The sequence below is a fragment of the Gordonia sp. NPDC062954 genome, assembly GCF_044543825.1.
Taxonomy (GTDB): Bacteria; Actinomycetota; Actinomycetes; order Mycobacteriales; family Mycobacteriaceae; genus Gordonia; species Gordonia tangerina.
Map to the genome: position 1 here is coordinate 56,888 of NZ_JBITWL010000019.1, position 49,318 is coordinate 106,205.

50 protein-coding genes and 2 pseudogenes (1 of these 52 only partly in view) are annotated in these 49,318 nt (G+C 65.7%); 25 read left to right on the forward strand and 27 right to left on the reverse strand.

Annotation, left to right across the window (positions count from 1 at the left end):
- The 3 genes in view from ACIGKQ_RS17555 to ACIGKQ_RS17565 are tightly spaced (at most 22 nt apart) and all read left to right on the forward strand, a layout consistent with a single transcriptional unit that may run on beyond the window.
- Positions 1-187, forward strand: partial view of a cytochrome P450 gene (locus ACIGKQ_RS17555; RefSeq protein ID WP_266063240.1) — the end only. The gene continues 1,040 nt to the left of window position 1, outside the view; 187 of the gene's 1,227 nt are visible here — the last part of the coding sequence; its start codon lies beyond the left edge, outside the window; it ends in the stop codon at positions 185-187.
- A 3-nt stretch (positions 188-190) separates the two neighbouring features.
- The gene (locus ACIGKQ_RS17560; protein ID WP_372512455.1) at positions 191-1,258 is read left to right on the forward strand and encodes an NADH:ubiquinone reductase (Na(+)-transporting) subunit F; all 1,068 of its coding nucleotides are present in this window, start codon (positions 191-193) and stop codon (positions 1,256-1,258) included.
- A 22-nt stretch (positions 1,259-1,280) separates the two neighbouring features.
- Positions 1,281-1,592: an EthD family reductase gene (locus tag ACIGKQ_RS17565; RefSeq protein ID WP_266063239.1), complete on the forward strand. Its 312-nt coding sequence runs from the start codon at positions 1,281-1,283 to the stop codon at positions 1,590-1,592.
- Between the two features lie 321 nt (positions 1,593-1,913).
- Here ACIGKQ_RS17565 and ACIGKQ_RS17570 read toward each other — a convergent pair whose 3' ends face one another.
- The 6 genes from ACIGKQ_RS17570 to ACIGKQ_RS17595 all read right to left on the reverse strand — a co-directional run bounded on the left by ACIGKQ_RS17570 (position 1,914) and on the right by ACIGKQ_RS17595 (position 7,057).
- Positions 1,914-2,201 carry a GIY-YIG nuclease family protein gene (locus ACIGKQ_RS17570; RefSeq protein WP_396574581.1) on the reverse strand — a complete coding sequence of 96 codons (288 nt, stop codon included), beginning with the start codon at positions 2,199-2,201 and terminating at the stop codon, positions 1,914-1,916.
- 275 nt (positions 2,202-2,476) lie between these two features.
- Positions 2,477-2,884, reverse strand: coding sequence for a tautomerase family protein (locus ACIGKQ_RS17575; RefSeq protein WP_266063237.1), 408 nt, complete (start codon positions 2,882-2,884; stop codon positions 2,477-2,479).
- Between the two features lie 15 nt (positions 2,885-2,899).
- Complete coding sequence (locus ACIGKQ_RS17580) at positions 2,900-3,652, reverse strand: SDR family NAD(P)-dependent oxidoreductase (protein ID WP_396574618.1); 753 nt, start codon at positions 3,650-3,652, stop codon at positions 2,900-2,902.
- An 11-nt stretch (positions 3,653-3,663) separates the two neighbouring features.
- Positions 3,664-5,136: an aldehyde dehydrogenase gene (locus ACIGKQ_RS17585; RefSeq protein ID WP_396574582.1), complete on the reverse strand. Its 1,473-nt coding sequence runs from the start codon at positions 5,134-5,136 to the stop codon at positions 3,664-3,666.
- On the reverse strand, positions 5,133-6,182 hold the full coding sequence (gene dmpG, locus ACIGKQ_RS17590) for a 4-hydroxy-2-oxovalerate aldolase (protein WP_396574583.1): 1,050 nt from the start codon (positions 6,180-6,182) through the stop codon (positions 5,133-5,135). The genes ACIGKQ_RS17585 and dmpG overlap by 4 nt, the downstream gene beginning before the upstream one ends.
- Positions 6,179-7,057 carry an acetaldehyde dehydrogenase (acetylating) gene (locus ACIGKQ_RS17595; RefSeq protein ID WP_235721556.1) on the reverse strand — a complete coding sequence of 293 codons (879 nt, stop codon included), beginning with the start codon at positions 7,055-7,057 and terminating at the stop codon, positions 6,179-6,181. Before ACIGKQ_RS17595 ends, dmpG begins: the two co-directional genes overlap by 4 nt.
- A gap of 229 nt (positions 7,058-7,286) precedes the next feature.
- Between ACIGKQ_RS17595 and ACIGKQ_RS17600 the strand changes: the two genes are divergently transcribed.
- Positions 7,287-8,375 carry a VOC family protein gene (locus ACIGKQ_RS17600; RefSeq protein ID WP_266063234.1) on the forward strand — a complete coding sequence of 363 codons (1,089 nt, stop codon included), beginning with the start codon at positions 7,287-7,289 and terminating at the stop codon, positions 8,373-8,375.
- Between the two features lie 99 nt (positions 8,376-8,474).
- On the opposite strand, the gene ACIGKQ_RS17605 is transcribed toward ACIGKQ_RS17600, so the two are convergent.
- The 3 genes from ACIGKQ_RS17605 to ACIGKQ_RS17615 form a co-directional block, all read right to left on the reverse strand.
- Positions 8,475-9,758: a lipase family protein gene (locus ACIGKQ_RS17605; RefSeq protein WP_396574584.1), complete on the reverse strand. Its 1,284-nt coding sequence runs from the start codon at positions 9,756-9,758 to the stop codon at positions 8,475-8,477.
- 226 nt (positions 9,759-9,984) lie between these two features.
- Positions 9,985-10,755: a hypothetical protein gene (locus ACIGKQ_RS17610; RefSeq protein WP_396574585.1), complete on the reverse strand. Its 771-nt coding sequence runs from the start codon at positions 10,753-10,755 to the stop codon at positions 9,985-9,987.
- Positions 10,752-12,023 (reverse strand): hypothetical protein, encoded by a 1,272-nt coding sequence (locus ACIGKQ_RS17615; RefSeq protein ID WP_396574586.1) that lies wholly within the window; start codon positions 12,021-12,023, stop codon positions 10,752-10,754. Before ACIGKQ_RS17615 ends, ACIGKQ_RS17610 begins: the two co-directional genes overlap by 4 nt.
- Positions 12,024-12,628: 605 nt before the next feature.
- Here ACIGKQ_RS17615 and ACIGKQ_RS17620 point away from each other — a divergent pair.
- The 3 genes from ACIGKQ_RS17620 to ACIGKQ_RS17630 all read left to right on the forward strand — a co-directional run bounded on the left by ACIGKQ_RS17620 (position 12,629) and on the right by ACIGKQ_RS17630 (position 14,646).
- Positions 12,629-13,180: an SRPBCC family protein gene (locus tag ACIGKQ_RS17620; RefSeq protein WP_396574587.1), complete on the forward strand. Its 552-nt coding sequence runs from the start codon at positions 12,629-12,631 to the stop codon at positions 13,178-13,180.
- Positions 13,138-14,001 (forward strand): DUF1731 domain-containing protein, encoded by an 864-nt coding sequence (locus tag ACIGKQ_RS17625; protein WP_396574588.1) that lies wholly within the window; start codon positions 13,138-13,140, stop codon positions 13,999-14,001. Before ACIGKQ_RS17620 ends, ACIGKQ_RS17625 begins: the two co-directional genes overlap by 43 nt.
- A gap of 147 nt (positions 14,002-14,148) precedes the next feature.
- The gene (locus ACIGKQ_RS17630; protein WP_396574589.1) at positions 14,149-14,646 is read left to right on the forward strand and encodes a hypothetical protein; all 498 of its coding nucleotides are present in this window, start codon (positions 14,149-14,151) and stop codon (positions 14,644-14,646) included.
- A 5-nt stretch (positions 14,647-14,651) separates the two neighbouring features.
- Here ACIGKQ_RS17630 and ACIGKQ_RS17635 read toward each other — a convergent pair whose 3' ends face one another.
- The 4 genes from ACIGKQ_RS17635 to ACIGKQ_RS17650 all read right to left on the reverse strand — a co-directional run bounded on the left by ACIGKQ_RS17635 (position 14,652) and on the right by ACIGKQ_RS17650 (position 18,913).
- Positions 14,652-14,990: a helix-turn-helix domain-containing protein gene (locus ACIGKQ_RS17635; protein WP_235721564.1), complete on the reverse strand. Its 339-nt coding sequence runs from the start codon at positions 14,988-14,990 to the stop codon at positions 14,652-14,654.
- Positions 14,991-15,219: 229 nt separating this feature from the next.
- On the reverse strand, positions 15,220-16,842 hold the full coding sequence (locus tag ACIGKQ_RS17640) for a long-chain fatty acid--CoA ligase (protein WP_396574590.1): 1,623 nt from the start codon (positions 16,840-16,842) through the stop codon (positions 15,220-15,222).
- Between the two features lie 235 nt (positions 16,843-17,077).
- Positions 17,078-18,112 (reverse strand): AraC family transcriptional regulator, encoded by a 1,035-nt coding sequence (locus tag ACIGKQ_RS17645; protein ID WP_396574591.1) that lies wholly within the window; start codon positions 18,110-18,112, stop codon positions 17,078-17,080.
- Between the two features lie 312 nt (positions 18,113-18,424).
- Positions 18,425-18,913, reverse strand: coding sequence for a TY-Chap domain-containing protein (locus ACIGKQ_RS17650; RefSeq protein WP_396574592.1), 489 nt, complete (start codon positions 18,911-18,913; stop codon positions 18,425-18,427).
- A gap of 169 nt (positions 18,914-19,082) precedes the next feature.
- On the opposite strand from ACIGKQ_RS17650, the gene ACIGKQ_RS17655 reads away from it, so the two are divergent.
- Entirely contained in the window at positions 19,083-20,048 is a 966-nt protein-coding gene (locus tag ACIGKQ_RS17655; protein ID WP_396574619.1) for a DUF808 domain-containing protein, read from the forward strand.
- Positions 20,049-20,079: 31 nt separating this feature from the next.
- Here the strand turns inward: ACIGKQ_RS17655 and ACIGKQ_RS17660 are convergent, their stop codons facing one another.
- Positions 20,080-21,249: a Fic family protein gene (locus ACIGKQ_RS17660; RefSeq protein ID WP_396574593.1), complete on the reverse strand. Its 1,170-nt coding sequence runs from the start codon at positions 21,247-21,249 to the stop codon at positions 20,080-20,082.
- Positions 21,250-21,429: 180 nt separating this feature from the next.
- Here ACIGKQ_RS17660 and ACIGKQ_RS17665 point away from each other — a divergent pair, with 180 nt between their 5' ends.
- From ACIGKQ_RS17665 to ACIGKQ_RS17685, 5 genes are all read left to right on the forward strand, one after another.
- On the forward strand, positions 21,430-21,903 hold the full coding sequence (locus tag ACIGKQ_RS17665; protein ID WP_328714005.1) for a nucleotidyltransferase domain-containing protein: 474 nt from the start codon (positions 21,430-21,432) through the stop codon (positions 21,901-21,903).
- Positions 21,903-22,301 carry a DUF86 domain-containing protein gene (locus ACIGKQ_RS17670; protein WP_396574594.1) on the forward strand — a complete coding sequence of 133 codons (399 nt, stop codon included), beginning with the start codon at positions 21,903-21,905 and terminating at the stop codon, positions 22,299-22,301. The genes ACIGKQ_RS17665 and ACIGKQ_RS17670 overlap by 1 nt, the downstream gene beginning before the upstream one ends.
- A gap of 95 nt (positions 22,302-22,396) precedes the next feature.
- The gene (locus ACIGKQ_RS17675; protein WP_235721572.1) at positions 22,397-23,263 is read left to right on the forward strand and encodes a hypothetical protein; all 867 of its coding nucleotides are present in this window, start codon (positions 22,397-22,399) and stop codon (positions 23,261-23,263) included.
- A gap of 39 nt (positions 23,264-23,302) precedes the next feature.
- The gene (locus tag ACIGKQ_RS17680; RefSeq protein WP_235721573.1) at positions 23,303-23,962 is read left to right on the forward strand and encodes a hypothetical protein; all 660 of its coding nucleotides are present in this window, start codon (positions 23,303-23,305) and stop codon (positions 23,960-23,962) included.
- Between the two features lie 106 nt (positions 23,963-24,068).
- A complete protein-coding gene (locus tag ACIGKQ_RS17685) occupies positions 24,069-24,686 on the forward strand; it encodes a maleylpyruvate isomerase family mycothiol-dependent enzyme (RefSeq protein ID WP_235721574.1) in 618 nt (205 codons plus the stop codon).
- 57 nt (positions 24,687-24,743) lie between these two features.
- Here the strand turns inward: ACIGKQ_RS17685 and ACIGKQ_RS17690 are convergent, their stop codons facing one another.
- On the reverse strand, positions 24,744-25,457 hold the full coding sequence (locus ACIGKQ_RS17690) for a TetR/AcrR family transcriptional regulator (protein ID WP_235721575.1): 714 nt from the start codon (positions 25,455-25,457) through the stop codon (positions 24,744-24,746).
- Between the two features lie 232 nt (positions 25,458-25,689).
- On the opposite strand from ACIGKQ_RS17690, the gene ACIGKQ_RS17695 reads away from it, so the two are divergent.
- The 4 genes from ACIGKQ_RS17695 to ACIGKQ_RS17710 all read left to right on the forward strand — a co-directional run bounded on the left by ACIGKQ_RS17695 (position 25,690) and on the right by ACIGKQ_RS17710 (position 29,694).
- A complete protein-coding gene (locus ACIGKQ_RS17695; RefSeq protein WP_396574595.1) occupies positions 25,690-27,249 on the forward strand; it encodes a hypothetical protein in 1,560 nt (519 codons plus the stop codon).
- A 25-nt stretch (positions 27,250-27,274) separates the two neighbouring features.
- A complete protein-coding gene (locus tag ACIGKQ_RS17700; protein ID WP_396574596.1) occupies positions 27,275-28,282 on the forward strand; it encodes a hypothetical protein in 1,008 nt (335 codons plus the stop codon).
- A gap of 189 nt (positions 28,283-28,471) precedes the next feature.
- Complete coding sequence (locus tag ACIGKQ_RS17705) at positions 28,472-28,873, forward strand: TY-Chap domain-containing protein (protein WP_396574597.1); 402 nt, start codon at positions 28,472-28,474, stop codon at positions 28,871-28,873.
- Positions 28,834-29,694 (forward strand): hypothetical protein, encoded by an 861-nt coding sequence (locus ACIGKQ_RS17710; RefSeq protein WP_396574598.1) that lies wholly within the window; start codon positions 28,834-28,836, stop codon positions 29,692-29,694. The genes ACIGKQ_RS17705 and ACIGKQ_RS17710 overlap by 40 nt, the downstream gene beginning before the upstream one ends.
- Positions 29,695-29,710: 16 nt before the next feature.
- Here ACIGKQ_RS17710 and ACIGKQ_RS17715 read toward each other — a convergent pair whose 3' ends face one another.
- Complete coding sequence (locus ACIGKQ_RS17715; protein WP_396574599.1) at positions 29,711-29,986, reverse strand: hypothetical protein; 276 nt, start codon at positions 29,984-29,986, stop codon at positions 29,711-29,713.
- Between the two features lie 72 nt (positions 29,987-30,058).
- Complete coding sequence (locus ACIGKQ_RS17720; protein WP_396574600.1) at positions 30,059-31,879, reverse strand: exonuclease domain-containing protein; 1,821 nt, start codon at positions 31,877-31,879, stop codon at positions 30,059-30,061.
- Positions 31,880-32,104: 225 nt separating this feature from the next.
- Here ACIGKQ_RS17720 and ACIGKQ_RS17725 point away from each other — a divergent pair, with 225 nt between their 5' ends.
- The gene (locus ACIGKQ_RS17725) at positions 32,105-32,926 is read left to right on the forward strand and encodes a hypothetical protein (protein ID WP_396574601.1); all 822 of its coding nucleotides are present in this window, start codon (positions 32,105-32,107) and stop codon (positions 32,924-32,926) included.
- A 102-nt stretch (positions 32,927-33,028) separates the two neighbouring features.
- Here ACIGKQ_RS17725 and ACIGKQ_RS17730 read toward each other — a convergent pair whose 3' ends face one another.
- From ACIGKQ_RS17730 to ACIGKQ_RS17755, 6 genes are all read right to left on the reverse strand, one after another.
- Positions 33,029-33,994: a hypothetical protein gene (locus tag ACIGKQ_RS17730; protein WP_235721584.1), complete on the reverse strand. Its 966-nt coding sequence runs from the start codon at positions 33,992-33,994 to the stop codon at positions 33,029-33,031.
- A 16-nt stretch (positions 33,995-34,010) separates the two neighbouring features.
- A complete protein-coding gene (locus tag ACIGKQ_RS17735) occupies positions 34,011-35,000 on the reverse strand; it encodes a hypothetical protein (RefSeq protein WP_396574602.1) in 990 nt (329 codons plus the stop codon).
- An 88-nt stretch (positions 35,001-35,088) separates the two neighbouring features.
- Positions 35,089-35,484 carry a hypothetical protein gene (locus tag ACIGKQ_RS17740; RefSeq protein WP_396574603.1) on the reverse strand — a complete coding sequence of 132 codons (396 nt, stop codon included), beginning with the start codon at positions 35,482-35,484 and terminating at the stop codon, positions 35,089-35,091.
- 120 nt (positions 35,485-35,604) lie between these two features.
- The gene (locus ACIGKQ_RS17745) at positions 35,605-36,267 is read right to left on the reverse strand and encodes an Ltp family lipoprotein (RefSeq protein WP_396574604.1); all 663 of its coding nucleotides are present in this window, start codon (positions 36,265-36,267) and stop codon (positions 35,605-35,607) included.
- A 396-nt stretch (positions 36,268-36,663) separates the two neighbouring features.
- On the reverse strand, positions 36,664-37,203 hold the full coding sequence (locus ACIGKQ_RS17750; RefSeq protein ID WP_396574605.1) for a TY-Chap domain-containing protein: 540 nt from the start codon (positions 37,201-37,203) through the stop codon (positions 36,664-36,666).
- A gap of 116 nt (positions 37,204-37,319) precedes the next feature.
- A complete protein-coding gene (locus ACIGKQ_RS17755; protein WP_396574606.1) occupies positions 37,320-39,023 on the reverse strand; it encodes an ATP-binding protein in 1,704 nt (567 codons plus the stop codon).
- A gap of 269 nt (positions 39,024-39,292) precedes the next feature.
- On the opposite strand from ACIGKQ_RS17755, the gene ACIGKQ_RS17760 reads away from it, so the two are divergent.
- The gene (locus tag ACIGKQ_RS17760) at positions 39,293-39,562 is read left to right on the forward strand and encodes a HigA family addiction module antitoxin (RefSeq protein ID WP_396574607.1); all 270 of its coding nucleotides are present in this window, start codon (positions 39,293-39,295) and stop codon (positions 39,560-39,562) included.
- A 51-nt stretch (positions 39,563-39,613) separates the two neighbouring features.
- On the opposite strand, the gene ACIGKQ_RS17765 is transcribed toward ACIGKQ_RS17760, so the two are convergent.
- A complete protein-coding gene (locus tag ACIGKQ_RS17765) occupies positions 39,614-40,246 on the reverse strand; it encodes a TetR/AcrR family transcriptional regulator (protein ID WP_396574608.1) in 633 nt (210 codons plus the stop codon).
- 66 nt (positions 40,247-40,312) lie between these two features.
- Between ACIGKQ_RS17765 and ACIGKQ_RS17770 the strand changes: the two genes are divergently transcribed.
- From ACIGKQ_RS17770 to ACIGKQ_RS17795, 6 genes and pseudogenes are all read left to right on the forward strand, one after another.
- The gene (locus ACIGKQ_RS17770) at positions 40,313-41,644 is read left to right on the forward strand and encodes an FAD-dependent oxidoreductase (protein ID WP_396574609.1); all 1,332 of its coding nucleotides are present in this window, start codon (positions 40,313-40,315) and stop codon (positions 41,642-41,644) included.
- A gap of 270 nt (positions 41,645-41,914) precedes the next feature.
- Complete coding sequence (locus ACIGKQ_RS17775; RefSeq protein WP_396574610.1) at positions 41,915-42,379, forward strand: hypothetical protein; 465 nt, start codon at positions 41,915-41,917, stop codon at positions 42,377-42,379.
- A 900-nt stretch (positions 42,380-43,279) separates the two neighbouring features.
- Positions 43,280-43,594, forward strand: a pseudogene (locus ACIGKQ_RS17780) (SIR2 family protein); the annotation flags it as partial.
- 94 nt (positions 43,595-43,688) lie between these two features.
- Positions 43,689-44,084 carry a hypothetical protein gene (locus ACIGKQ_RS17785; protein ID WP_396574620.1) on the forward strand — a complete coding sequence of 132 codons (396 nt, stop codon included), beginning with the start codon at positions 43,689-43,691 and terminating at the stop codon, positions 44,082-44,084.
- Between the two features lie 39 nt (positions 44,085-44,123).
- Positions 44,124-44,246 (forward strand): annotated as a pseudogene (locus ACIGKQ_RS17790) (DUF808 domain-containing protein); the annotation flags it as partial.
- Positions 44,247-45,130: 884 nt separating this feature from the next.
- Positions 45,131-46,432: a hypothetical protein gene (locus ACIGKQ_RS17795; protein WP_396574611.1), complete on the forward strand. Its 1,302-nt coding sequence runs from the start codon at positions 45,131-45,133 to the stop codon at positions 46,430-46,432.
- 73 nt (positions 46,433-46,505) lie between these two features.
- Here ACIGKQ_RS17795 and ACIGKQ_RS17800 read toward each other — a convergent pair whose 3' ends face one another.
- From ACIGKQ_RS17800 to ltrA, 3 genes are all read right to left on the reverse strand, one after another.
- Positions 46,506-46,646, reverse strand: a complete 141-nt coding sequence (locus ACIGKQ_RS17800) for a hypothetical protein (protein ID WP_396574612.1) — start codon at positions 46,644-46,646, stop codon at positions 46,506-46,508.
- Positions 46,647-46,665: 19 nt separating this feature from the next.
- A complete protein-coding gene (locus tag ACIGKQ_RS17805; protein ID WP_396574613.1) occupies positions 46,666-47,268 on the reverse strand; it encodes a transposase in 603 nt (200 codons plus the stop codon).
- A gap of 143 nt (positions 47,269-47,411) precedes the next feature.
- Complete coding sequence (gene ltrA, locus ACIGKQ_RS17810) at positions 47,412-48,965, reverse strand: group II intron reverse transcriptase/maturase (protein WP_396574614.1); 1,554 nt, start codon at positions 48,963-48,965, stop codon at positions 47,412-47,414.
- Positions 48,966-49,318: the final 353 nt, after the last annotated feature.

Consider the following 49,318-nt stretch of genomic DNA (forward strand, 5'->3'; position numbering starts at 1 on the left):
CATGACCTTCGGCGGCGGCGTACACGCCTGCGCCGGCACTTACTTCGCCAGCGCCGTGGTGCGCATCGCGCTAGAGGAACTGTTCGAGACGATCCCGAACATCGAACTCGATCCCGACCACGAGGTCAGCTTCTGGGGCTGGGGCTTCCGCGGCCCCAAGGAACTGCACGTCACCTGGGAGGTGTGAGCGATGACCATCACCATGCCCGCCGGCCCGCCGCACCGAGAGGCGACCATGAGCACGCACCGAGTGGAGATCAAGGGATCGGCCGACGCGTTCGACGTCGCCGACGGGCAACCCATTCTCGACGCCGCCCTGCGCGCCGGCGCGTGGATTCCGCATTCGTGCACGCAGGGTACCTGCGGTACCTGCAAGCTCAAGGTGCTGTGCGGATCGGTCGATCATCGCGAGTCGCCCGAGTACACGCTGACCGGCGCCGAACGCGCCGACGACCTCGCCCTGGCCTGCATGGCGACCCCGCAGTCCGATCTTGTCGTCGAGCCGACCGGTGCCGTCGACGACGGAGTGCCGCACCATCCGCTGCGCGACTACCTCGGCGAGGTCGTCGAGCTGTCAGATGTCGCGGCGAACACCCGCCGTCTCGTCGTCGACCTCGACGAGGACATGGCGTTCAACGCCGGCCAGTACTGCGAGCTGATCGTGCCCGGGCACGGCGTCGGCAGACAGTACTCGATGGCCAATCCGCCCGGTGAGCAGCGGCGACTCGAGTTCCACGTGAAACGAACACCGGGTGGGCTGGCCACCGACGGTTGGATCTTCGACTCGCTCGCGGTGGGCGACCGCATCGACCTCCGCGGTCCGCTGGGCCAGTTCAACCTGGTCCACCAGCAAGCCGAACCGGCCATCCTCATCGGCGGTGGAACCGGCCTCGCGCCGCTCAAATCCATTGTGCGACACGCTCTTGACCGCGAACTGGTGCCGGAGATGTACCTCTACCACGGTGGTCGCGGCCGTGCGGACCTGTACGACGTCGAGTTCTTCACCGACCTCGCCGCGCAGCACGAGCACTTCCATTACCGCCCGGCGCTCAGCGACGAGTCATGGGACGGCGCGACCGGCCTGGTCACCGACGTCGTGGTCGGCGACTTCCGCAGCTGTAAAGGCATGAGCGCCTACCTGTGCGGTCCGCCCGCCATGATCGACGCCGCGGTGAAGTCGCTCAAACGTCGCCGTATGGCGCCGCGGCTGATCTTCCGCGAGGAGTTCACCCCCGCCGCATCCGTCGCGACACCCTGACACCCACCCGAGAGGCACACCGATGTATCAGCTCACTGTCATCTACAACCAGCCCACCGACCCGGTGGCCTTCGACGAGCACTACGAGACCAAGCATGTGCGCCTGGTTAAAGCCATCCCCGGTGTCGAGCGGTTCTCGATGGGCCGGTGCGAATCACTCGACGGCAACCTGCCGGCCGCCTACGCGATTGCGACACTCACCTTCACATCGAAGGACGCGTGCGCCCAGGCGCTCGGCTCCGACGCCGGGCAGGCCGCTGCCGGTGACGTCCCCAACTTCGCCTCCGGCGGTGCCACGATGTACTTCGTCGACGAAACCACCACCGGCCCCTGACCGCCGATCGATCTCGATACGCGACTCACTCCGTTCGCCGCTACTCGATCAGCAGGAGAGACGCTCCAACTGCTGGTCGAGTAGTTCGAGGCGCCCCCGACTGCTGGTCGAGTAGTTCGTGGCGCTAGCCGAGAGCGTATCGAGACCAGTGCCGCCCACAGTGGATCTCGATACGCGACTCACTCCGTTCGCCGCTACTCGATCAGCAGGGGTTGGTAGGTCCTGCAAACTGCTGGTCGAGGAGTTCCAAACTGCTGGTCGAGTAGTTCGAGGCGCTAGCCGAGAACGTATCGAGACCAGTGCTACGGCCAGCGATCGACCTCATCCCCGACGCCCCTTCTTCGACAGCATCGGAAGGTCGTCGAGCCTGCCTTCGATCAACGCGAGCCGCTTCGCCCGTGACCAGTTCTGAATGCGCTTCTCCAGCGCGAACGCAACATCGATCGATTCGCACTCGTGGTAGTACGCCAACCGCACAGGCAACCGAGCAGACGTGTACACCGATCCTCGACCCGAGTTATGTTGCGCTAGTCGTAGTTCGAGATTCCGCGTGCTCCCGACGTAGAAGCTGCCATCGGCACATTCAAGGATGTAGACGAACGCCCCCATACGTCGACTATGCAGCCTGGAGCCATCGGTGCCGGATACTCATCCACAGGTGGTACTGGTCTCGATACGTCTCCTCGCTGCGCTCGTCGACTACTCGACCAGCAGGGAGCTGCCCCGAGCAGTTCGAGGCGTTCGATGCAAGGCCGGGCCCACTGCTGGTCGAGTAGCCGTCGAGCCGCTAGGCGAGATGGCGTATCGAGACCAGCGCCCACTCACCGAGGTCTCGATACGCGACTCACTTCGTTTCGCTGCTACTCGACCACCAGTTGGTGCGACTACCTACGCGCTGCGATCTCCGCCGCCCGCAACGCGCTTGCCGGGGTCCCGCCGATCGACCAGTTCTCGGGCGCGACTTCGACGATCTGTCCGCGCACCTGCTTCCGCTCGACCCCGAGTACGTCGACCACCACATCGGTGAGCGCGCTCGCCAGCTCCTGACGTTGCTCCACCGTCCGCCCGGCCAACACGATGGCGGTGAAGTAGGGCGACACCGCAGCGCCCTCGTCGACGAGTCGCCCGCCGACCGCGACAGCTGTCGGCTCATAGTGCACGACGAAGACGCGGACACGGTCGATCGGCGAATCCAGCACACGCGCATAGGTTTCGCTGGCTGCTAGGGCAAGGCGACGCTCCTCGTCGGCGCTGAAGGTGTTGCGGGGCAAATGAAAGTGGGCGACAGGCATGTCAGGTCCTTGGGGTCAGAGGAGTGAGTGGCGTACGCCGCCGTCGGCTGCGAGGGTGGCACTGTGCAGGACGGCGGCTTCCGGTGCGAGCAGCGTTTCCACCAGCCAAGCGATCTCGTCAAGGGTGGGCAGCCGACCCAGCGAGGTCTTGGCGCGGTAGTCGGCCCACACGTCGTCGACGCTGCGCCTGGATTCGGCGGCTTGCGTCTCCACCAGTGATCGTAGCCGTGGTGTATCGATAGGTCCGGGTGCGATGGTATGGGTGACAACGCCTTTCGGACCGTATAGCTTGCTGATCTGACGCATCAAGTTGAACAGCGCGGCGTTTGCGGTACCGGGTCCGGCGTCGAGCGGCCCCGGTTCTGCCCCCAGCGACCCGGCGATTGCCACGAAACTCGACCCATCCCGCACGTGATCACGCACCGCATGCAGCAAACGCACGGTGCCGGCCACCTTGATGTTCGCGGCCAACGCCAGCGCCGACGGTTCGATCGAATCGGCCGACCCGCGGACCGGCAGGCCTGCGGCGAACAGCGCCAACCGAACCGGCCCGTCGAGACTCGAGCGGATGGTGTCGACGGCGTCGTCGGAGCCGATGTCGGCCACGCACGGCACGATCCGGTCGCTCGACGTCGCCAGCTTCTCCAGTTCGTCGGCGCTGCGCGCGACCGCCACAACTCGATAACCAGTGCGTGCGAGGCGTTCGGTGATCACCGAGCCCAACGCGCCGGTCGCGCCGACGACCACGCACGTCTCCGTTGACGGCATCTTCATGCCCATCACTTCCGCAGCCGGATGGTGACGGCACGCGGTTCGGTGAAGAACTCCCGCGAGTACTGCCCACCTTCGCGGCCCAGCCCGCTGATGCCTTCACCGCCGAACGGCAGGCGAAGGTCGCGCTCGAAGAAGGTGTTGATCCAGACGGTGCCGGCCTTCCACCGAGCCGCCAGCCGGTGGGCGCGATTGAGGTTCTCGGTGAACAGGATTCCGGCGAGTCCGTAGGGGGAGTCGTTGGTGATGCGCAGTGCCTCCTCCTCGGTGTCGAAACCGATCACCGTCTCCACCGGACCGAAGATCTCTTCGCGCGCTGTGCGGGAGGTGTTGTCGAGCCCGGTGATGATGGTCGGCGGATAGTAGAAGCCGTTCGCATACGCGTCACCGGTGAGCCGTTCGCCGCCGGTGATCACCTTGCCGCCTTCCTCCTGGGCGAGTTCGACGTAGCCGTGCACCTTCTCCAGGTGGCGTTGCTCGATGAGTGGGCCCATGAACGACGACGCCTCCTTCGGGTCGCCGACCACCAGCTTGCGGGCCTCCTCGGTGAACCGCTCCAGGAACTCCTCGCGGATCGAGTTCTGCACCAGTAGCCGGGTACCCGACAGGCACACCTGTCCGTTGCCGCCGAAGATGGCCCGCAGTGACATCGGCACCGCGACATCGAGATCGGCGTCGTCGAAGACGATGTTGGCGGACTTGCCGCCCATCTCCGCCGACACCGGGGTGTGGTTGGCGGCGGCGGCCTGCAGGATCTTCACGCCGGTCGCGCTCGACCCGGTGAAAGTGATGCGATCGACCCGCGGGTCCGACGTGAGCGGTCCGGCGACGGCCTCGCCACCGAAGCCGTGCACCACATTCAGCACCCCGGGCGGTAGTCCCGCCTCGAGGGCGATCTCGGCGAACCGATTGGCGGTCAGCGGTGTCTGCGGGGCCGGTTTGAGGACCACGGTGTTGCCGAACGCCAACGCGGGCGCGATCTTCCAGGTGGCCAGCAGCAGTGGCGCATTCCACGGACTGATCGCCGACACCACTCCGGCAGGCGGGTACAGCACATAGGACAGCAGATCACCGTCGGGGTAGGCCTCATTGGCCGCCATCGACACGTAGTCGGCGAAGAAACGCAGGTTGTGCGCCACACGAGGGATCTCGGCATGCAGCGACTGGGTGATCGTCTTGCCGCCGTCGCGGGTTTCGAGCATCGCAAGTTCCTCGCGGTGCGCGTCGACCGCATCGGCCACCTGATGCAGGATCTTGGCCCGCTCCTTGGGTGCCATCTGCGACCATCCGCCCTCGTCGAAGGTGCGGCGGGCGACGGTGATCGCCTCGGCGCCATCGTCGGCGGTGCCGCGGGCGATCGTGCCGAGTAGGGTGCCGTCGTGCGGGTCGTGGGTCTCGAAGGTCGCGCCATCCGAGGCCGGTCTCCAGTCGCCACCGATCAGGTGCTTGACGTTGATCGGGCTCGTCGGTGATGTGGTCATACCGCTGCCACCTCCGGGGTCTCGTAGGTGCGTCCGGCCAGTTCGGAGGCGACGTCGATGATCATGTCCTCCTGGCCGCCGATGACGCCGCGCCGTCCGAGTTCGAGCAGGATGTCGCGGGTGGGAAGGCCGAACTTCTTGGCCGCGCGTTTGGTGGGGTGGAAGAACGTGGAGTACACCCCGGCATAGCCGAGGACCAGCGCGGTTTCGTCGACGATCTGCGGTTCTGTCATCAACGGCGCGACGACGTGCTCGGCGGTGTCGATGAGACCGAACAGGTCGACGTTCGTGCGCCATCCAGCTCGTTCGAACGCGGCGGCCAGCACCTCGGTCTGCGCGTTGCCCGCGCTCGCGCCGAGACCGCGCAGCGACCCGTCGATGTAGGTGGCGCCGTTCTCCGCAGCGGTCAAGGCATTCGCGATCCCGACGCCGAGGTTGTTGTGGGCGTGGAAGCCGATGTGTGCGTTGATCGCGCTTCGCAAGGCGGCGACCCGTGCACCGGCCTGCTGCGGCACCATCGCGCCGGCGGAGTCGACCACGTAGACGACGTCGGCGCCATAGGAATCCAGCTTGGCGGCCTGCTCGGCCAGCGGCTCGGGCTCGAGTTTGTGACTCATCATCAGAAAGCACATGACGGTGAGGCCCTTGCTCTTCGCCCACTCGACTGGCTGCTGGGCGCAGTCGGCTTCGGTGCAGTGCACCGCAACCCGCACGGTGCGGATGCCGGCGTCGATGGCGCCCTGAAGTTCGGTGAGGGTGGCGATGCCGGGCACGTACAGGGCGGCGATGTCGGCGTGTTCGACGGCGCCGACCGCGGCGCGGATGTACTCGGGGTCGGTGGCTGCGGCCTGGCCATACTGGATGGACGACGCGCCCAGTCCGATGCCGTGCGCCACCTCGATGGTCGGCACACCGGCCCGGTCGAGTCCGGCGGCGATGGCGGCGACGTTGTCGGTGGTGAACTGGTGTGACACGCTGGACATGCCGTCACGCAGCGTGGTGTCGACCAGGGTCACCGCCTGGGTCGAATCGGCGTTGGTGGTCACTGTGCTGCTCCTGTCACGAGATTCTGTTGGGCCATCACATCGGCCACCCGGGTGGCCGCAGCGGTGATGATGTCGAGGTTGCCGGCGTAGGTGGGCAGGAAGTCGCCGGCGCCGACGACCTCGAGCATGACCGTCACCAGATCGCCCTCGACGTCGACGAGCTTGAGCGAGTAGCCGGGTACGTACCGTTGCACCTCTCCGACCATGTCGATCACCGCGCGCTCGATGGCGGCGGCATCGGGGTTGCGGACGCGGGCGTAGACGGTGTCACGCATGTTCATCGGCGGTTCGGCGGGATTGATCACCGAGATCGCCTTGGCGCGGTCGGCGCCGGCCACCTGCGCCAGTGCGCGGCCGGTCTTCTCGCTGAACTCACTCAGATTCTGCCGAGTGCCGGGGCCGGCGCTCTTGGACGCGATCGCCGCCACGATCTCCCCATAGGACGCGTCGGCGACCTCGTTGATCGCGTACAGGATCGGGATGGTCGCCTGGCCGGCGCAGCTCACCATATTCACATTCGGCGCCTGCAGGTGCTCGGAAAGATTCACCGCGGGAACCACATACGGACCCACCGAGGCCGGTGTCAGATCGATTGCGACGATCCCGGCTTCGGCATACCGCGGCGCCGCGGCGGAATGGATCTTCGCCGACGTCGCCTCGAACACGAGATCTGGCAGCTCGGACTGTGCGAGCAGCCACTCGATCCCATCGGCTGAGCTGTCCAGTCCGGCAGCCCGTGCCCGCGCAAGCCCTTCGCTGTCAGGGTCGATACCCACCATCGCCACCGGGTCCACGTGCTCGGACCGCAGCAGTTTGTACATCAGATCGGTGCCGATGTTTCCCGACCCGACGATCGCGGCCGTCAACCGACTCATCTTGGTTCTCCTTCACTCGCTGTCGCGTTGGCTCGACCGTACGAAGATGCGCTGTGCCGGAGGGGCGTCGACCGGACTGCCCGAATTCCGGCATCGGATGTGCCGACGGTGTTCGGCCATCCCGAATGGCCGTGACCCGGGTCACAGGAGCGCGGCATGCTCGGGTCATCCACCGATGGAGCGGCCCCAGGGAACCCCCGGTGCCGGACGATTCACCACAGGAGTACCGATGAGCGAGAACACAGACCGATTCGAGATCGCCCACCTCGCGCGGGTCGAACTGTTCAGCCCGAAGCCACAGGAGACCGAGGACTTCTTCACCCGGTTCCTCGGCATGTATGTCACGCAGCGCGAGGGGCAGTCGGTGTACCTGCGCGGCTACGAGGACCCCTACCAGTGGAGCCTGAAGATCACCGAATCCGATCAGGCCGGCATGGGACACGCCGCGCTACGCACCAGCTCCCCCGAGGCACTGGAACGTCGGGTGAAGTCCCTCAAGGACGGCAACGTCGACGGCAGGTGGTCGGAGGATCAGTTCGGCTTCGGGAAGACCTTCGAGTATCACTCCGCCGACGGCCACAACCTGTCACTGGTGTGGGAGGCCGAGAAGTATGTGGCGCCTGAGGAACTGCGGAGCAAGATCCTGTCGCGCCCGTCGAAGAAGCCGCTGTCGGGTATCCCGGTCAAGCGCATCGACCACCTGAATCTGATGGCGTCGAATGTGACCTCGGTCAAGAACGAGTTCGAACGCCACCTCGGTTTCCGCACCACCGAACGCGTCGTCGATGGCGACGAGGAGATCGGCGCCTGGATGAGCTCCAACATCCTGGGCCACGAGGTCGCCTGTATGCGTGACATGACCGGCGGGCGAGGCAAACTGCATCACGTCGCCTTCTACTACGGGACCGGTCAGCACAACATGGATGCTGCAGAGATGTTCCGCGACTACGACGTCCAGATCGAAGCCGGCCCCGACGTACACGGCATCACCCAGGGCCAGTTCCTTTACGTCTTCGAGCCCGGCGGCAACCGGATCGAACTGTTCGGCGAGGCCGGCTACCTGCACCTCGACCCCGACGCGCAGACCAAGACATGGCAGATGTCCGACATCGACACCGGCCTCGCCATCGGCGGCGCCAAGCTGCCGTGGGAAACCTACTTCACCTACGGCACCCCGAGCCCGCTGTCGCTGGATCAGCACATCGAACAGTTCGCGCACTTCGGGCCGGGCGCCGAGCCGGCCGCAGTCGCCGAAGCGGTCGAGGAGACCCCGATCGAGATCGACCACTCGCGGGCCGTCGCGGGGGCGCCGGCCTGACGGAACGTCTCTCGCGCGTCTAGCGTGCGCTCGCGCGCGAAGCTTCACGCGCGCAAGAACGACCGGCGCGCGAAGTCCTCCGCCGATGGTGGTGCATCCTTACGGCACCGCCATCGGCGCCAGACTGTTCCCCTGCGGGATCGTCGCGCAGTTACTGCGGGTCGGCACCCCGTTGAACCGTTCGGTCAGATACGGCAGGGCCTGCGCCTCGAACACCGGGAACGCTTGCCCGTGGGTGTGCCCGTCGTACTGGGCGTAGGTGACATCGACTCCGCGGGTGCAGTATTCGTGTGCCAGGCCCACCACGTCGCCGGTGACCATGATGGTGTCGCCGATGGCGTCGCTGTTTCCGACGGCCAGGAACAGCGGCGAGCGCGGGGTACCGGCAGTGCCCATGATGTTGTCGTTGACTGCGCGGACCACCTCGGGCACGTCGAGCAGCCCGGAGTAGGGCGGTTTCACCATGTCGGCGCTGGTGAGTCCGGGATAGTTGCCGGCGAATTCGACGATGCACTCATCGCTGACCTGCTGGGAGGTCTGCTTGCCGCGGGTGGAGAGGAAGGAGTCGACGTCGAGGTCGTAGGTGCGTTGGTAGGCGACCACGAGAGCGGGGATCACCCCGGCCCACTGATCACTGCCGTCGATGTAGGGCAGATTGTGGGACAGGTCGACGGGCAGGCCGCCGGCCGCGGTGCCGACGATGTTGAGCTCCGGTGCGTAGCGCGGCGCGACCTCGGCGCCCCACTGGGTCGGCACCGAACCACCGGAGTAACCGACCAGGCCCACCGGCGTGGAGTCGGGGACCCGCAGGAAACTCTGCGCGGCGCGGACGCCGTCGAGTGCGGCGTACCCCGACTGCCGGCCGATGGTCCATTCGAGGTCCTCGCCCTCGTAGTCGGGCGCCACCACGGTGTAGCCGGCGGCGAGATAGCCTGTGATCACGCCCTGTTCGGCGGTGTTCAGCGAGTTCGCGTAGCCGCCGCTGAGGGTGTACGACGGGTCGCATTTCGAGCCGAGCGCGTCATAGGCCATGTGGTAGGACACCAGCTTTGTGGGCCCGGGCGTCAAGGGGCGCAACACGGTTGCGACGGTGACGGCGCCGTCACCGGCCTGATCGGTGGTCCGGTAGAGCACCTGGGTTCCGGTGATCGGGGTGTCGAGTGTCGGGGTGCGGAACGTCATCGGCCGCGACCGCAGTACCGTTCCGGGTTCGAGGTTCTCCAGTGGGCCGGTGTAGCGGTAGAAGGGGTCGGCCGACGGCAACGGTGAGCCCGGGCCGGGTGCGGCGATCGCCGACGGTGCCGCGGCGAACACCACCGATCCGAGAGCCAGTCCGAGGATGACGAGGACACGAAGAAACACAAGGCGGGGAACGCGGGCCATGGTCTGAGTTAATCAGGTGCGAGTTCGCAACGCCGAGGTTCACGGCTCCCAACATCTCGACGCCGACGCGCTGTATGGCAAATGCTCGGCACCCGGCATGTTGCTGGATCGGCACGGCTATCGCTCGGTCACCTCGACGGCAGCGCGGCTGTCAAAGCCCGCGGGTCGTATGTCCAGAACCCCGTTCCGGCACAACAAGCCATCAGCTGCCCTCTTGCCTCGGCTCTTAGATCATCTCGAACCGGCTCTCCAGATATCGCGTGACTGCTCGACCGTCAGCCAACTCGTCGCGCGCGTCAGAGGTGAGCCAGTAGTACCGCAGCATCCAGAAGAGCGCAGTGCCTCCCGGCGTGTAGGAGTCGGGTGTGTCCAGCGTGAACTGCCGGTCGTCGGTCGCGATGACGGTGATCGGATGGCCTGTGTTGGACTTCCCCTCCGGGATGTAGTCGAGGATGGCCTGGATTTCGTCCCACTGAAACGTCGTCCACCGCCTTCCGTTGTAGAAGTCGACGCCTTGTCTGCCAAGCGCGATGCGAGGCCCATCACGGAATGCGGAACCGATCAAAGCGGGGACGCACAGAATGGCAACAAGCAATGCCCCGATCGAGAAGAAGAGTCGCTGGCCGTCGCTGAGATCGAGGTCAACCTTGTCTTGGGGGGCAAGAACAGCGAATAGAACTCCGCTGAGGATGAGCCCGCAGAAAGTCGTGCTCATGATTCGTCGCGAGACGTAGTCGGGCTCGACGATCGTGCCGTCGGAAGTTGATGTCGCCCGAGGGATTACCCGCCTCCGATAGAGGCGGTATCCGGCCGCTGCATAGCCGCAAAACGAAACGCCCAGGCCCACAGCGACCAGGGACGTCAGCGCATTGCCGTTGAGCAGAGCTCGCACAGCCCAGTTGAGGCAGAAGGGCACGGCCGCAACGAAAAACACCATGCCGGCGACCATCCATTTCGAAGGACCTCGCCAGCGGCTGGGAGCGGTGAGGGCGGTCATCGGCAGACCACCCCGGCAACTTCTTGGCCGACCCAACCGCCCGCCCAACTGCCGAGCGTGCCGCCTACCGCGGCGCCGCCTACGGCAGCTGGTGCCGATGCCGCGCCCATGCCTGCTGCAGCCCCGAGCGCACCCCCGGCTGTGCCGGCCACTGCGCCGCCGACCACGCCGAACGTTCCTGATATTGCGGCTTCGCATCTCTGTCCGGCGTCTGCGGTGGCGACATCGTAGATGGCCGTCGCAATACCCAGTGCCGGCCCAGCAAATTTTGCGCCAACCCCAACCTTTTTGACGTCGTCGGCGCTGAGCGTCGGAATACCTCCCCCGCGCGTCGCATACTCGTCGAGTCCACTCATCGCGCCACCCACTGTCGTCAGGCCTGGATGCGTGAAGAACGGACTGTCGGCGGGGATCTCCCCGGTCCGTCCGTCGGCGGTGCTGACGCGGGCAACCTTGTAGCCGTCCTCCCACTCTTCGGCGTGCACCGTGGTCCCGTCCGCCCATGTGGTCGTCATGAACTTCGTGCCTTCGAAGTTCTCCCACGACCTGCTCTTGGAAATCTCGTTCCCGTTCCTGTCGTAGTGCAATACCCGGACGTCGTTGAACACGGACGCTGCCACCGGCCCGCGATAGGGATTCATGAGGATGTGTTCCTGCCGACTCCCGTCCTGCATGTGCATGGTGGTGACCCGGTTCCCCACCGCGTCCTCGTGCTTGGTGGTTTCACGCACCGTCACTCCCATGTCCTCGGAGCGCACCAGCGCCTGCTGGTACAGGCCCATGGGGTTCTGAGGGTTGGGGACTTCATCGGCGGGCCTGCTGGTCCCCGGCAGCGGGATGATCGATCTCGGAATCTCGAACCCATGGGCGCTCGCCGCGGCCACAATGCTGTTGGCTGTTTCCTCGTCTGCGTCACCGACGGCGAGCAAGAAGCGATTCACTACGACCTGCTCGGCGACTGCTCGGTCCGCGAGGGTTTCCGCTTCGTCCGCTGACAGCGGGGCTGCCTTGATCAGGACGACCCAGTCATCCGTCACCCAGAGATCCCCGGCGTCAATGTCGTTGGCCTTGGCGAGGAGCGAAGCCCGTGCGTCACCGAGCGGACCGGCGCCGGCGCTGGTCGCCGTGCCCACGGCGGCTGCATTGTCGGATAGATGAGCGGCGGCAGCGTTCGCTCGGCCGAACATCGCGGCTGCGGCGTCGTGCGCGTCCCCAGACCAAGCGTTTAGCTCGGGGAGGGTGTGGCAGGCGGCGTCCAACGTGCTCACGGCATCGTGAACGTATTGACCGGCGGTCGTGACGGCTGCGCCACCTGGTCCGAGTGACGCGGGGTCCCAACTCTCGAGCCGAGGTCGTGACGGCAGCATTGTCTCTACCTCCAGAGGCGGGTGAGGTCCGCTGCGAGATCCTCATCGGTGACACGGTAGTTTTCACCCGCGCCGCGAACGGCCTGCCCCATCGTCGTGAGACCGTCTTGCATCCTCTGGCACTGCTGATCTAGATGCGTAGCTACCAGGCGGGCGGCCCATTGGCTGGTCGATCTGTCCAGCCCGTCGGCTGCACGCGCGGCCACGCCCGGCAGGTCGGCACCGTCAATACTGTCGGCAGCGTCAACGGTCTGCGTTGCCAGAGCACGTAGGACGTCTGGATCAACCAGCACTGATACCCCCGAAAAGTCAGTTCCGCCCGTTGTCGGAGGGAGCATACCAATTCGAACAAGGCGGACTTGAACGGTGATCAGGGCGTCATTTGTTCGGCCGACGCTAGCGCGGTCGGCGGAGCACTTCTCGAAACTGGCGGGCGCTTCCCCGCGTTGCTGTCAACGTGACAATCGCGACAGCGCTGCGAATCCAAGACCGGCCTACCGTGAGACATGGCCAGTACAACGACGTACGCCCAGTTCATCGCCCTCGACGCCGGTGCGCTGTGGCAGGTGCTCGGCGATCCGTCCCGGCTGCCCGAATGGCACAGCGGGTATCGATCGGTGACCGTCGACGACGCGATCGCCGTCGGCGCCGAAGGTTCCTACGTGCAGACGCATCGCGTCGCCGGACCACTGCATCGACGCTTCGCGCCACCGTTCACCATCACCGCCTATAACCCGGGCCGTCATATGCAGCTGACGCAGAAGGAGCCGGTGGGGGCGACGATCATCGACTTCCACCTCACACCGGCCGACGGCGGGTGTGTTGTCACCGATAAGGTCACCGTGACAGGCCCGGCGAGCCGAACGCTGCGGTCTGCCGTCCCACACGTGACCGACCGAGTGGACTTCGCCCGCCTGGCTCGCCTGGCCGGCCTCGCACCAGTCGACGACGCACTGTCCGTCGTCCTGGCCGGCGGCAGCGGCGCACTCGGACAACATCTGGCCGCCGACCTAGCGTGTCGCGGGGGCATCGACCGGTCATCCTCACCCGCAGCATAAACTCCGCGTCGCCCTTCGAGCAGCTGGAATGGGACGGCCGTACCGTCGGCGACTGGGCCGACATCCTCGTGTCGGGCCGTCCGGTCGCGGTGGCGAATCTGGCCGGCAAGCTGGTGGATTGTCGTCCGACGGAACGCAACATCGCGCTGCTGCGCGACAGCCGCGTCGACGCCACCCGAGCCCTGGTGGCTGCCTCGAAGCTGCGCGACAGCCCGATCGCGCACTGGCTGCAGGCCAGCACCACCGCCATCTGGAGCGACGCCGGCGAGCAGTGGTGCACCGAGACCACACCCGTCCCCGAGGGCCTGCCGCAGATGACCGGCGTCGCCCTGCCGTGGGAGGAGGCGGTTTCCGGCGCGCACACCGAGCACCTCGTAGTGCTGCGCACCTCCATCGTCCTCGACAATCAGGCCCCGGCGATGAAACGCCTCGCCGACCTCACCCGCGTCGGGCTCGGTGGTCGCGTCGGATCGGGCCGTCAGTGGTTCAGCTGGATCCACATCGACGACTGGCTGGCGATCGCCCGTGCCGCACTGGGGCTTGACCCCGCGATCACCATCCCCGACGGCGTCGTCGTCGGCGCCAGCCCGCACCCGGTGCGCAACGCCGAGCTGATGGCATCGCTGCGCCAGGCGTTGCACCGTCCGCCGGCTCCGCCGACCCCCGCCCCGCTGCTGCGGCTGGGCGCCATCGCGCTGCGCACCGACCCGGCCCTGGGCCTCACCGGACGACGCGCCCGGTCCCAGGTGCTCGACGACCTCGGCTTCGAGTTCCGCTTCCCGCACCTCGACGACGCGCTCGCCGATCTGCTCGACAACTGAGCCCCAACACAATTCGTCCCCCGGGTATCGCCTCACCCGCCGACTGCGGCCAGCGGACGAAACAACACCCGGGGGACGAACCGTCGTGGACGGTGCCGCTTGCGCTGCCGTCCGCGTTCTGTCGGTCGGTGGTGATGAGCTGGACTCGTGAGCAGTAAGTCCCGGGTCGATCCCCTCCCGTCCGACACTCCGCACGAAGTGGTGTTCTTCAAACGGCACCACAGCGACGACGCCGCGCGGGCGGCCCCCGGCCTTGATTCACTTTTGGAGTTTCCTGTGAAGGTGAGGGCGAGGCTGCTCGCCACCCTTGCAGCGGTGGCCAAGGCTCCACCGAAGCGGTTCGCCGGCGGCGGACAGTGGGAAGCGATGCACGGCGACATGACCGGATACTTCGAAGTGCGGATCACCTCGAAGACCCCGAACGGAAAGTGGCACTACCGGTTGTTCTGCTTACTGGACTACGACGCTGCAGAAAAGGCAGCGCCATTGCTCGTGGTGATAGATGGTGCCGCGAAGCGCTACCAGACGACCATGTCAGATGTCCGGTACGCAGGTGTGCGGAAATTCGGCGAGGAGTACCGACGACGCAACCCACGGTCACTGGTCACCGCGGAGGACATCCGCGAAGCGCTGGACGGAATCTAGTGGTGCTAGGCGCAGGCCCGCATCGGCTCGGTGATACGGGTGCGCTCCTCCCTTGTCATCGGCGTGAGCGTCACCTTCATGCCCAGTGCCGCAGCCACCTCGGCGATGGTGCTGAGTGTCGGATTCACCGATTCGGCTGAGAGGAGACGTCGTACGGTGCTTGCCTCGGAGCCGATCGCGCGGGCCAGGGCCGCTTTACTCAGATTTGCTTCAGCCCGCGCTTCGTCGAGTGCGTTGATGATCGAGTCGATTGCCTCAATCCGCGCGGACTCCGCAGCGTAGGCGCGCACGAACTCGGGGTCACGGCCCTCGAGTTCGAGCAGTGTGTTGAAAGCCTCGTTCATGGCGTCCCCGCTCCCTATAGTGCTGATGCACCAACACGTCAACCGTAGCATATACGCCACGGTCCCGTGCTTGACGGGCTGCCCGCGGACATCGCCGCCGCCGACGACGACGCTCCGCCCCAACACAATTCGTCCCCCGGGTATCGCCTCACCCGCCGACCGCAGTCGGCGGATGAAACAACACCCGGGGGACGAACGTTCCGGCCCGCGGCCGGCGGAGAACCGAGCGTCAGATCCGCGTGACGTCGAGGTCGCCGTCCTGGTACTGCGAGCGCAGGCGCTTCTTGTCGAACTTGCCGACGCTGGTCTTCGGCACCTCCTGGATCACAGTCCAGTTCTCCGGCAGCTGCCACTTGGCGACCTTGTCGGACAGGAACTCCCGCAGGCTGTCGGCGGTGGCGTCAGAGCCCTCCCGCAGCACCACCGCGACCAGCGGCCGCTCGTCCCACTTGGCGTCGGGGATGCCGATGACGGCGGCCTCGATGACGTCGGGATGGCCCATCACCGCGTTCTCCAGGTCGACCGAGGAGATCCATTCGCCGCCGGACTTGATGATGTCCTTGGTGCGGTCGGTCAGGGTGAGGTAGCCGTCAGGGGTGATGGTGCCGACATCGCCGGTGCGCAGCCAGCCGTCCTGGAACTTCTCCGGGGCGTCGACCCCGTAGTAGGAGCCGGTGATCCATGGGCCGCGGACCTCCAGTTCACCGACGCTCTTGCCGTCGTGCGCAACCACCTCGCCGAGGTCGTCGACCAGGCGCGCCTGCACCGACGCCGGGAACCGGCCCTGCGTGTAGCGGTAGCGCCAACGCTCCTCACCCTCGGTGTCGGCGGGCGGGCGAGCCACCGAGCCGAGCGGCGACGTCTCGGTCATGCCCCACGCGTGCAGCACCTGCACCCCGTGGTCCTCTTCGAAGGTGTGCATCAGCGACGGCGGCACCGCCGACCCGCCGATCAGCACGTCCTTCATGAACGAGATGTCCTGCGGATGTGCTTCGAGGTATTGGTGCAGACCCTGCCAGATGGTGGGCACTGCGGCGGAGAAGTTGGGCTTCTCGGCGGCGATCAACGCGGCCAGCGGCTCAGGCTGCAGGAAGCGGTCGGGCATGATCAGCGACGCGCCGATCATGAACGCCGCGTAGGGGAGTCCCCACGACATGGCGTGGAACTGTGGCACCACCGCCAGCGCCCGATCACCCTGCTTGAGTGCGGGGCCGTCGGTCATGCACACCTGCATCGAGTGCATGTAGATCGAACGATGCGAGTAGGCAACGCCTTTCGGGTCGCCGGTGGTGCCCGACGTGTAGCACATCGCGGCGGCCGAACGCTCGTCCACCTCCGGCCAGTCGAACTCGGTCGGCTGGTCGGCGATCAACTGCTCATACGAGTGCACCTGCACCCCCTCGGGAGCCTCCACGCCTGCGGTCGAGTCGCCGGTCACGATGACGTGCTGGACCGTCTTCAGCTGCGGCAGCTGCGGATTGAGCAGCGGCAGCAGGGTGGGGTCGACGATGATGACGTGGTCTTCACCGTGGTTGGCCACGAACACCAGCTGCTCGGGGAAGAGCCGGATGTTCAGCGTGTGCAGCACTGCGCCCATCGACGGGATCGCCAGGTAGGCCTCGAGATGCTCGGCGTTGTTCCACATGAACGTGCCCACCCGCTCGTCGCCGGTAACGCCCAGCCCGCGCAGGGCGTGCGCGAGTTGCGCGCAGCGCTTGCCCACGTCGGCGTAACTGCGACGACGCGGACCGTCGTCGGTCCAGGTGACCACTTCGGCGGTGCCGTGGACGGTGCTGCCGTGGCGCAGCAGCTGCGCGATCGACAGCGGGGCATCTTGCATGGTGCTCAGCATCGAGACTTCTCCTTCAGGTGTTCGGGGTCGGGTCGGCGGGTGGACGCATCACATTTGAGCGTGGCACTCCGAGGTGGCACTCACGGTGGGTTTCGCGAAGGGCGCGGTCCGGCAGCGCATCCTGTGGACCCCCTTTCACTCGACACACAGGTGTGACCCGCATCATTGTCCGAATTGCCAGCCCATGTATTGACCGCAGAAGACAGAAAATTGACAGCACAGGACACCGTGGCGGTCAGGCGGGGTGATTCACAGCCGATGACGCGGGGGTTGTGCGCCAGTGCTTGCGCAATCGGGCGGGCGACGACCCGAACCACCGCTGGCACGACCGACTGAACACACTCTGCTCGGCATACCCCAACTCGTGCGCCAGGTGCGACAACGTCACGTCGGTGTCACGCAGATAGCGCTGCGCCATCTCGCGGCGCACGTCGTCGACGACGGCGAGGAAATTGGAGCCCTCGCCGGCGAGTAGTCGCTGCAGCGCCTTGGGGTGCAGCCCGAACTGATCGGCCACGACCGGCAGCGTCGCCGACATCGTCGGCAACAGTTGCCGCACCAACTCCCGGACCGACGTGGTGACGCCCGGAGCGGTGCGGTCGATGACGGTGTCGAGGTAGCCGAGCATTGCGCGGTGGGTGTGTTCGTCGTCGACGAGAGGGTGGTCGAGGTCGGCGGTCAGGATGGTGAACCCGGCACGCGGCTCCCCGAAGCGCGGGGTGCACGAGAAGTAGTGCAGATAGTCGTCACGGGAGGTCAGCGCCTCGTGCGGCAGATGTACCGACAGCGGGGCGTAGCCGGCGCCGAGCAGGAACCGCAGCACCTGCAGGGTGGCGCCGAGGCTGAGTTCGGTGGTCTGCGGATGTGCCGGCAGGTGCGGGGTGAGTAGTCGCAGCTCGACGAAGGAGAAACGGTCGTCGGGCAGGGGCTGGATACGCGCGGTGAGCCCCGAACTGTAGGCGCCCAGATACTTCTCGAAGATCGTGAACGCCGCGGCCACCGAACCGGCGGTACGTGCCGCGACACCCACTGGCCCGAGGATCTCGATGCCGTGCCGCTGCGCCAACAACCGACCGAAGTCGGCACGGTCGGTGGCCTCGGCGGCCGACTCCAGCACCCGGATCAACGACGCATAGGTGAGGAACGCATCGAACCGGCCGGCGTCGTCGGGCGCGATCCCGGCGCGGCGCAGCAACGGGTCGGGGTCGGCTCCCAGCTGCGTCACGAGTTCGGCGAAGCCGAGCAGCGACGTCCCCCGGATCACGGCCATGGGCTCTACTGTCAATTTCCGGTCTTCTGGTGTCAAGAACGCGCGTTGAAGGGCCGCCGATGGGCGCAGTTCGCGGCAGTGTCCAACCGTCGAGTGGGTGCCGTTTTCCGTCGACTGGGCGCTCATTTCCGTCGAGTAAGCACCGTTTCTGGTCGAGTGGGTAGTGCGACGTGCTCACGCTGTGGGCGCCGGTACCCAGTCAACGAAAAATCGCGCTCACTCGACGGAAAACGACGCCCAGTCAACGGATCGAGTGCCTCACGTGATCGAGCGCCCAGTCGGCGGAGACGGGTGGGTCGCCCGCGTCGCGTCTCACCCAGTCAGCGAGAACGGGTGCACGGTGCTGATCGGGTCGGTGAGCGACAGGAACGACGGGTGGGTGACGCCCCACTGACCTCGCAGCAGCGTGATGGTCTGGACCGAAGCTCGGAAGAGTTGCTTGCGACCGAACTCCCGGATGTACTCCTCTTTGCGCGGCAGATAGCGCCAGTCCAACGCCTCGAACGTTCGTTGCGTCTGCACCCACTCGGGCTGGCGTGGCCCGACCAGCGCGCTGCGGGGCACGGTCGCGCGGACGCGGCTCGCGCGGTTGGCCCGAAACGTGATGAGCAGTTGCTCGCGGGTGCCGACGGGATGCGCTAGTTCGATGAAATCGAACGACCCGAACCGCAGATCACCCAGACGCACGGCCAGGTCGTGGGTGAACTCCCGCCACGACTCGGCGACCTGCTCGTCGTAGCCCTCGAACTCGTCATCGAACTCGTCGTCGTGATCGTGGTCGTCGTAGGCCTCGGTGGTCATGGCCCTCCTTGCTCGATGGGTGGACCGGCGGCTGCCGATGACGACGACGATACGAACGGGGTACGACAGTTTCGCGACCCTCGCGACGCCCTCACCCCTGCGTCCGCCGCACGTCAGATCAGCGGGGCATACTGATCGATGACTCGTGCGTCTGACCCGGGAGGTTCTGGTGGCCGGTGGCCTCGTTGCTCTGTTGGATGACATCGCGACCCTTACCCGGGCGGCCGCGGCGTCGCTCGACGACATCGGTGCGGCGGCCGGCAAGGCCAGCATCAAAGCGGCGGGCGTCGTCGTCGACGACACGGCCGTGACGCCGCGGTATGTGCACGGTTTCACCCCCGACCGCGAACTGCCGATCGTCCGCAAGATCGCCATCGGGTCCATCCGCAACAAACTGCTGATCATCCTGCCGGTGGCGATGATCCTCAGCCAGTTCCTGCCGCAAGCGCTGCCCTATTTGTTGATCGCCGGCGGACTGTTTCTGAGCTATGAGGGAGCCGAGAAGGTGTACGAGGCCCTCGGCGGCGGCCACGGACACCACGACGCCGACGACGAGGTGCCCGCGGCCGAGAAGGGCCCCGAGTTCGAGAAGTCGATGGTCAACGGAGCCATCCGCACCGACCTCATCCTGTCGGCGGAAATCATGGTGATCTCGCTGTCCTCGGTCGAATCCGAACCGTTCCTCACCCGATTGTTGGTGCTGATCGTGCTGGCCTTCCTCATCACCGCGCTGGTCTACGGCGTGGTCGCGGTGATCGTCAAGATGGACGACGTGGGATTGTCACTGGCACAGCGTAAGTCGACAGCGAGTCAACGCATCGGCCGCGGCCTGGTCAAGGCGATGCCGAAGATCATGTCCACCCTGACCGTGGTGGGTATCGCGGCGATGCTGTGGGTCGGTGGGCACATCCTGATCGTCAACGTCGGCGAAGCCGGGTTCCATTGGCCCGCCGACCGTCTGCACGACATCGAGCACTGGTTCCACGAGTTGTCCCACTCGTTGGGCGGTGTTCTGTCGTGGACGGCGGGGACCGTGGTGTCAGCGGTCGTGGGGTTGGTGATCGGCGCGATCATCGTGGCGATCATGCATGTCATTCCGAAGCGGGGCGGCAAGCACGCCGACGCATCCCACTGAGGTGAACGTTCCGGTTTCCGGCACGTTCACCTCAGTGCCGGCTCCGCCTCGCCGCCCTGCCTGCGAACTCATCGAGCGCGTCGGTGACCTCCATTGCCTGCCACATCCTGTTGCGAGTGAATCCGGTTAACTCGCGCAGGATTCCCGCCTCGACTAGGGGGTCGATGGCCCTGCCGGCGTTGTCGGGGGAGATGCCCAACGCGGCCGCGGTGGCCCGTCGATCCACCACCGGCTGCCGGAGTAGGAGATCCAGCAGCTTCTGGGTGCCCGAACCCCGGCGAGCACGAACTCGTTCGCCCCACAACTCGCGAATGCGACGCAGATCAGAGACCAGTCGGCTGCCGTTGTCTACCGCGGAAAGCGCTGCATACGAGAACGTTTCGACGATCGCCGACAGATCGCCAGACCGATAGGCATCCAACGCGGCAAAGTAGCTGCGCGTGTCGGCGAGCAGCCCCGCCGACACCGGCACGGTGACGTTCTGCGTCAGCCGGCTTGCGCGCAGCATTGCCTGCACGAGCGCGCGGCCGGTCCGCCCGTTGCCGTCGGGAAATGGATGGATGGTCTCGAACTGGCCGTGCGCAACCGCGACGTGGACCAGCGGCGAAACATCGGCGCGGTGCGAGAATGCAATGAGGTCGTCCATGAGACCAGGCACATGCGCGGGGGTGGGCGCGACAAAGTCGGCGCTATGGGGGCCGATGCTGGTCCCGCCGATCCGTACCTGATCCTCGCGCCACCGCCCAGCCATCTGGGGACTCGTGTCCTCCATCAAAGCGCGGTGCATAGCCAGAATCGCGTTGGTGTCCAGTCGGTCGGCCAGCTCGATGGCCGCAGTCATTGCCGCAACATTGCCGACGATCTCGGTGGCGTTGCGTTTCTCTCGGCTGCCCAACTCGGCGAGCGCGATCTGCTTGGCGCCCGACGACAGATTCTCGATCTGCGACGACGATGCAGATTCGGAGCGGAGAAGGATGGCGGAAAAGGGTGCGAGCTCGTTGCCGAGTTCGGCATCGAAACGGGTGATCACCGAACTGGCCTCGGCGACCAGGGCGGACGTCTCGGGAGAAACATGCGGGGTCAGGTCGGCGACGTGCGGGACCAGAGCTGCACGGTACGGACCGCGGTACCGCTCGCGCTGCGCCCGGGTCAGCAAGTCAGCAGGAATGGTCGGGGACCACTCGACGACCTCACTGGACACCGCGTCTGGCTGCGGTTGTCGGCAGAAAGTGAGGGCATGAGGCGACCATACCTTCAGTTAGACGATAAGTGAGGGTATGTTTGCGTCATGCCGTCACTTGTTGCCGGTCGCCTGAGGTACGCGATATCGGCATCGCTGACGTGGCCCAATGTCCGCGCCCACCGCTGATAAGGTTGCCTTATGGATCTCGCTGGCGAATACCGCAGCGCCCGGCGTGACGAGGAAGTTGCGCGACTGCGGCGCATCCTTGCGTTGCGGGCGCTGGCGGCGACCGGGAAGTCTCAGCGAGAGATCGCCGAGGCTCTCGACATCACTCAGCCGGCAGTCAGCCAGCAACTCAAGTTCGCGCCCGACCTCAACGGGGTGCACCCTGAGATGCTGCTCGAAGCCGCCGCGCCCGTCCTCAAAGTGCTTGCTGCGCAACGCGGGTACACGCGCGTGGCCGCATTCGGTTCGGTCGCTCGCCAGGAGGCAGATCCCGACTCGGATATCGACCTGATCGTGGAGGCCCCCGACTCTGCGTCGTCGTTCGACTTCGTCGGCTTCAAACGACTCCTCGAGGAGGTCCTCGGTCGCGAGATCGATCTCGTCGAGTACGGCGGCCTGAAAGCCGGCCTCGACGACGATATTCGCGATGAGGCAATTCTGCTCTGATGAATCGGAAGGCGGCCAAGGAACTACTGCATATCCGCGCTTGGTTGGAGCGCGTTCAGGAGATCAGCGAGCGCGGCAAGGGCGACTACATGGGCGACGAACTGCTGCAGGAAGCGGGTGATTCGTTGATGATGAAACTCGGCGAGGCCGCGAACCGACTCTCCAGACTTGGCGTCCTCGCACCTGACGGTGTGGAGTGGACCTTGGCAGTCGCCAATCGGAACTTTCTGATTCACCAATACGACGAGATCAATCGGGAACTCACATGGCTGACCATCTCCCGCGATCTGCCCGCCTGGCAAGAGTCGTTGAGTCCGCTCATCACGGAGGCACAAGGCGTGGTTGACGGCGATACGACGAGCACAGACGCGTCCTCTTCAGACGGTGAAGTCGAGTGAGGATTGTCCGCCTCCTTCGGTCCGGCTGACCTCATCCGCCGAGGTCAGCGCCCCGAACTCACCGGCGACCCCGCTGATCGTGCTGTACTGGAGAGGTGATCAGGCTCCTCGTGATTGTCGTCGTGGTGGCGGCGATCGCGGTTGCCCTGGTGGTGGTCGGGTCCTGGGTGGTCGACGGTGTCCGGTCGTTGGGCACAGGAATCGCTGACCGGGTCCGACGGATCGGATCGTCCACCCAGAAGTCGCTGCCCGCCGACTCCGACCCGCAGCCCGACACCCCAAACGAGCCGCTGGCGGAACTTGCCGAGGACCTCCGCGCCGCCAGCGCCCGCCGCTGGGCGCGGTGCCGCGCCATCCAGGAACAGGCAGAACCGGCCGAGTCCGAGCAGTACCGGCAACTCGCGGCACACCGGTGGGACCCCGACCTCGTCGACGTCGACCGTCTCCGCACCGAATCGATCGGACAGATCGCCGCGACCGCCGGCCTGGTCGCCGACCGCGTGAGCGACTACCCGGCCTGGAAGCTCGACTTCTTCGACCGTCACGGCGTCCGCGTCGACCTCGCCGCCGAGGTGACCGCGCTGGCGACGTCGGCCGCCAACGTCCGCGACCAGATCTCGCTCCTGGGCGATCCGCCCACCAACCTGGCCGCCGACCACGACGTCGTCACCACCTACGCCGCCAAGGCGCAACTGTTGTCGCGGCGGCTCGACGGACTCGTCGAACGGCTCGGCGCGCTGGGCGAGTACCAGCAGATCGTGGCCGCCATCCAGCAGCGCCAGGACAAGCGGGACTGGCTGGACCGGGTCAGCGCCATCGACGACTTCGAGAACGAGGTCGACGCCCAATGGGACGCCACCGAGGCCGGCCGGATGCGCAACACCGCCGACGAATCGGAGATGTTGGCGTCGATCTACCTGGATGCGCTTGCGCCGCTGGCGAAGACGCTCGGGCGGGAGTGACGGCCCGGTCCATCTCGTGTCACCGCATAGGATGGCCGAATGGATGGTGGGCCGGTTGATGTGGAACGCGAGGAGTGGATTGGTGCTGAGCCGCTGTTCCGTTTGTTCGTGTTCTCCTACGAGGCCGGCAGCTACCACGTGGAGGCGTTCGATCATTGGTGTCGTGACGTCACCCGACTGATCGCGGACGCAGGCTACTACTACACCGACAGTGACAAGCTGTGGTCACTGGCCTTGATCCACGAGGGATCACGAGGTACCGACATGACGTGGCTCTCCGGCTACGACTACCGGATCGCGCCACAAACGTTCGGCGAGCGGCAAGCTCGTCGCGATATGCAGTTGCGGTTTCTGGCGGCCAGGTCGCGAAGCTCGAAACCGGTCGTCTTGCCAGACGGGTTGCGGGTCATCCGCATGTTTCCCGAATGGGGAGGAGCGGGTCCACTGTGGGAGTCGTTCACCGACAACTATCCAGCCGATCCTCGTCGGCTCGGCCTGAGTCGCGGCCTGGCTGCCAAACTGGAGGCGTGGAACGAGCATTGGGGTTCCCGACACCACGACGAACCGCTCGCCGATGCCGACAGATGGCTCGCCGAGGGCGTGGAACTGCACGCCGAGGTTCAACGTGCGATGGCGGAAATTGCCGAGGTGGCGCCAGAGTTCCTACCGCACGAACGGCAATCCCCCGAGACGCTATGACACGTACGCCGCGGCGCAAAGGCGGAGTTGTCGTGACCACGCGTCAGGATTCACCACCGTGTGACCATTGAGTCACCGACATCGACACGAAAGCGACGGTGCCCCCGTGAACGACGACGAGATCTTCACCGCGATCGCCGATGAGCGACGTCGCCTGGCCGACCTGGCCAGCACCTTCACCGACGACCAGTGGGCCACGCCGTCGTTGTGTGGCGGCTGGACCTGCCGCGACGTGGTGGCCCATCTGGTGGTGCCGCTGGTGGTGTCGATCCCCGCGTTCGGGCTGGCGATGCTGCGCGCCCGTGGCAACTTCGATCGCGCCAACATCGCCATGACCGCCAAGGTTGCGGCCAGCTACTCCGATCTGCCGAAGACGCTGCGCGACAAGGCCGACAAACGCTTCACACCGCCCGGGCAGGGACCGCGCGCACCATTGACCGACACCCTCGTGCACGGACTCGACATTCGCCGACCGCTCGGCATCGCCGCTGACTTCGATGCCGACCGTGTCCGGGAGGTGCTCGACTTCCTGGTCGACAGCGCGGGCAAGAACATCTTCGGCACCACGCCGACCACGGTGCGCTGGGTGGCCACCGACCTCGACTGGACCGGCGGCGACGGCCCCATCGTCAAAGGGCCGGCCGAGTCGTTGATGCTGGTGCTCAGCGGTCGGTCGGCGGGGATCGCAGATCTGAGCGGGGATGGAGTGGCCCACCTTGGGTGACCGCCAACCGACAAGAACCCGTGCGGGGATGTCGACGCGGCCCCAGCCCAGCAAACGTCAGGCCGCTGCCGGATCGAGCAGCCGGAGCAGCCATCGGGAGAGTTCGGGGATGGAGGCGAGCAGATCGACCGGGTCGGAGGTCTCGAGCGCATCCGACGTGATCTGGCGAACCGCGTAGACGACACCGAGGTACGCCGATGGGGGAAGCACGTCGCCCTCGTGCCGCGTGTCGACGATGTGGCGGTGATGGTCGGCCACGGTGTCGGCGAACAGCTGCAACGAGTGCCGCCGACGCTGCCGGGCGGGCGCACCCATCGCGTCGATCTCGACTTGAAAAGCGCGGCCCACCACCGGATCGCGCTGCATCGGTTCCAGATAGCCGCGCAGACATGCGTCCACGAAGTCGGCCAGACTCTGCTCGGGATTCAGCCGTGCCGCGATGCCGGTGAGCAACACCTCGATGAATCTGTCGTAGGCGGCCAGCGCGCACGCCTGTTTGTCGGCGAACACCCGGTAGAACGCGGCCCGCGACACCTGCGCTCGCTCGACGATGTCGGCGACGCTGACCGCGGCATAGCCCCGGGCCGCGACGAGTTCGGTGAGCGCGATGAGGAGTCGCTCCTGCTGGGCGGCGTCGATCTGGACGCGAGGGATGCTGTGCCGACCTCGGGGCAGCGGTGCCGGGGGAGTGAAGAACACCCCCGGCACGATGGCGACGATGCCGCGGGGATCGGCAGGCGCACCTCCCGGCTCGCCGCCACTGGTCGCCATGATCGGGGTCTTCCTCTAGCGGTACGGGACGTCGATGACCACGTGAAGCTATCACGACGATGGTCTAGCCGCCTGACCTGCGCAGACAATCACTCAGGCGGCGGAGGGACAGAGCCGTCCGCCGCCACCGATAAAAGTACGCACTTGTTTTTCTTTCCTGAACGGGACTACATTCATGCCACCGCCGTGAGCCACATCACGTTCACGGGCCGTCGTCGTCAGGGGAGATGGAATGGTTGGGGAACCCGATTCGTCTGGGCTGAGAGGTCGTGCGCTGAGTCGTCGCCGGTTGTTGCAGGCGGCTGGAGTCGGCGTCGCCGGCGCGATGCTCGCCGCACGGCCGGGCGCCGCAGAAGCCGCACCGGGTGGCTTGCCCCGCGGGCTGAGCACCGACGAGATATGGGATCGCAATCTGGAACTCGCCGATCACGGACCTCGGCTGACCGGCAATCCCGCCCATCGCCGATTCATCGACTCGCTGGAAGCAGACCTCGACCGCATCGGCCTCGACGTCCACCGCGACCGGCTGACCTTTGACCGATGGGACCCGCTGCGCTGGGAACTCGCGATCGACGGCACGCCGGTGCCGGTCGCCTTCTACTTCCCGTACTCGGGGGTCACCGGGCCGGACGGAATCACTGCGCCGCTGCAGTACCTGGGTGTGCTCGGCCAGATCGGCGCGTGGGAACCGGCCCGAGGCAAGATCGCCGTGGTCGAGGTGCCGGTGCTGCCGCTGCCGATCACCGTGGGCTACCGGCCTTCCGGGCAGTACCCGGTCGACGCGGCGCCGCCGGATCCGATCGCGTACCTGCCGAGCGTGTCGGACGCGGTCGGCGCCCCGACGCTGGAGAATGCTGTGCGAGCGGGTGTGCGCGGCGTGATCTGCATCCGCACCGGCATCAGCGAGGCGTTGGCCGACGACCAGTATGCGCCGTTCACCACCGGCTACCAGGGATGCCCCGCGGTGTGGGTGGGTCCCCAAGAAGCCGAACGGGTCAGAGCGTCGGCACGCCGCGGCGCATCGGCGCGGCTGGTGATGCACGCCCGTCGCGCGCTCGGCGCGGCCACGGACACCCTGTTCGCCGTCCTGCCCGGCACCGACCCGACCGAGACCGTCATCGTCAACACGCACACCGATGGACCGAACGTCGCCGAGGAGAACGGCGGCATCGGGCTGATCTCCCTGGCCCGACAGTTCGCTCAGGTGCCGGCCCACCGACGACGCCGAACCTTGGTGTTCGTCTTCGTCACCGGGCACTTCCAGTTGCCGCAATTCGAAACCGAGGTCGGCAGCGGAGTCGGCACGATGCAGGCGTCGAGCCGATGGATGCGCATGCACCCCGAATGGTGGGACGGCAAGGGCGCGCATCGGAAAGCTGTTGCGGCACTGACCCTGGAACATCTGGGGTGTCGCGAATGGCTCGACGACCCGCAGCACCGTCACTACGGTCCGACCGGGCGGCCCGAGGTCGGCTGGTGCTACACCACCACACCCGCGATGCGGTCGATCTACCTGGCCAGCGCCCGCGGGACCGCGAACGAGCGGACCGTCACGTGTGATCCGCTGCCCGCCTTGTACTTCGGTGAAGGCGCACCCTTCTACAAGAGCGGCATCGCCACGGTGTCGCTGATCCCGTCGCAGACATATCTGACCGCCGCGCCCGCCAACGGGGCGATCGACAAGCTCGACAAGCATCTGATGGCCGGGCAGATCGAGACGTTCTCGAAAGCCATTCGCACAGTGGAACGAAGGTCGAGCGCCCAGATCGGCGCACCTGCCCTGCCTCTGTGATCCTCATGCGAAGGAAATCATTCTCATGTCTGCTCTCGCCATCCGGCTCTGCGTTGCCGTGGTCTCACTCGCGGTCGCTGTCACGGCTTTCGCCCAACCCGTCGTCGCGTCTGCCGCACCCCCGACGACGGACACCGCGACGCAGCGCTCGCTGACCGGCCCGTACCGCACCGCGCAGACTCTCGATGCAGGTGCCTGCACGTCGTTGTACGGTGCGATCTCGAACGGCCTGGTGCACGCGTTCGGAAACAATCACTCGGACCTGAAGTGCTCACAGACATTCCCGAACGGATTGGCCAGTCCGATCGGTGTGGCGCTGTACTACCCGACCAACACCCCACCCGATCGCCGGCTGCCGGTGGTGCTGTGGACCGGGGGCATCCTGTCGGAACCCGGCAACTACGACCTCACCGCGAAGATGTTGGCCAGCAACGGATATGTGGTCGCGATCCCGTATGACTTCGTGAACTCCTTCGCCTATCTGCCCCTGATCGCGGCATCCGCCGTGGCCAGGGCCGACTCCGACCGTCGTTCCGCGCTTCATGACCGAGTCGATTTGGGGCGGATCGCGATTGCGGGCCACTCGGCCGGCGGTGCCGCCACCCAGCAGGCCGCCAGCCTGCCGGCGAACGTGTGGCGGTTGGTCGACCCGCGCATCACCGTGCGCAGTGCCGCGGCCGTCGAGCCGGGACCGGTGGCGATTGGTGCGACGCTGACCGTCCCGACCCTGTATCTGACCGGCTACAACGACGTGGTGGTGCCGCACTACCTGTGGGCGCGCTGGACGCAATACGAACTCGCCGGTCGCGTCCCGGCATACCTGCTGTGCGCCAACGGCGTCGGGCACTTCACCCCCGTCGACGACCCCGCGCACAACCCGTTCGCGCCGATCCTGCTCAGCTGGTTCGACCACACCCTCAAACAGAACTCCGACGCAGGCGCCGATTTCCTTGGGCCGGACTGGGGGCTGCGCGATGATCCGGCGTTGGCGTATGCGCTGCGGAACCGGGTGGCGGCAGGGTTGCCGGGCTGACCGGTGGGCCTAGCCTAGTGGCTCGCGCCCGCTCTCACCGCCGGGCGCAACGCTCGAGGTGCTGCGTGGTCTGAACCTCCCCCTGTGGACAACTGATCCGCAGCCCCCGTGCCTTGTCAGAGCTCCCTCCTACCGTGCAGGGCATGCGGTCATCGCCGATGGCCGACGGCCGATGGCATAGGGGGATGCATGTCCGACGATCAGGCTGCGGCTTTCGACAACGACGCAGATGTGGCATGGCGACAGTTCCGCACACGGCTCAGCGCGAGCGTGGCGAGGCTGCAACGCGACGAGTTCATCGAACTCAGCCGCGCAGAAAGCACCGGACGACCCCTGCTCATCTTCACCACGACCGGAGCGGGGAGGGCGCGATGCACGGTCGGCGACATGGCGCTCACCAACTTCTGGCCATCGCATCAAGCGCCGGAGGCCCGAGCGCAGCGAACGGCTCTCGCCAGGCTCGAATGGCGAAAGCTACGATCGGGCAGGACTATTCGTGAGTCGGGCAAACGGACGGTCGACAGGCTGGTGTGTGCGACGCGGAGACGGCGTTGCGTGAGGTCTGGCAGATCGAGCATCCGTCGGTGCTGAATGTGCACGACCCGTTCAGTCCGGCGGCCAAGAGACTCCGCGCAGAGAACCGACCCAAGGAACGAGTGCTGACCCTCAGCGGCAAGGCATCGCCGGGCGTGATCCCCGACGACGCCCAACATCTGCTGACCATGGCCGCGCAGACGCTGACCGCCACGTGGGGACACCACTGCCCGGTCGACGATGGCGCCATCCGCTTCACCGACGTCGACGGCATCAACACCAAACTGCTGGTGTCTCCGCACGCCATGCGGTTGGAGTTCTGCACGGTCGTCGGCCACTGCATGCCCGACATGGAGCTCCTCGGCGCCGTCGTCGCCGAGCACTCGTCGCGGTGGCCCGACGTCGCCATCGTCGTGGCCAAAGACCACGTGTTCGCGGTCAGAGCGCTGGAATGCACCACCTTCTATCCGGCCAACCTGCTGGCCGCGATGGACGGCTGGCGCGAGTTCTGTACGTCTGGCGCCATCGACATCGTCGAACAACTCCACCCCGAGATGGCCGGTGCGTATGGCCCGCCGCACGGCCAGATGCCCGCGGGATTGGTCGACCTGATCACACGCTGGGTCGCCGACCCGTGCGGCGTCACCCCATCCCGAATCGCCTGTGACACCAAGGCAAACACGCCGATGCTGCGCCGGTATGCGCGCATCTGCGGCGAATGGCTCGAAGAATGGCCCGACGGGGAGCCCGCCGCCGGTGGCGATGAGCCGCTGATGCCGGAACCCCGTGATGTGCGGAGGTTTGTACCGGTGCTGCTCGAGGCGATCGGGGTGGCGGCTGAGCTCAACGTGGCGTCGGAGATGAGGCGGGGGAGGTGAGGTGGCGGTGCGACTGTCAGTGCCTCCGCCGCCGGAAGGTCGCGATCGTGAACGACGATGCGATCCAGGTCAGCGGAATCCACACGTAGCAGGACAACGCATACCAGACACTGACGACAGCGAAACTGGAAACGATGCTCGGGTCCCCGGGAGACCTGTGGGTCAGCACCCCGATCCCCCAGACCACGAACATGAAGGCGCCATAGCTGATCGGAACAGAGATGAGAAGAAGTCGCAGAGAGTACGGGCGCAGGCGCTGCCGACTCGCCGTGCGGCTCTCGCGGTCGGACACGCTATGGAACATGCCTGACCGTATCCCAGCGACCGATGAGCGGGCAGACGGGTCTTCGATTCCCAAGACCCGTCAAGCCGCACCGGCGCACTCGGGGCAGCGGTGCGGTCGACGGCCACGTGTCCGTCCGCGGTGCCACGTCCGAGAGCATTCCGCGCAGACCAACGTGTCGACGCTGGACTCTGGCGTGGGGACCGGCGTTGACTTCGCGCGTCGTGTCGCAGCACCTGCAGGGCTGCGACGACATTCCCGGCAGACACGTCCACGACGACTCGCAGTCCACGAATCCCCGCACCGTTCGCACACGCATGCCACACCGTGATGGTCGAGTACCCCGACCGGCAGTGGCCGGCCGGCGGAAGTCGCGGCGAGGAAGTCGTCCACCGTGGCAATCGGGATGCGAAACTTGTGCGCCGACTTCGCTTTACCGGACAACGTGGCTGCATCCACGGCCACCAGCAACTGGCATCCCTTCGCCGTGACCGAATCAACCGGTCGTAGCCCGTGACGTGCCGCAATCGCATGCAGCTCTTCGCGCGTCACCTCCGTGCCATCAGCCCGGCTCGCCCCGTCGCCGGTGAAGCACACCGTCAGATCCGCGTCCAGCTGAAGTGACTCGGTGGCAATCCGATAGGAGTTCGTCCGGCTGATAACCAGATGCGTGTCGAGGTCGAGCAGTGCGGCCACACGCACCAGGCTGTCGAGCTCGTCGTCAGTGACGACACCGTCGTCGAGGGCGGTGTCGACAAGTGATGTGAGGAACTCGCGGTGCGCGCGCTCGATGTCGCGATCGGTAAGCCCGAGCTCGCCGGCCAGCTCGCGCAGCTCGGTGCGTTCATCGTCGGTGAGTTTCAGGTCGGCCAGCGCCCGGTCGAGCAACACGACATAGCTCGCGACGTCGGCGGCCGGCCGGATGTCGCGAGCGAGTTCGACCAGGTAGGGCGACGGTTGGTAGACGGCAGCAGCCTTGTCACGCACTTGCAGCCGGGTGGGGGCGGCTTCACGCACACCGGTCCGCGCCGGTGTCCCCGCCGCCGGGAACTGGTCGGCCACCCTGAGGAGGAGTTCGGCGGTTGCCCGGGCATCGGCGATTGCCCGATGCGCATTGTCTAGGGTGATGCTGTGGGCGGCGCACGCGGCGGCGAGCTTGCGGCGGGTCACCGACAGAGTGTCCAGCCCGCTACCCCAGTCGATGTCGATCCCGGCGCGGGTCAGTTCGTATCCGACCATCCGGGTGTCGAAAGAAATGTTGTGGCCCACCACGACGGCACCGTCGAGGCGAGTGGCCACAGCGCCCGCGATGTCGGCGAAACTCGGCGCGTCCACAAGCATGGACGCGGTTAGACCGTGAATCCACACCGGCCCGGCATCGCGCTGAGGATTGACGAGCGTCTCGAACTCGTCGCAGATGACGCCCCTGTGATCGACGGTCACGATGGCGATCTCCACAATCCGATCGGAATGGCGCAGCCCGGTGGTCTCCACATCGATGACCGCCACCGTCGATCCGGTACCGATGAGGCCGGCGAGGGTTGATGCTTCCGACAGATCCTGAGGCGTGATCCCGGTCTGCTCTGGGATGGCCAGTCCGCCACTGGGGCTGCGGTCAGACTCACACGTGGGCGACGTGAGGCCAGGATCGGTCGGCAGATCGCCCGCCGGACTCGGAGTCGACGGACCCACTGGCGTGGGGTTGACCGGAGCGCGCTGCTCTGCGGGATGCACTGTGGCCGTCCACTGGCTGCCATCGAACCATCGCCATGCCGCCTGCTGCCACGGGTCGGGGTACCAACCGGGTGCGCTGCTCACGGTGGCGGTCCAGCCACTGCCGTCGAACCACCGGAACTGCGCTTGCTGCCAAGGATCGGGGTACCAACCGGGTGCTGTGTGCACGTGCGGCCCCTTTCATCAGTCCGCCGGTGACCGTAGTGGGTCCGACCGACATTTCATTGGGGACGCGCTGAACCGCGGAGTGCGGCATCGATGGCTGGTCCGTAGTTGGGGCGAATCAGCCGTATGAAGCTGCCGAGAATGCGAGGCTTCGAGGGGAACCGAAGCACCGACGGACGGCTGCCAGCGGTCAGACGGGTACACGTCCTGAGTCGAGGAGCGGACGCGATGTACGAACTGCAACTAACCATCGACGAGTATCACCTGTTCGTCGCCTTGCCCGATTCGCGTGAGGCTCTCGGGAACACGGCTGCGAGAACCTATCTCGGCTGGAATAGGTCGCGATACGAGCGTGCGCGCGCCGGCCTGCTGGAGAAGCAACTTGTGGTGCGGGCACGCGGACGCGGCGGGGCCTTGCGTCGCGCACCGGTAACCGACGACTCCGACGTCAGCGTCGACGACGCGGCGTGCTCCGCCACGATCCGCCCACCGGTCGCCGAGGCTGAACTGTACGAACCCATTCTCGCGACCCTGAAGACCGGCTGGTCCGAGGACCGAGGTTTCAACGCCCTGGTGATCGAGGAGACCGCACACCAGGGCCGTCGGCCCACTGGTGGGTACTGGACCCGGCCTGACCTGGTCGCGGTGGGAATGAAGACCTTCAAACACGTCCCGCATCAGCAGTTCGAGATCGTCACGTTCGAGGTCAAACCGATGGCGAAGCTCAATGTGATCGCAGTGTTCGAGGCGTTGGCACATCGTCGCGCATCGACGCACGCGTACGTCCTCATCGAGATGCGCAACGAGCTGACCGACGCGTATGTCGAGACACTCGGCAACGTTCAGCAGGCGGCGACAGAACACGGCGTTGGCGTGATCGTCTTCGATGACCCTGCCGACTACGAAACCTGGGAGGAAGTCGTTGTCGCCGAACGAAGCGAAACGCCGCCGGAGATGCTCAACGACTTCATCGAGACGCAGGTGTCGCAGCCGGGACAGCAGGCGATTGAGACTGCGATCGCTCGAGGAAGGGGCTGGGTGGTGGGGTGACTGGGCGTGCTGAATGCGTGCCTACGGACGAAGCACGGGTAGAACTTCTCTGGCGAACCGCGACCGCGGTGCGCATCCTGCTCGCCTTCAGAGACACCACACTCAGCCCAGATCCACCGCACTCACCCGAACCGCCGTGTCGTTGAGGAAGCCCACCTGCGCCGACAGGTTCGCCTGCACCTCCTGCAAGTACTGCCACTGCGGGTCGGGCGCCGACGGGATCGGCATACCGTAACCGTCGGCCATCAACCGGTGGTGCCGGGCGTGATCGCGCAACACCTTTGCGTACTGATCGAAGTCGACGGCCAGCTCGGCGAGCTGGGCGACGTTGCCCAGCAATTCACGCCAGTTCTGCTCCACCCGCTGCACGCGCTGGTCGATCGCCGCCTGCAACGCGCGTCCGACATCGGAGGTCGATTCGGGCTTCTCCAGCAAGGACCGAATCCACCAGATGCGGTGACACTGATGGCTGATCGTGTAGAGCGACGCATTGATCTGCTCGAGCAGGGTGCCGGTGTAGATGAGGTCGCTGCGCACCACGGGCGAGGCCTGGATGGTCTCCACCAGCAGCACCGCGACGCCAAGCAGTTCGGCTTCGGGACGCAGGAGTGTCGACTCGCCGGCGAGCGCACCGTAGGCGGGGACGCGCTCGGCGCCGTAGGGCCACGGATTGATCGGCGGTGCGGTGGGCCGTTTCTCGTGGTTCGCGCGTCGTTGCAGCCAGTAGATGACACCGCCGAGTACAACCAGCAGCGCCAGGCCCGCCAACGGTTGGCCACCGGCAATGCCAGTCATGAACGCCCAGGCGAGGAACGCGATCACCACCGTGACGATCGGGTGGCGTCGGCACCACTGCCACGGACCCGGAGACTGCGCTACCGGGTTCGGTTGCGGCGTGCGGTTGGACCACGTGAAACGCAGGAACGCGTCACGCGCATTCTCGGGGGCGCAGTGATTCAGCAGTGAGCTCAGGGCCGCCGGATCGGGTGCGGGCCGCAACGCGCTGCGGGCGCCGGCCGACGACATCGCGACCAGGTGGTCGGCCATGCCGACAGGGTTGGTGGGCATCGTGCTGGGTCCTCGGTCAGCCGCCGACGATGTGCGGTGTGGGCGGCGGGAAACTCGGGTTGTCGGGCAGCGGCTGCTCGCCATGCTTGTCGCCGACCTGCTTGACCGTGTCGAGATCGGCGAACTTCGATGATCCCTGCCGCGCGAGCGAGTCGTCGTACCACTCGAACCACGGGTACCCGTGTCGTTGGTACTCGGTGATCGTCGGTGGCGCATGGTGTGGGGGAGTCCCGGTGAGCGTTTGCCACTGCATGCTGTTGATGATGCGCAGGGTGGCGTGCGATTGCGCGCCGATCGCCCAATTTTCCTTCGGCTCGATCGGTACCGCGACCGACTGGGTGATCGACCCGCCGGCGCCCATCCCCATCGCCGAGCCGGGTTCTGGCATCGCGCCATCGGGTGCTGCCATCGGGGCCATGGTCTCGCCGCAGTCGGCCACCGTCTGCTGTAGGGCTTGTCGGGCGGCTCGACGGCGAGCCCACGTTTCGCCTTTCAGAGGTGTCACTTGAATCCGCACTGCCGCGTCGTCGACGCCGGTCAGTTGCTCGGCCGCGGTGTACCCCTTACCGAGCGGCATGGCGACGAACTGGCGCACCGTCGTCTCATCGACGCGGAACCCATCGAGCCAGGGTTGGGTGGGCACCTCGAAGTAGTCCTCGCCGGTGAAGTCCACCTCATCGGTGAAGTCGTCGCCGGTGACAGCGTTGACGCCGCCCACCGACATCCGCACCAGGAACGGATAGTCGCTTGGGGCCGAGAAGCTGAACCACGCCGCCTCGGCCTGCCACATCGGCAGCAGCACATCACCGGGTGACCAGTCGCCGGCCCGGCTGCGGACCTGCCCGGCGTCAGTGAGCTGAAAGGAACCGAGCCCCGGCGGCAGGCCGTAGCTGGTGTCGTCGTCGGGAACCCGCAGCGTGCGGTGCACGGTGATGAACAGGCGTGCGTCCGGATGGACGGCGGGGAACACGAACTCCAGACGGCTCTCGGTCGTGGTGACGGGCATCGGTCCCTCCTCGGTGGTGGCGGTGTGCGGACAGGCTATGACGGGGGTGCGACAGAACCGCGGTGGCGTGACGTCGGCGCGATGTGTCTCAGTACGGCCGCACCCGCCGATCACTCAAGATGTTTGCCACACGCTTGCCGAGCAGCTTCTCCACGGGGTAGCGGTCGATCTGCTCGAGCGTGAGCTCCGCTGTCGGGCTCATCATGCGTTTCAGATCGTCGGCCGACACATTCGGCATCTCCACGGCGACCTGCCGGGCCTCGACGATGTCGATGTTCTCGTGCGTCCACACGAAATCGGATGCGCGATGGTGATCTTCGGTCACGAACCAGTTCGCCAGAAAGGTCGAACGATTCGGGATGAGCGTCCACACCTTACGTTGATCGACCAACGCCCGAGCCTCCGGCCTGGTCGCCGCGAGCCAGTCCACGGTGCTGCCCTCCACTCGGGTGAGACGCCAGAACTCCCAGCCGTCCTTGGCCATGCGGGTCCTCCTTCGTTGTGGTCCACACCGAGTATGCGAGCGAGTCCTGGGTGACCAGGTAGCCGGGAAGTCGTTGCTAAAGGGGGGTATTCGATAGCAACGACGACCCGACGTCGCCGGTCACACACCCAGCTGGTCGGCGGCGTACGTCGCCTGCTCGAGCGTGAACTGGTCGCCGGCATCAGAGGTCAACTGCTGGATCAGGCCGGAACGCGACATCCCCATCATGTCCAGGTATGTCTGACCCGCCTGCACGGCTTCCTCATTCCAGTCCACATCACCCTGCTGCTCGATGTGGTTGACCGCGACAGTGGCGTCCTCCACCGAGAACCCATCTCCGGCATCGGAACTGAGCTGGCGGATCAAGCCCTGCTTGGACATGCCCATCATGTCCAAATAGGTCTCGCCGGCGCGCACGGCGTTCCGCTGACTGCTGGTCAGGCTCGGCGTCGCCGGAGCCGACTCGGGGGCCGGGGCGGGTGCTTCGGTGGTCGTGGTGTCGACCACCTGCGTGGCCGTGGCCGGTGCCTGCGCGACGGTGGCCTGCTCGGCGGCCGCCTGCTCGACCGGCGTGGGCGCGGACACGCTGCCTGGCGAGGCGTTCACCTCCTTGGTCTCGGTGTCCGAGGTGCCGCCCATCGCCGCGCCGATGCCGCCGAGGGTGACGAAGGCGGCCACACCGCCGACGGCGATCTTCCTGCGCCGACTCCACCCCTTCTTGCCCTCAGGAGGCGTCGGCTGGCCCCACTGCGCGGTGGGCATGTCGTTGTTGTGCTGAGTCATCGTGAACCTTTCGTATCTTGTGGTGCGCTGATCGGCTATCGGCGGATGCGTCAGCGGGTGGTCGTGGCGACCGAGTCGTCGGCAATCTGAATACCGCTGTGCACCAGAGCAACATCGCTCACGCTCCGTCGACCCACCCGCTCTTGCGGACGGTCGCGCGCCGTAGTGCTCGCGGTTCTGAGAGCGTGCATTCCGATCTCTGACGAACTGATTCAGAGAGTAGAACCGAGGTCTGACAACTTTTCGCCGTCAGTTTGTTGCGGTGGTTCCGGAACCGTATCCACGCCGGCCTGGGACGGGTGGAGGCCGCCGAGGATCACGTCGAACCGGGGGCGTGCACCGTCGGACGGAGTGTCGGTCATGGGTAGGGGATAAGGGGGCCCGACCCGGTGGCCGTCAGTCCGCGTCGGGCAGACCGGGCACGATGGTCAGGTGTCGTCGCGTTCGGGCCGGCAGGGGACCGGGGTTCGCCGGGGGAACGGTCGGCGCAGTTCTGGCTGGAGGTTCCAGCGGATGGACCGATCCGTTCGGGTCCCGTAACGTCAGCGACCACGGATACGGCACATTCCACCACTCACGCAGGAAAGCGACGCTTTGCCGTGCGACCTCATGGTGAGCGCGCCGTCCGACGTCTCGGATGTGCTGGTGTTTTCGGGGCTGATAGCGCCACCCGGCGGCGACGAACTGCTGGTGGTATGGCGTCCACTCCTCCCGGCTGCGGTGTGACAGTGCGCTATTGGGGACGACGCACCGCACCCGTCCGGAACTGGTGGCGGTGTAGGTGAGCAGGTGCCCGTGCCAGCCCCGTTCGGGATCCTCCAACTCGATGAACTCGAACACGTCGGTCTTGAGGTCGCCGAGTCGGGCCGCGAGGTCTTCGGTGAAGTCGAGCCAGGGCTCCGGCTCGTCGTCATCGTCGAAGCGGTCGAATGGCATGGTGTCCCCCCTGATGCTCCTTGCCCGGACTGAAGGCGGTCCGGCCAACACTGATGGAGGGCACGCTACGCCGGGGCAGTGACATCGCTGGGAGTCGACCGGGGGAACGTGAATCCTCAGATTCGGTACGCGCGATTCTTGCTCGTCGGTGGCGCGGTGGCGTGGACTTTGCCAGCGCTGACGAGTGTTCGAAGTGCGGGTCTGAGAGTGCTCACGGGTGTGTGGAGGGACTCGGCCAACTCATGCACGGTCATGGTGCCACCGTGCGACAGTGCATCGACGATCCTGCGCTGGGTCGGGGTGAGTTCGGTTCCCGATTCCGCTTCGGGAGTCAATTCGAACGTGCCGCGCTCGTTGCGGACGATTCCTTCGCTGACGAGATCGGTCAATGCCGCCTGCGCCACCGTCGTGTCTATTGCAAGCTGGCGTCTGAGGTCGTCGACCGTCACCGATCCCAGGTGGTGGATCAGTGCAAGCGCGTTGTCGCCGATAGTGGTGCGTTGGCGGCCGCCGATCGAATCGAGCCACTCACGGGTTTCCGGGTTGAGGAGTCCGAACCTGTCGAGCACTGTCACAAACGATGCCGGTGTGCTCTGGAAACGCGGTGCAGGCAAACCATTTTGCGTCATCTCTCCCAGCATTCTGGGAATGCCGGAGCCCGCGTTCTCACCGACGGTCTCATTCCGGTCGGCAAACGGGACCTCGGTCAGCAGCCTCGCCAGCAATTGATTCCGCGAGCGCGATTGGCCATCGAAGATCGACTCGACGTCACGACCGCCCCACAGTCCGCCAGGACTGTGAACCTCCAGACGATCCGGATACAACTCCACGCGGACTTGATCGCCGCGCGCCAGCTCGCTGTAGTCGCGATGCGTGACTGCGTTGGCAATCGCCTCTCGAATCGCATCGATGGGAATCTCTGGGACATCTTGGGCGCCAGCGCCTTTGGACACACGGCGAACACGCAGATTGCGCACGACCACGGAAACCGCGTCGTCGATCATGTCCGGTATCGATCCCTCGAGGACCGCGCGGTCGTCCATTCGTTCGTCACCGACGATCACGTCCTTACTGCCGCCCGGGTAGGAGGCGAAGCTGATCATCAGTTGGGGAAAGAACTGTTGGGGGAAGCGCCCGAGTGCAAGGAGCCCTCCCAGGGTCGGTACCCCCGTGTCCCGGTCGACAACTCCCACCCGCTCCAATACATCTCGTTCCGAGGAGGTTCCGTCCAGTGCCCTGGGTCGGCTGGCCCGCAACCGTGCGACGGTTCTGGCGATGAGGCTCGAGTCCAGATCGTCGATCCGTGCCTGCATCACGGGCTCACGGTCGGCGTTGCTGGGGACAGTCAGCACCGACAATTGGAAGACCGAGTAAGTGTCGAGCCTGTGGTCGCCATCCCCGACGCGCATGTAGGTGCCGCGTTCTTTGCCCTGCGCGGTGACAAAGCAAGGCTTCTCTGCCGCGGGAAGCTCTTCGACCTCGGCTACCACAACCGACGCTCCGTCGACCTCCATCTGATCGACACTCATCGCAGGGGTGGGGGTCAGCGGGCCCGCCGGTTCGCTTCCACTTCGGGGTCGCGCCACATCGGCCATCTGGTTCAGAACTCTTCGCGCATCGAAACCGGAGGCGGGTGTGAACCCGGTCGCCTCGTCGAGCCCCAGAATCACAACCCCACCGTGCGTGTTACTGAATGCGCTGATCGTCGGCCAGAGACTCTTTCCGGCGCCACCACCGCCGGACTTGACCTCGACCGTCGCGGTATCGGTCCCCGCGGTCCGTACGGCGTCGACAATGTCCTGCAGATCCGCTGGTCGCATACGCCGACTCCTTCTGACGCCTGTCACTGATCGATCAGTGTATATCACTGACGGCATCACTCATATGAGTGACGGGATCAGTGATAGAAGTGACGGCATCACTGATGTCAGTGATCGGTCGAGCAGATGAGGCCGAAGCCAATTGTCACCCGTTGCGCAACGGTATACTCGTCAGGGACTACGCCGTGATCAGGTCGTTTGCCGACGCGAAAACGGAGCGGCTGTGCTCTGGTCATCGCGTGGCGGGACCGGCGGTGAACGGAGACGACATGAACATTCATCCGGGAGAGATCCTGCTGGACTTCATGGATGAGTACGGTCTGTCGCAGCGCCGCCTCGCAGATCTGCTCGGTGTTTCGCCACGCGCGATCAACGAGATCGTCCACGGACGCCGTCGTGTCACGGCGCCGATGTCGTTGCGACTGGGGAAGCTTTTCGGACAAACAGATTCATACTGGACCAAGCTGCAAGCCGAGTACGACCTGCGGGCGGCACGAGCGCACGTGGACGTGTCGGCCATTCAGACGCTTGCGGTGTGATCAACGATATCGGCGAAAGGCTGGAACAGCGCGAGCCATAGCTGATCTGGATCAACGCGCCACAGCGAACCCGTCGACCACCGATCGGAGCGTGTCGCGCCACACGGCGTCGAAATCACGAGGAGCGACACCCCGCCAAAAACCGGGCCCCGCGGGTGGTGGCTGGGCGGCGAGTTCGCAGCCGGCGAGTCCCTGGCAGGTGGCGTGGAAGGCGAAGATGCAGTCGGCATCTGTGCGGGACGAATGGATGAGCCCGGCATCGCGCACCCGACCGACCCAGGCGGCGAGTGCGTCGTAGCTGGCGATCGCGGCCTCGACGACCCGATCCTGTTGCAGCGCAGCGGGAGAGATCTCGTCGAAGGTGAGGCGGAACAGCGCGGGCCGGCTGGTGGCGAACCCGCGAAAGCCCACTACTCCGGCGCGCACCAGGTCGGCGACCGGGTCGTCGGTGGGGGTCAACTCGCCGACCCGGGTGGCCAGATCGCGGTAGCCGAAGGTGGCCAGGGCGTCGAGTAGTCCCTGCATGGAACCGAACAGGGCGTAGACCGCGCGATGACTGGTGTGCGCGGCGTCGGCGACCCGGCGCACCGACAACGCCGACTGCCCCTCCGCATACATGAGGTCGGCGGCCACGGTGAGCAGGTGCTCGGCCGTGGCGTCGTCATGAATCTTCGGCCTACCCATATTGACAGAGTAGCGGAACGGCGTACCGTAACAACGTAACGTAACGCTGCTACGAAAGGTCGGATCATGAGCACTCGGGTAGTCGTCGTCGGCGGCAGTATCGGCGGACTCGCGGTGGCCGCGGTCCTCGCCCCAATGGTCGACGAGGTCGTGGTGATCGAACGCGCCGACGACGCGGCGGGCAGTGTGGCGCCGCAAGGCCTGCTCCCACACGCCATGGTGATGGCGGGCAGCGTGGTGCTCGAGGAGTTGTTCGACGGGTTCCATGCCTCGTTGCTCGAGCAGGGCGCGGCATCGGGCGGGCCGGACCCGACCCGTATGCCGGTGTACTGGCACGGAGGCGGCGTCGCGCGACGCCACCTGGTGTTGCCCGATCTCGGATTCCCCCGCGCCAGGTGCGGGCGTCGATTGATCGAACCCGAACTGCGGCGCCGGGTGCGGACGCTGCCGTCGGTCACCGTGGTTCAGGGAGTCGTCAACCGGGGGATCCGGAACGACGCCGGCCGGTTGGTCGGGGTCGGTATCAAGAACGGGCCGTCGTTGCACGCCGACCTGGTCGTCGACGCCACCGGACGCGCGGGGCCGTTCCGCCGAGCTGTCGAGGTTCCCGAACCGCCGATCACCGAGGTCGGTGTGGATCTCAAGTACACCGGGTTCGTCATCGAACGCCACGCCGACGACGCGGAGCTCGGGGAGTTGGTTCTGGTGCAGAACACGCCCACGCTGCCGCGTATCGGTGGGCTGCTGCCAATGGATGCCGATCGCTGGCAGGTCATCCTGGGCGGCTACTTCGGCGACAGCCCACCCACCGATCCCGACGGCGCACAAGCTTTCGCCCGCACCCTCGCCGACCCTATGGTCGCGCCCTTCCTCGAGCGCCCGTTCCTCGAGGAGCCCCGCCGCTACACCTTCCGATCGAGCCTGCGCCGTCACTGGGACCAGGTGTCCACACCGGGGTACGTGGCCGTCGGCGACGCGGTCGCCAGCTTCAACCCGATCTACGGGCAAGGGATGAGTTCGGCTCTGCTGCAGGCGAAGGCGTTGGGTGAGGAGGTTGCGCATCACGGCGTCGAGCCCGGTGTCGAAGACCGGATCGCCGCACGCCTGGCCACGGTGGTGAACAATCCGTGGACGATCGCCACCGGCGGGGACTTCGTCTACCCCGACACCCGCGGCCGACGCCCACCCGGACATGGTCTGGTGTCGCGGTACATCCAGCGGGTCATGCGCGCCTCAGCGGCAGACGATCGGGTCAATGGCGCGTGGACGGAGGTTCAGCAGCTGGTCGCCCCGCCTGCCTCGCTGTTTCGGCCCGGGGTCATGGGGCGGGTGCTGGGCGGCCGGGGGAGTGGGGCGCACACCGCTTCAGGACATTTGAGCTACGCAACGCAGGGATGATACGTGAGTATGATTCTGCAACAAGCAGATTCGGGATTCATGCTACCCGGGTCTGGTCTTCCGTGGCGATTGGAGACGCCAGCCGCCGCGTGTGTCGAAGGTTTGGACTGGTGAGGTACTGCGGCTACAACAACTCCGAAGAGAGCGACGGTGTAGCGCCACGTGCTGTGTTGGGAACGAGGCGCAGATGTCGGTTGCTGGCCAAGCTCAGTCACACAGGGGTTGTAGCATTTCAACGGACAATCCGGACTGGGCTGGCACACTCGGGTCATGGAGTTGCCACCTTACGATTGGGTAGTGTTGCACCCACTGCCGACGCTCGCACCGCGCAAGCGGTTGCACACGCTGACTGGCAGTCCATACGACGAGGCGCTGCGCGACATCCACGATGCCAACGGCGGGAAAGCCAAGGTTTGGAAAGCGCAGCAGCCAATGAAAGCCAGTGATCTGCTCGTGACGAGTGTTGCCACCGTTCCTCGCATGTACATCTGCGTCGAAGCACTGAGGAGCGACTTCGACCCACTCACATCATCAAAGATCGACATCGATCCCAACAACTGGGTCAACTTCGACAATGGCATACTCGCGCCGGCCATTGACAAAGCGCTCGGTTGGAAGGTCGAAGCCAGCGCTACCTATCGGGGTGGCGACGCTCGCGCTATTCTCGCAGCCCTCGACGCTGAGTACCAGCTGAATATCCCGTGGTTCACGCCCCTGAGATGGCGTGACGTGTAGCGGTTGCATGCCCCGAGCCCAGATCGTGGTGTGGTCCAGTTCAGATTCTGTGAGGTATGGCGTTCCAGGACAGCAATCCAGAAAAAGTGCTCGCCAGTGCAGACATTCACTGCGCGCGGCACGAGCCTAGCCTCGCAGTCCATCGTGAACACGATGACGCACGTCAGAACAGTCCGCTCCTAGAATCGTCTCGTGCACGACACCCGCGAGCCCGGCCACCTCTTCGTCCTTCATGGTCGCATCGAAAACCTCGACGCCGACGCGGTGATCATCCCGACGGATGCCGACTTCCGCGTGGAGCCGCACTGGCATCCGATCACCGGTGATCCCCGACAGGCCAAGCCCGACGGATGGGGATGGGAACTGGGATTCGGTCAGAGCCGTGCCGACGATGCAGTGTGGTTCCTGAGCGTCTTCGACGACGATGCCGTCGAGGGCGAGCACCTCGGCAAGCGGGTCCAACGGACGGTGCGGGCCATCGTCATGGCGGGACTGACGGCGTCCGAATCGCGGGCGGTGCCCCGCATCGCGATTCCGGTGCTCGGCATCGGGTACGGAGGTCAAGGGGCCCACCGCGGCCGCGTGCTGGACACTTTGCTGCACGCGCTGTTGCACTCGGTCGCTCAGCACCGCGTCGACATCGTCCTGGTGACCCCGAATCGGTCGGTCTTCAGCGCGGCCCAGCATCGTCGCCGGTCGATGTCGGATACGAGTGCGACGCCGCTGCCCTGGGTGCTGCCCGACGGCGCGCTCCACGAGGCCAAACGACTCGGCCGTCTCGCCCAGGACGGGCACCTGGCGCTGTTCCTGGGCGCCGGCGTCAGCATGGCCGCGGGGTTGCCGTCGTGGAATCGGCTGCTGGAGATAATCGCGGACCGCGCCGGCGTCGACCTCGAACCGATGAAGAAGCTCGGGAGCCTGGACACCGCAGAACTCCTCAAGTACGCAGTCGAGCCGCAGGTACTCGGCGACGTGGTCGCCGAGATCCTCGGAACACCGACGAAAATCTCGCTTGCACATGGTCTTCTGGCGGGACTGGGTACGCACGAGGCGATTAGCACCAATTACGACGGGCTGTTCGAGCGCGCCGTGGCGCAGACGGGCCGGCGAGCACCGTCTGTGCTGCCGTGGGAACCAGTCGAAGTCGGTCGGCCGTGGCTCCTCAAACTGCATGGTGACCTTCGCAAGCCCGAGAGCATCGTGCTCACCCGACGCGACTTCGTGCTCTTCGACGCACGCTCTCGGCCGGCCGGATCGCTTCTGCAGGCCCACGTTGATGACGAAGCACTTGCTGATCGTCGGGGCCTCCTTGGCCGACGACAACGTCATTCGCCTGGCGATGGAGGTCGACGAATACCTGCGCACGAACGGCACCGAGGTTTTGCAGGGGACGTTCATCGATGTGTCGGGACACGCAGCCAGACAACAGTTGTGGACCAGGCAATTCGACTGGTTCATCTGTGCCGGCGCCAAGCCCAAGGACCGGGTCCGGCAGATGGAGATCTTCCTCGATGTGGTCGCGGCCTATGCCGCCACCGACGCATCATGGTTGCTCGACGACCGCTTCGCGGGGTTGCTGAGTCGGGATGAGCGGTGCATCGTCGAGCGCGTTGGGGATGCCCTCGACGAAGTTCCCAGCGGCGCGAACGGATTGCTGGCGCCCCTGGAGTCCATCAGGGAGGCGCTGGGAGGGCGGGCTGAGTAATGTGCGGAGGTCAAGCGTCCGTCCTCGGCGGGACACGCCATCGCCGCGATGCTGTGGGTCGGCGGCCAGATCCTGATCGTCGATGTCGGTGAGGCCGGATTCCGTTGGCCGGCCAACTGTCTGCACGACCTCGAGCACTGGTTCGAAGAACTCGTCCCCGGCAGGCCTATTCGCGCGTCGCTTCGCCGGTGGCGGGTCGTTCCTAGCTAGCTAGGTGACGGAACGTGGCCGCTTCGCTGAGTACTGGTAGCTGCGGGTGCGCAACGACTTCATGTTGATCTCGGGGTTGATGGCCATGAGTTCGCGCAGGACGGGCCTTGACGTGAGCGAGAAGATCGCGGAGAAAGATCGTGGTTCAGTAGCTCTTTGTAAACTATGGAGTGCGTCCTCGCAGCTGAAGCAGTACCGGGTACGGTACCCGAGAACAAGAGGCCGAGGCTCGTCATGAAGTTCTTGACGTTGGCGACACTCGTGCCGTGGAGCGGCGCTATTTGCCCCGCGTCGTCCAGACCCTGCTCCCTGTAGCAAAAGATCTCTCCGTGGGCGAGGCCCGGACTGCTGGAGCGCAGGATTCTCTCGAACTCCAGCCGCATCTCGGGTCGGGCGCGTTCATCGATACTCCTCAAGCAGGTCATTCCAGGTTACGCAAACTCTCGAAGCCGCCGACGAACGTTCAGAGTACTCCGGTCGGCGGTAGACTTCGGAACCGGCGTGCGCGATTCGTTGTGATCACAAGTCGTGGTGAACGTCTGGTGATCTGCTGGCGGCCGTCGATGTACGTGCCAGGCGTCGTGTTGGGTGGCGGACGCAGGGCAGGAACGCGACAATTGGTGGCCATGTCGGGGAGTATCGAGCGCAAGTACCGCAGCGTCGAATCGAGGGGCCCACCGTTGCATATTCGCAGGCCATCGACAACGGACGGCAGGAGAATTCCTGCCGCTCTGATCCGCACCTGGTGTTCTGGTCGGCTCGAACGCGCGGACGGGATGCACAAATTGGTACCAACCGCACTCGCACATGTCGCCCTCGTCTGAGAGCATTCCGATGTGAACGAGGATCAGCGCATGCTCGAAGCCGCTTCGAAGAGCGGTGCCGAGTTGGCCGTGTTGGTGGACGAGGAGGGTCTGGTACTCACCGGCGATCAGGCGTCGGTCGAGCGTTATCTGGACCGGCTCCGAAGCATTGCTGGTGACACAGCGGACATCGCCGCGCTGTCACCGAGCAAGGCCGCGAACGTGGCGGCCACGGCCGCTGGGATTGCGAATGTGGCGGCTCAGCACGGAGAGTTCGTGCGACTGTCGCCGGCGAGCATGAAGCTGCTGAGAGCTCACAAGGTCATCCCCGGAACAGATGGTTTTAACCGGATGATGGTCGTGAACTCGAAGGGGAAGTTCGCCGGTCAGCTGCAGTGGCAGCGGGTGTCGTTGGGGCCCTCGCAGGCGATGGCGCTGCAGATGTTCGCGGTTCAGATGGCGCTGAAGTCGGCGATCGCATCCGTAGAAAAGGCCGTCGAGCGCGTGGAGGACAAGGTAGACGAGGTCCTTGCGCTCGCGAAGGCCGATCGTGCGGGAGATGTTGTCGGGCAGAACGCGACCGTCACGCGGCTTGTCGAGTACCTGGATAGTCAGGGTTCGCTGCCCGCCGCGGATTGGGATGCGGTTGCGCCTCTGGGACCAGCGCTCGAGATCACCATTGAGAAGCTCAGAGCGCATATCAAGGATGCGCTGACGGGGTTCGATCCGGAGAAACCCATCCAGGACCGCGCGAAGTACTTGGACAAAGTGGTGACATCGAATCAGCTGGGAGAGACCCTGCAACTGCTCGTTGTCGCCGAGGACACGCTGTACCAGTGGCAGCGTCTTCGGATCGCGCGTGTCGAGGAGACCGAGCCCCAACATCTCGAGAGTGTTGTCCAGTCAGCCCGGGATCTGCTCCGCGCTCATATAGAGCGTGACGGTGAAGTCCTGGTCCAGGCCCGAGAAAACCTGGCAGACTTCGCGCGCATCCGGCCGCTCGAGATTGTGCGCTTCATGTCCACGGGCCAGCTGAAATCCAACATGGTTTCGCTGCGCGACGACCTGGACCAGTTCGCCCACGCGCGCCGCAGCCAGGTGATCGGCTGGACCGAATCCGAGGATCCCGGGGTCCAGGACGCGCTCGCGGAGATCGGGAACCGTGCAAAGTTGGCGGCCGGCAGTGCTCGCGCGCTCGGGGCCAAGGCCGTCGACTTCGGATTCGTCGGAGTGAGCCGTGCAGGTGTGTGGCTGCAGGGCGTGGCGAATTCGCATGAATCCGCCAAGCGGAAGGCTGAGGCTATCGATGACGCGGTGTGGGGAGAGCCAGAGTAGAGCCACAAAACCCGGGAGTATACGGCGCTTCACGTCAATGACACGCCGGCCCTCTGACCTGAGTTGGACCTCCTTAGTGCCTGGCGTTGATGGCGGCGATGACCGTTTCGGCGTCGTCGTCGAGCGGGGTGCGTGCGGTCAGCGGGTGGCCGTCGATGTCGACGATGACGGTGTGGATGCGGCGCAGGGTTTGTACGATCTTTTTGATCGACATGCCGGTGAGGTTCTGCAGGTCACGGGCGAGGGCGAGGGCGGCGAACACGATGGTCAGGTGCGCGTCGATCGCATCGCGGGTGCGGTGAAAGATCGGGCGGGCTTTCAGGTCGGATTTGGCCATCGGCGAATGACTGCTCGACCTTCCACAGGTCGTGGTAGGCCGCAACAACGGCGTGCCCGTCCATCACCTCCGGTGCGATGTTGGTGACGTAACCTTTGTAGCCGGCCGCGGCGCGGGCACGGTCGATGGACTCGTCGTCGAGTGTGACCGTCTGGCCGGAGATCTTCACAAATCGCTGCTTACGCAACGGCTCTGCCTTATCCGCAACACGCTGGGCGCGCAGGATTTGGGCGTTGAGGGTGCGGTTGTCGCGGCGATCGCGTGCCCAGCTGTAGTGCCACACCACCCGCCGGTCGCGGCGATCAGCGCCGGTTCCCATCGGCCTGCTCAACTCCACCACTCCACCGTCGTCGATGTAGTTGCCCCGCCGACCGAAATGATCCTCCAACTCGTTGGGCGCCTTGGAAGTGCGTGAGGCAACAACAAATTTCAGGCCGGCGTCTTCGAGGGCGTTGAGGTTGGCCGCCGAGAGCATGCCGGCATCGGCGACGACGACCATGTCGGTGATCTCGTGGCGTTCGACGAAACCGGTGATGACCGGAATCAGCGTTTTCGTCGTCGGGTAGCTCCGGCCCGTTGCCGGGCCGGAGCCCCCTCAGAACCGGACGTGCGACTTTCATCGCATCCGGCTCAAGCAAGTCCCTATGGGCGTCGCGGGCGACGAGGCTGGGGTGCTGGTGCGTTCGGTGGCCGGCGGCGGCGCCGTCGCTGATACCAGTAGTCGGCCAGAGCGGGATCGTCCGGGGACGCATCGGCTTTGACCATCTGGTGGCGGCGAATCGGCGTCCACGACAGCTTCCTCAGGTAGGCGCCGGTTTCCCGGTCACCGAAGATCCATTGGTCCTGTCGTTTCGGATTGAACCGCCCAAAGTAGCGGTCCACGATCCACTGGCCGGTCTTCCTATTGTGCTGGCGGCTGCCCCACTTGAACAACGTCCACCACAGAGTGGAGCCGATGTCGGAGAAGACCTTCTTGGACACACCAGTTCGGTAGTACGCGGCCCATCCCCGCAAGATTGGGTTGAGTCTGCTGATCACCGCTGCCGCGGGTGCACCGTGAAGGCTGCGCACTTCCGTGCGCAATCTGGTGCGAAACCGCTTGACCGCGGTCTTCGATGGTGTGATCAGCAGCTTCCCGGGGTTGCGGTAGTGGCGGACGGTGAACCCGAGGAAGTCGAACCCTTCGGACAAGTGCACGATGCGCGTTTTGTCCTCGTTGAACGTCAACCCTCGGGGTGCCAGCCACGCGCTGAGACGTTGCTTGACCTGCTCGGCCTCGTGCCGTGAGTGGCACAGTGCGACCAGGTCGTCGGCGTACCTGATCAGCACCGGTGTTCCTGGCCCTGACCACCCTCGCGTAGAACGAAAGGGTTTGTACCGAACTCCAGCGGCGGTTTCCATTCCGTGCAGGGCGACGTTCATCAGTAATGGGCTGATGACGCCGCCTTGCGGCGTTCCCTCAATGGTCGGGGCGAACTGCCGGTTCTCGATCACTCCGGCTCGCAGCCACCGCGCAATGAGATCCCTTGCAGGGAATCCATGCAGGTGGTCGAGCAGCCGATCGTGATCAATCCGGTCGAAGGCTGCTGTCAGGTCGGCGTCGAGGACCCATGCCCGCTTCGGGTCCTTGGCCTTGCAGACGGTGAAGATGGCCTCGATCGCGTCGTGACAGCCCCGGCCGGGTCGGAAGCCGTAGCTTCGCGGTTCGAACCGGGCCTCCCATTCGGGCTCAAGTGCGTTGAGCACCACGGCTTGCGACACGCGGTCGGCGATCACAGGGATGCCGAGCGGACGTCGTTTGCCGTTCGCCTTCGGGATGTAGATCCGCCGAACTGGCAGAGCCGATCGGTGGTCGCCCTGTTGGACCTGACGGGCCAGCTCGGCCCGTTCAGGTCCATGCAGAGCAATCACGCCGTCGACGCCTGCGGTTCCTCGTCCTTGGTTGATCTGCGTGACCCGACGCGTAGCAACGAGCGCGTTCGCCCGAGACCGCATCATCAACCGCTGCAGGCTACGCACCTTGCGGTGCTCACCCGCCCGTGACGCCGTGAAGATGCGTTGCCGCAGCCGCCGTACCTCCATTTCGGCTCGGTCCCAATCGATCTGGTCCCAGTCCTCGCAGAAGTCCTGCGGTCCGTTCACCGCCACTGGTGTGGCGGTGTCCAACGTCCCCGCAGATGCTGACGTCACAATCATCGTCTCCCTTCACGAACTCACCTGACCCGCGTGGGCACCCTCTCGGGCCGAGTATTGCGCTCGTATCCGACCGGTTCGACCTCACCGCGACCAGAGGTGGCCGCCCCGTGGTGAAGCCCTTCCCGTTGCCTTTCGGCGTGTCGGCGTTCGCTTCTCGGGTCATCCTGTTCCCGGCTGGGATGTACGCGTCCCTCACGGTCGGCCTACCAGCCGCACAAGGCTGGACCCAGACGGGGTTTCCACGTTCCACATGCGTCAGACCTGAGTTGGACCTCCTTAGTGCCTGGCGTTGATGGCGGTGAGGATCGTTTCGGCGTCGTCGTCGAGCGGGGTGCGGGCGGTGAGGGAGTGAC

Excerpts from the sequence above, each read along its gene's own strand:
- ACIGKQ_RS17560 (WP_372512455.1), top strand. The coding sequence starts at position 191 with ATGACCATCACCATGCCCGCCGGCCCGCCGCACCGAGAGGCGACCATG.
- ACIGKQ_RS17565 (WP_266063239.1), top strand. The coding sequence starts at position 1,281 with ATGTATCAGCTCACTGTCATCTACAACCAGCCCACCGACCCGGTGGCC.
- ACIGKQ_RS17570 (WP_396574581.1), bottom strand. The coding sequence starts at position 2,201 with ATGGGGGCGTTCGTCTACATCCTTGAATGTGCCGATGGCAGCTTCTAC.
- ACIGKQ_RS17575 (WP_266063237.1), bottom strand. The coding sequence starts at position 2,884 with ATGCCTGTCGCCCACTTTCATTTGCCCCGCAACACCTTCAGCGCCGAC.
- ACIGKQ_RS17580 (WP_396574618.1), bottom strand. The coding sequence starts at position 3,652 with ATGCCGTCAACGGAGACGTGCGTGGTCGTCGGCGCGACCGGCGCGTTG.
- ACIGKQ_RS17585 (WP_396574582.1), bottom strand. The coding sequence starts at position 5,136 with ATGACCACATCACCGACGAGCCCGATCAACGTCAAGCACCTGATCGGT.
- ACIGKQ_RS17595 (WP_235721556.1), bottom strand. The coding sequence starts at position 7,057 with ATGAGTCGGTTGACGGCCGCGATCGTCGGGTCGGGAAACATCGGCACC.
- ACIGKQ_RS17600 (WP_266063234.1), top strand. The coding sequence starts at position 7,287 with ATGAGCGAGAACACAGACCGATTCGAGATCGCCCACCTCGCGCGGGTC.
- ACIGKQ_RS17605 (WP_396574584.1), bottom strand. The coding sequence starts at position 9,758 with ATGGCCCGCGTTCCCCGCCTTGTGTTTCTTCGTGTCCTCGTCATCCTC.
- ACIGKQ_RS17610 (WP_396574585.1), bottom strand. The coding sequence starts at position 10,755 with ATGACCGCCCTCACCGCTCCCAGCCGCTGGCGAGGTCCTTCGAAATGG.
- ACIGKQ_RS17620 (WP_396574587.1), top strand. The coding sequence starts at position 12,629 with ATGGCCAGTACAACGACGTACGCCCAGTTCATCGCCCTCGACGCCGGT.
- ACIGKQ_RS17635 (WP_235721564.1), bottom strand. The coding sequence starts at position 14,990 with ATGAACGAGGCTTTCAACACACTGCTCGAACTCGAGGGCCGTGACCCC.
- ACIGKQ_RS17640 (WP_396574590.1), bottom strand. The coding sequence starts at position 16,842 with ATGCTGAGCACCATGCAAGATGCCCCGCTGTCGATCGCGCAGCTGCTG.
- ACIGKQ_RS17645 (WP_396574591.1), bottom strand. The coding sequence starts at position 18,112 with ATGGCCGTGATCCGGGGGACGTCGCTGCTCGGCTTCGCCGAACTCGTG.
- ACIGKQ_RS17650 (WP_396574592.1), bottom strand. The coding sequence starts at position 18,913 with ATGACCACCGAGGCCTACGACGACCACGATCACGACGACGAGTTCGAT.
- ACIGKQ_RS17665 (WP_328714005.1), top strand. The coding sequence starts at position 21,430 with ATGGATCTCGCTGGCGAATACCGCAGCGCCCGGCGTGACGAGGAAGTT.
- ACIGKQ_RS17670 (WP_396574594.1), top strand. The coding sequence starts at position 21,903 with ATGAATCGGAAGGCGGCCAAGGAACTACTGCATATCCGCGCTTGGTTG.
- ACIGKQ_RS17680 (WP_235721573.1), top strand. The coding sequence starts at position 23,303 with ATGGATGGTGGGCCGGTTGATGTGGAACGCGAGGAGTGGATTGGTGCT.
- ACIGKQ_RS17690 (WP_235721575.1), bottom strand. The coding sequence starts at position 25,457 with ATGGCGACCAGTGGCGGCGAGCCGGGAGGTGCGCCTGCCGATCCCCGC.
- ACIGKQ_RS17695 (WP_396574595.1), top strand. The coding sequence starts at position 25,690 with ATGGTTGGGGAACCCGATTCGTCTGGGCTGAGAGGTCGTGCGCTGAGT.
- ACIGKQ_RS17700 (WP_396574596.1), top strand. The coding sequence starts at position 27,275 with ATGTCTGCTCTCGCCATCCGGCTCTGCGTTGCCGTGGTCTCACTCGCG.
- ACIGKQ_RS17705 (WP_396574597.1), top strand. The coding sequence starts at position 28,472 with ATGTCCGACGATCAGGCTGCGGCTTTCGACAACGACGCAGATGTGGCA.
- ACIGKQ_RS17725 (WP_396574601.1), top strand. The coding sequence starts at position 32,105 with ATGTACGAACTGCAACTAACCATCGACGAGTATCACCTGTTCGTCGCC.
- ACIGKQ_RS17730 (WP_235721584.1), bottom strand. The coding sequence starts at position 33,994 with ATGCCCACCAACCCTGTCGGCATGGCCGACCACCTGGTCGCGATGTCG.
- ACIGKQ_RS17735 (WP_396574602.1), bottom strand. The coding sequence starts at position 35,000 with ATGCCCGTCACCACGACCGAGAGCCGTCTGGAGTTCGTGTTCCCCGCC.
- ACIGKQ_RS17740 (WP_396574603.1), bottom strand. The coding sequence starts at position 35,484 with ATGGCCAAGGACGGCTGGGAGTTCTGGCGTCTCACCCGAGTGGAGGGC.
- ACIGKQ_RS17745 (WP_396574604.1), bottom strand. The coding sequence starts at position 36,267 with ATGACTCAGCACAACAACGACATGCCCACCGCGCAGTGGGGCCAGCCG.
- ACIGKQ_RS17750 (WP_396574605.1), bottom strand. The coding sequence starts at position 37,203 with ATGCCATTCGACCGCTTCGACGATGACGACGAGCCGGAGCCCTGGCTC.
- ACIGKQ_RS17755 (WP_396574606.1), bottom strand. The coding sequence starts at position 39,023 with ATGCGACCAGCGGATCTGCAGGACATTGTCGACGCCGTACGGACCGCG.
- ACIGKQ_RS17760 (WP_396574607.1), top strand. The coding sequence starts at position 39,293 with ATGAACATTCATCCGGGAGAGATCCTGCTGGACTTCATGGATGAGTAC.
- ACIGKQ_RS17765 (WP_396574608.1), bottom strand. The coding sequence starts at position 40,246 with ATGGGTAGGCCGAAGATTCATGACGACGCCACGGCCGAGCACCTGCTC.
- ACIGKQ_RS17770 (WP_396574609.1), top strand. The coding sequence starts at position 40,313 with ATGAGCACTCGGGTAGTCGTCGTCGGCGGCAGTATCGGCGGACTCGCG.
- ACIGKQ_RS17775 (WP_396574610.1), top strand. The coding sequence starts at position 41,915 with ATGGAGTTGCCACCTTACGATTGGGTAGTGTTGCACCCACTGCCGACG.
- ACIGKQ_RS17800 (WP_396574612.1), bottom strand. The coding sequence starts at position 46,646 with ATGTCGATCAAAAAGATCGTACAAACCCTGCGCCGCATCCACACCGTC.
- ACIGKQ_RS17805 (WP_396574613.1), bottom strand. The coding sequence starts at position 47,268 with ATGGTCGTCGTCGCCGATGCCGGCATGCTCTCGGCGGCCAACCTCAAC.
- ltrA (WP_396574614.1), bottom strand. The coding sequence starts at position 48,965 with ATGATTGTGACGTCAGCATCTGCGGGGACGTTGGACACCGCCACACCA.